Below are 57,671 nucleotides of genomic sequence, written 5' to 3'. Positions count from 1 at the left end.
GCCCAGATGCGCCTGCTGAGCCAGGCGCGCTACCGTGCCGCGCTGTACCTGCCGAGGATGGCCGTGGGCGAACTGGACAGTGAGGCGATTCTCACCGAACTGCGCCGACTCGCCACCAGCGGCCGACAGGCCCAGGTCCGTATCCTTACCCACGATGCGGAGCAGGCCCACCGCGACGGTCACCGGCTGGTTGCCCTCGCCCAGCGCCTGCCCACGGCGGTGTCGATCCGCGTCCCGCTCGACGAGGTGCACCTCGCCTACGCATCGGCGTTCATCTGCGATACGAAAAGTGGCTACCTGTTCCGGCCGGTGGCCGGGCGCTTCGAAGCCCGTGGCGACCTCGACGCACCCGGTGAGACCTCTCGTCTCATGGACTATTTCGACGAGGTCTGGGAGCGGGCCGAGCCCGCCTGGCAGATAAGACCACTCGGGATCTGAAAGGCATCCCCTACGTGAATTCGGGTTGGCGCCGTGTAGCGCCACGGGGCTATACTTAACGGATTCTTATGCCGCGGCGCGCCCCCTTGCGCCCAGCGGCAACCCGTCTTTTTCGTGTGTGCCGGTGGTGACGTGAGCGCAAACCTGATCCGCGAGTTTTCCGAATCCTCCCAGCTCGCCGGCGGCAACGCCGACTACGTAGAGCAGATCTACGAGGCCTGGCTGGCCGATGCCGGTTCCGTGCCGGCCGAGTGGGATGGCTATTTCAAGGCGTTGAAGGGCCGCGAGGCCGGCGATGTCGCCCACTCCGCCGTCATCGCCCGCATCGAGGCCGCGCAGAAACAGCGCCGTGGCGCGGTCGCGGCGCCCGCCGCCGGCTCCGCCGACAACGCGTATGCCCAGAAGCAGGCCGGCGTCCTGCGCCTGCTGACGGCCTACCGCTCGCGCGGCCATATCGCCGCCCAGCTCGATCCGCTCGGCCTCACCGTCCCGGATATCGACACCCCGGACCTCGGCCTGGCCTTCCACGGCCTGTTAGATGCCGACCTGGACACCGAGTTCGACGCGGGCACCTTCGCCGGTGGCGGCCAGCGCATGAAGCTGCGCGACCTGCTGGCGAAGCTCAAGCAGATCTATACCGGCACCGTCGGCGCCGAGTTCATGTACATCTCCGACTACGAGCAGCGCTCGTGGATCTACTCGCGGCTGGAGAAAGCCGCGGGTTCGCCGGGTCTGGAAAAGGCCGAGAAGGTCCGTGTGCTGGAGGCGCTCACCGCCGCCGAGGGCCTGGAACGCTACCTGCACACCAAGTACGTCGGCCAGAAGCGCTTCTCGCTGGAAGGTGGCGACAGCCTGATCCCGATGGTCGACGACGTGGTTCGTGCCGCCGGCGACAACGGGGTCAAGGAAGTCATCATCGGCATGGCCCACCGCGGCCGCCTGAACGTCCTGGTCAACATCCTCGGCAAGGCGCCCTCGCAGCTCTTCAACGAGTTCGAAGGCAAGTTCGAGCACGACGATAGCGCCATCCACACGGGTGACGTGAAGTACCACATGGGCTTCTCCACCGACGTCAAGACGCCCAACGGCGGCGTCCACGTCGCCCTGGCGTTCAACCCGTCGCACCTGGAAATCGTCAACCCCGTGGTTGCCGGCTCCGTGCACGCCCGCCAGTCGCGCCGTCGCGACACCGCGCGCGACAAGTCGCTGGCCGTGCTGATCCACGGCGACGCCGCCTTTGCCGGCCAGGGCGTCAACATGGAGCTCCTGCAGATGTCGCAGGCCCGTGGCTTCGCCATCGGCGGCACGCTGCACATGGTGGTCAACAACCAGGTGGGCTTCACCACGTCCAAGCGCGAAGACGCCCGCTCCACGCTGTACTGCACCGACCTGGCCAAGATGGTCAACGCGCCGGTGTTCCACGTGAACGGCGACGACCCGGAAGCCGTGATCCAGGTCACCCGCCTGGCCTACCAGTTCCGCAAGCAGTTCAAGAAGGACGTGGTGATCGACCTCGTCTGCTACCGCCGTCACGGCCACAACGAGGCCGACGAGCCGGCGGCCACCCAGCCGCTGATGTACCAGGTCATCCGCAAGCGACCGACCACGCGCGATCTCTACGCGCAGTCGCTGGTCGCCGCCTCCACCATCGGCGCGGACGACGGCCAGAAGATGCTCGACGATTACCGCGCGCGCCTGGAAAAGGGCGAGCCGCTGATCGCGATCAATCCGAACCCTACCCGGGACATCCCGGTGGACTGGAGCCGCTTCCAGAACAACAAGCTGTCGATGTCCGTGGACACCGGCGTGCCGCGCGAGCAGCTGGGCAAAGTGCTCGACGTGCTGCTGGACATCCCCTCCGATGTCACGCTGCACCCGCGTGTCGCCAAGATCTACGACGACCGCCGCAAGATGGCCGCCGGCGAGATCCCGGGCGACTGGGGCTTTGCCGAGAACCTGGCCTACGGCACGCTGATCGCCGAAGGCAACGACCTGCGCGTGGTCGGCCAGGACGCCGGTCGCGGCACGTTCTTCCACCGCCACGCGGTGCTGCACGACCAGAAGAGCGACGACGTCTACCTGCCTCTGTCCAAGATCCGCGCCGACGCCCGCGTCGACGTCATCGACTCGCTGCTCTCCGAAGAAGCCGTCATGGCCTTCGAATACGGCGAAGCCACCACCTCGCCCGACCAGCTCACCATCTGGGAAGGCCAGTTCGGCGACTTCGCCAACGGCGCCCAGGTCGTCATCGACCAGTTCATCAGCTCCGGCGAAGCCAAGTGGGATCGCTTCTGCGGCCTGTCGCTGTTCCTGCCGCACGGCTACGAGGGCCAGGGTCCGGAGCATTCCTCCGCGCGCCTGGAGCGTTTCCTCCAGTTGTGCGCCCTGGACAACATGCAGGTCTGCGTGCCGACCACGCCGGCGCAGGCGTTCCACATGATCCGTCGCCAGCAGGTGCGCCCGGTGCGCAAGCCGCTGATCGTGATGACGCCCAAGTCGCTGCTGCGCCACAAGCTGGCCGTGTCCTCGCTGGACGAACTGGCCCGCGGCCAGTTCCAGCTGGTGATCGGCGAGCACCGCGAACTGCCGGCCAAGAAGGTCCAGCGCATGGTGCTGTGCTCGGGCAAGGTCTACTACGACCTGCTCGAGGACGCCCAGAAGCGTGAACTGACCGACGTGGCCATCGTCCGCGTCGAGCAGCTCTATCCGTTCCCGCGCCCGGAAGTCACGGCCGAACTGGAAAAATACCCCTCCGTGAAGGAAGTGGTGTGGTGCCAGGAAGAACCGATGAACCAGGGTGCCTGGTTCCAGATCCGTCACCACCTGCAAGCCTGCATCGGGCCGAAGCAGAGCCTGTCCTACGCCGGACGCTCGCGCTCGCCCTCGCCGGCCGCCGGCCACCTCAATACCCATATTGCCGAACAGACGGCGCTTGTCGAGCAGGCGCTCGTGGCGCCTGTCGGCACCGATCACGCAGCGGAGTAAGGCAAGCATGTCCATCGAAGTCAAAGTCCCGGTCCTGCCGGAATCGGTCTCCGACGCGCTCATCGCCACCTGGCACAAGAAGGCCGGTGATGCGGTCAAGCGCGACGAGAACCTGCTGGATCTCGAAACCGACAAGGTCGTGCTCGAAGTGCCCTCGCCCGTCGACGGCGTGCTGAAGGAGATCAAGTTCGAGGAAGGCTCGACGGTCACCAGCAGCCAGGTCATCGCCGTGATCGAGGAAGGCGCCGCCGCTGCCGCGCCCGCCCCGGCTCCGGCCGCTGCCGCCGCTGAAGCACCCAAGGCCGAGAAGGCGGAGTCCAAGGAAGCCCCGAAGGGCGTCGACGAGCTCTCCCCCGCCGGCCGTCGTGTCGCCGTGGAAGACAACATCGACCCGTCCAAGGTCGCCGGCACCGGCCGCGACGGCCGCGTGACCAAGGAAGACCTGGTCAACGCCGGCAAGGGTGGCGCCACCGCCCCGGCCGCTGCCGCCGCGCCTGCCGCCAGGCCCACCCCGGGTTCGCGTCCGGAAGAGCGCGTGGCCATGACCCGCATCCGCACGCGCATCGCCGAGCGCCTGATGCAGTCGAAGAACTCCATCGCCATGCTCACCTCGTTCAACGAAGTGAACCTGGCCGAGGTGGTCAAGCTGCGCAAGGCCCTGGGCGAGCAGTTCGAGAAGGCCAACGGCGTGAAGCTGGGCTTCATGAGCTTCTTCGTCAAGGCCGCCACCGAAGCCCTCAAGCGCTATCCGGTGATCAACGCCTCGGTGGACGGCTCGGACATCATCTACCACGGCTACCAGGACATCTCGATCGCCGTGTCCACCGAGAAGGGCCTGGTCACGCCGGTGCTGCGCGACGTGCAGGACATGTCCTTCGCGGATGTCGAGAAGGGCATCATCGGTTACGCCAAGAAGGCGCGTGACGGCAAGCTCGGCCTGGACGACCTCCAGGGCGGCACGTTCACGATCACCAACGGCGGCACCTTCGGCTCGCTGCTGTCCACCCCGATCGTCAACCCGCCGCAGAGCGCCATCCTGGGCATGCACACCATCAAGGAGCGCCCGATCGTCGAGAACGGCCAGGTAGTCGCCGCCCCGATGATGTACATCGCCCTGTCGTACGACCACCGGATCATCGACGGCCGCGATGCCGTGCTGTTCCTCGTGGACATCAAGAACCAGCTGGAAAACCCGCAGCGGATGCTGCTCGGCCTCTGATGGTCGGTTGATTCAGTCACGTGAAGGCGGGAGTCGAAAGACTCCCGTTTTCATGTTCCGACCCCATATATGGCGGCAGTCCCTTCCGCCGTTTCATCCGGAGCAAAGCAATGAGCGACAAGTTCGACGTCATCGTCATCGGTGCGGGCCCCGCGGGTTACGTGGCCGCGATCCGCGCCGCGCAGCTGGGCCTGAAGACCGCCGTGGTCGACGCGTTCGTCGGCAAGGACGGCAAGGCGGCCCTGGGCGGCACCTGCCTCAACGTGGGCTGCATCCCGTCCAAGGCGCTGCTGGATTCGTCCAAGCAGTTCCACAACCTGACGCACAACTTCAAGGATCACGGCATCACGGCCGAGAACCCGAAGATCGACATCGGCACGTTCATCGGCCGCAAGGACAAGATCGTCAAGCAGTTCACCGGCGGCGTGACCATGCTGTTCAAGGCGAACAAGGTCACCTCGTTCTTCGGCAAGGGCAAGCTGCTGAAGGGTAACGAAGTGGAAGTCACCGGCAACGACGGCACGGTGTCGACCATCTCGGCCACCAACGTCATCCTCGCCTCGGGCTCGGTGCCCATCGAGCTGCCGTTCGCCAAGTTCGACGGCAAGCACATCATCGACAACGCCGGCGCGCTCGACCTCACCGAGGTGCCCAGGCGCATGGGTGTGATCGGTGCCGGTGTGATCGGCCTGGAGCTGGGCAGCGTGTGGAAGCGCCTCGGCGCCGAGGTCACGGTGCTGGAAGCCCTGCCGAAGTTCCTCGCCGTGGCCGACCAGGACATCGCCAAGATGGCCGCCCGCGAGTTCGCCAAGCAGGGCCTGGACATCAAGGTCAATGCGAAGGTCACCTCCGCCGAGGTCAAGGGTGACGAAGTGCACCTGGGCTACACCGACAAGGACGGCGCCGCACAGACGCTGGTCGTCGACAAGCTGCTGGTCGCCGTCGGCCGTCGCGCCTACACCGCCGGCCTGCTGGCCGACGACACCGGCGTCAAGCTGGACGAGCGTGGCCGCATCGTGGTCGACGAGCACAACCACACCGGCGTCGATGGCGTCTGGGCCATCGGCGATGCCGTGCGCGGCCCGATGCTCGCGCACAAGGGTTCCGAGGAAGGCGTCATGGTGGCCGAGCTGATCGCCGGCAAGCCGGGCCACATCAACCTCGACACCGTGCCCTGGGTCATCTATACCGAGCCGGAAATCGCCTGGGTCGGCAAGACCGAAGAGCAGCTCAAGGAAGAAGGCATCCCCTACAAGACGGGCGCCTTCCCCTTCGCCGCCAACGGTCGCGCCGTAGCAATGAACGAGGGCATCGGCCAGGTCAAAATGATCGCCCACGCCGAAACCGATCGCATCCTCGGCGTGCACATGGTCGGCCCGGTGGTCTCCGAGCTGATCCACGAGTGCGTCGTGGCGATGGAGTTCAAGGGCTCGTCGGAAGACCTGGCCCGCATCGTCCATGCCCACCCCGCCTTGTCGGAAGTGGTGCACGAAGCCGCCCTCTCGGTCGACAAGCGCGCCATCCACAAGGGCAACTGACCTAGCCCGCACCACCGAAGCCCGCCCCTGCCCCAAGCAAGGGCGGGCTTCGTCGTTTCAGGCAGGTGTTTTTGTAGGAGCGCACGCTGTGCGCGACATCTTTTTGCGAGATGTCGCAAGGCTTGTCACTCTCTCGCCAAACTGGTTCGCGCACATCGTGCGCTCCTACACCAGACCGGTTTGTGCACGCCGCCGCCAGACCGGTTCGCGCATGCCGTCGCCAGACCGGTTCGCGCACAGCGTGCGCTCCTACAAATACATCGGAGACTTCGACCATGCGTGAGATCACATACCTCTGCGTCTACTGCGGTTCCAGCAGTGGCTCGCACCCGGAATACACCGAGGCCGCCAAAGCCTTCGGCACACGGATGGCGCAGGAAAACATCGCGCTCGTCTACGGCGGCGGCAAGGTCGGCCTGATGGGCACGGTCGCCGATGCCGTCCTTGCGGCGGGCGGCCGTGTCATCGGCGTGATCCCACGGCAGCTGGTCGAGAAGGAAGTCGCCCACACCGGGCTGTCCGAGCTACAGGTCGTCGAAACCATGCACGAGCGCAAGACGCGCATGTACGAACTGTCCGACGCCTTCGTCGCCCTGCCCGGCGGTTTCGGCACCATGGACGAGATGTTCGAGATGCTGACCTGGGCGCAATTGGGGCTGCACAGCTACCCCTGCGCGTTCCTGGACGTACGCGGCTTCTACAAGGGGCTGGCGGCGAGCATGGACCACATGGTGGCCGAGGGCTTCGTCAAGCTGACCCAGCGCGACCAGGTGTGGTTCGGCAACGACATCGACGCCCTGTTCGACTGGATGCAGCACTACGAATCCAGCTATACGCCCAAATGGATCACCGCCACATCGGTCGATACGCGCGATTGAGGGCGGCACCGGCCGCGTTAAGTCACTGTCGAGGCAGGTTTAATCCGCCCGGCCATTGATACGGGCGCATCGGTCGGTAGAATGGCCCATCGCCAGAGGCGCAACACGTGACGGATTATCGTCACGTGGGCTTATCGAAGACGCCCGCCCGGATGGCGGGGGTCACCAAGGAAACACATCGGGCGTTGCCCGGGGGAAAGTGAATGGCTCGCATCCTGATCGTCGACGATTCGCCGTCGCAGCTGCTGGGAATCAAGCGCATCGTCGAGAAGCTGGGCCACGAGGCCATCACCGCCGAGGACGGCGCCCAGGGCGTCGAGGTCGCCAAGCGCGAGATCCCGGATCTCATCCTGATGGACGTCGTCATGCCCAACCTCAACGGGTTCCAGGCCACGCGCACCATCAGCAAGGAAGAGACGACCAAGCACATCCCGATCATCCTGGTCACCACCAAGGACCAGGACACCGACAAGGTATGGGGCCTGCGCCAGGGCGCCAGGGCCTACGTGGTCAAGCCCATCAAGGAAGACGAACTGATCGCCGCCCTGAAGGAACACCTGCCGGCCTGAACGCCGGATCGGACAACGTCCCGTCGCACGGACGATGTCTGTAGGAGCGCACGATGTGCGCGATGGGGCTTGCCGAACCTTCGTGGCTTGCCTCATCACCGCTTTGTCGGCTTTTCGCGCACATCGTGCGCTCCTACACACACCCCGCGACGAGTTAGCGGCGGGGGTCGAAGCCGCTGAAGGCGTCCTTGAACTCCGCGTAGGCCGCTTGCTCTTCGTGCGTTTCCGGCACGGGGACGCGAATCTCCAGCACCACGATCTGATCGCCGGGCTCCGTGCCCGGCAGGCCGCGGCCCTTGAGACGCAGCTTGCGACCGGACTGCGAGCCGGCGGGGATACGCAGGTCCACGTGGCCGCCCAGGGTCGGCACGGGCACCGTGGCGCCCAGCGCGGCCTCCCACGGGGTGATCGGCAGCGTGTGCGTGACGGTGCGGCCGTCCAGCCGGAAGCGCGCATCGTCACGGATGCCGATCTCCAGCAGCAGATCGCCCGAGGGGCCGCCGCCGGCGCCGGGGTGCCCCTGCCCGCCCAGACGAATGGTCTGGCCGGACGCGATGCCCGCCGGGATCTTTACTTCCAGCGTCCGCTCGCCGCCGTTCGAGTCGTTCAGCACCACACGCGTCTTGCCGCCGGTGAAGGCGGTCTGCAGGTCGGTCTCGATCCTGGCCTGGATATCGCGGCCGCGACGCGCCTGGGCCTGCTGCTGCGGACCCCTGCCCCGCCCGGCACCGCCGAACAGGCTTTCGAAGAAGTCGCTGAAGTCGCCGCCACCGCGGCCGCCCATGTCGCCGAAATCGAATCCCCCGCCCTGGCCCTGGCCGAAGCCCGGTGGCGGACGGAACTGCTCGCCCTGGCGATAACCGCCCGCGCGGATCTGGTCGTACTGACGGCGCTTCTCGGGATCCTTCAGGGCCTCGTTGGCCTCGTTGATCGCCTTGAACTTTTCCTCGGCCCCCGGCTCCTTGTTCTTGTCGGGATGGTATTTACGGGCAAGCTTGCGATACGCCGCCTTGATATCGGCGTCGGTCGCGTCGGGCTTGACCCCTAAGGCTTCGTAATAATCCTTGAACTCCACAGGCTCTCCCGGGCTTGTGTCGACCACCAAAAAACGAAATGCCCGCGGCGGAACGTGTCCACCGCGGGCCAGGCTTCCAAGCTTAGAGCGAATCAGCCCGCGGCGTTAACCATAATGCAACGATACATGACAAAGCTGGCTCATCTCTCTGACTCCCAAGAAGTTTTTCGGCCGACTGGCCGTATGGGATGAAACATATGATCGCCCGGGCGCGATTCAAGAGCTCGCCGGCAACGGTTGCCGTCGCTTCAGCAAAAGCGCCTTCCCGTACACTCGGCACTTCCATCACCCCAAGGACCTTGCCATGACCATTGCCGTCGGCGATCGCATTCCCGAAGCCACGCTAGCCGTCTTCCAGGACGGCATCCAGACCGTCTCCAGCACCGACGTCCTCGGTAACGGCAAGGTCGTGCTGTTCGCGGTGCCGGGTGCCTTTACCCCGACCTGCTCCAACAAGCACCTGCCCGGCTACATCCAGCACCTGGAGGATTTCAAGGCACGCGGAGTCACGGTGGCCTGCCTGTCCGTGAACGATGCCTTCGTGATGCACGCCTGGGGCGAATCGCAGGGCGTACCCGACGGGCTGCTGATGCTGGGCGACGGCAATGCCACGTTCGCGAAGGCGATGGGCCTGGAACTGGACGGCACCAAGAACGGCATGGGTATCCGCGCGAAGCGTTTCGCGCTCTATGCGGAAGATGGCGTGGTCAAGGTGCTGAACGTCGAGGCGCCCGGCGAGTTCCGCGTGTCGACGGCGGAGACGATGTTGCAGGCGATCGACAGCTGAAAAAAAACCCCCGCGTATACCGCGGGGGTTTCTCGTGACGCGTCGATCGGTTTACGCGTCGCTCGGTTCGGTGCCTTCGTCGTCCACCGGACCGCTTTCGACCGGCGGCATGTCCGCCGCGGCGTCGCCATCGATGGCAGCAAGGTCGCCGGCAAGCTCGCCGTCGATTTCCAGTTCCTCTTCCGCTTCCAGGCGCACGATGCCGATCAGCGTCTCGTCCTTGGGCAGCTTGATCAGGGTGACGCCCTGCGTATTGCGGCTGAGCTGCGAGACTTCGGACACACGTGTGCGCACCAGCGTGCCCTGGTCGGAGATCAGCATCAGCTGCTGCGTCTCGGTGACCTGGGTGGCGGCGACGAGCTGGCCGTTACGATCCGAGCACTGGATGGCGATGACGCCCTGCGTGCCGCGACCCTTCTTCGGGAACTCATGCAGCTCGGTGCGCTTGCCATAGCCACGCGCCGTGGCGGTGAGGATGTCACCCTCGCCCTTGGCCACGATCAGCGAGACGACCTCCGAACCGTCGGCGAGGCGCATGCCGCGCACACCGGTGGCCGTGCGGCCCATCGAGCGGACGGTGCCCTCGTCGAAGCGCACCGACTTGCCGTTGGAGGCGAACAGCAGCACATCGCTCTCGCCGCTCGTCATGGCGACATCGACCAGCGCATCGCCCTCGTCGAGGTTGATGGCGGCCTTGCCCTTCTGCAGCTGGAACGCGAACTCCGTCAGCGGCGTTTTCTTCACGGTGCCATGGCGGGTGGCGAAGAAGACGAAGCAGGTCGGGTCGTACTCGCGCACCGGCAGCAAGGCCTGCACCTTCTCGCCCTCACCCAGCGGCAGCAGGTTGACGATGGGCTTGCCACGCGCACCCGGGCCGGCTTCCGGCATCTGGTACACCTTGAGCCAGTACACGCGGCCGGTGCTGGTAAAGGTGAGCAGCGTGTCGTGCGTGTTCACCACCCACAGCTGCTGCACCACGTCTTCGTTCTTCAGCGCCGACGCCGAACGGCCCTTGCCGCCGCGCTTCTGCGCACGATAGAGGCTGGCCGACTGCCGCTTGATGTAGCCGGTGTGCGACAACGTGACCACGACATCCTCGGGTGCGATGAGGTCGAGGACGTTGAGGTCTTCCTGCGAATGCTGGATCTCGGTGCGACGGGCGTCGCCGTAATCCGTGCGGATCTGTTCCAGTTCCTCGCGGATGACCTCTAGCAGGCGCGCCGGGTTTTCCAGGATGTCGATGAGCCCACGGATGGCCTCGAGGATTTCCTTGTATTCGTCGGAGAGTTTTTCCTGCTCCAGGCCGGTAAGGCGATGCAGGCGCATCTGCAGGATTTCGGTGGCCTGGGCTTCGGACAGCTGGTAGCCGTCGTCACGCAGGCCTTCGCGCGGGTCCATGTCTTCCGGGCGCGAGGACGATGCGCCGGTGGCGGCGAGCAGCGCCTTGACCAGGCCCGGCTCCCAGCGACGCGCGACCATGCGCTCGCGGGCTTCCTGCGAGGACGCCGACGTGCGGATCAGTTCGATCATCTCGTCGATGTTGGCCAGGGCCACCGTCAGGCCTTCGAGGATGTGCGCGCGCTGGCGTGCCTTGCGCAGGTCGAAGATGGTGCGACGGGTGACGACTTCGCGGCGATGGCGAATGAACGCCTCGAGGATGTCCTTGAGGTTCATCAGCTTCGGCTGGCCGTCGAGCAGCGCGACCATGTTGATGCCGAAAGTGACCTGCAGCTGCGTCTGCTGGAACAGGTTGTTCAGCACCACGTCGCCCATGGCGTCGCGGCGGATCTCGATGACCACGCGCATGCCGTCCTTGTCGGACTCGTCGCGCAGCTCGCTGATGCCTTCGAGCTTCTTTTCCTTGACCAGCTCGGCGATCTTCTCGATCAGCCGCGCCTTGTTGACCTGGTAGGGAAGCTCGTGGATGAGGATGGTTTCGCGACCGTTGGCCTCGGTTTCGATCTCGGTGCGCGCACGCACCAGGATGCGGCCACGGCCCGTGCGATAGGCCTCGACGATGCCGGAGGAGCCGTTGATGATGCCGGCGGTCGGGAAATCCGGACCGGGGATATGCGTCATCAGCTCGTCGACGCCGAGCGAGGGTTCCTCGATCAGCGCCAGCGTGGCGTTGATCACCTCGGTCATGTTGTGCGGCGGGATGTTGGTCGCCATACCCACGGCGATACCCGCGGAACCGTTGACCAGCAGGTTGGGCACGCGCGCTGGCAGGACCAGCGGCTCGCTTTCGCTTTCGTCGTAGTTCGGCCCGAAGTCGACGGTTTCCTTGTCGATATCGGCGAGCAGTTCGTGCGTGAGGCGCGACATGCGCACCTCGGTGTATCGCATGGCGGCGGCGTTGTCGCCGTCGACCGAACCGAAGTTACCCTGGCCGTCGACCAGCATGTAGCGCAGCGAGAACGGCTGGGCCATGCGGACGATCGCGTCGTACACCGACGAATCGCCATGCGGGTGGTATTTACCGATGACGTCACCGACCACGCGGGCCGATTTCTTGTAGGCACGGTTCCAGCCGTTGCCCAGCTCGTTCATGGCGAACAGAACGCGTCGATGTACCGGCTTGAGGCCGTCGCGCACATCGGGCAGTGCACGCCCGACGATGACGCTCATCGCGTAGTCGAGATAGCTTTGGCGCATCTCGTCTTCGATGTTGACGCGAATGATTTCTTTGGCGAGTTCTGCCATCAAACGGCTTCCTGGATGTCCATCAAAATGCCCCCGTCACCCGCATGTGTCGCGGTATCGCGACGCGGCCGACCCAACCTGTCGATGGTATCACAACGGGTGTGGAAAAGACAGCTAAAAAGGGCGTAAAAACAATTACTTACGCGGCTGTTTTCCGACTGCGGAAAAGCAGGGTCCTGGCGAACAGGAAATTGGCCGTGGCGCCGACCGCGGAGCCCGCCGCCACGGCCACCGCGGGCCAGGGACGCAGCGCGGGAAACGCCTCGAGCACGACAAGGTAGACGCCGTTGTTGACCACCGCGCCGGCGGCCATCAGGCCCATCCAGTGGAGCCATTCCGCGCGCGCGCTTCGCCCGGACTGGCGGTGCGCGAAGGTGTGCCGACGGTTCCACCACCAGGTGGCCGTGGCCGCCGACAGGAACGAGACGATACGCGCGGTGTAGATGTTCCAGCCGGCGAAGCTGACCAGCGACTGGGCGATGCCGGCGTCGACCAGCAGGCCCAGCACGCCACCCACCGCGAACAACAGCAGTTCGCGGCGGACATGGCTCACGGAAACAGTGTCCGCATCTGCGTTTCGTCGGGCTTGAGGATCACGCCGCGCTCGGTGACGATGGCGTCGATCAACGCCGCCGGGGTCACGTCGAACACCGGGTTCCACGCGTCCGCGCCTTCGATCACGGTGCGGGTGCCGGACATCGACAGCAGTTCCGCCGCGTCGCGCAGTTCGATCTCGATGTCGTCGCCGTGGGCGGTGGCCATGTCCACCGTGGTCGACGGGGCCACCACCATGAATTTGACCCCGTGGTGCCGCGCCGCGATGGCGAGCTGGTAGGTGCCGATCTTGTTGGCGGTGTCGCCGTTGGCGGCGATGCGGTCCGCACCCACGATCACCCACTTCACCTTGCCGTCCTTGAGCAGGTGCGATGCGGCCGAGTCGGCGATCAGGCGCGCGGGGATACCGTCGCGCACCAGCTCCCACATGGTCAGGCGGGCGCCCTGCTGCCAGGGCCGTGTTTCGCCGGCGTAGACCTGTTCGATATGACCCGAGGCGACGCCCGCACGGATGACACCGAGCGCGGTGCCGTAACCGGCCGTGGCCAGCGAGCCGGTGTTGCAGTGGGTGAGCACGTGCGAGCCCGGCTCGATCAGGGCGGCACCCAGTTCGCCCATGTGGCGGTTGGCGGCGAGGTCCTCGTCCTGGATGGCCTGGGCCTCGCGCGTCAGTGCGTCGGTGTCGGCACCCTCGGCGATGCGGCGGTTCATGCGATCCAGCGCCCACATCAGGTTGACCGCCGTGGGCCGCGCCGCGCGCAGCGTGGCCATCGCGGCCGGCAGGTCCTGCCCTGCCCGCGCCGCCAGCACCACGCCCCACGCGGCGGCGATGCCGATCGCGGGTGCGCCGCGCACGGCCAGGTCACGGATGGCGGTGGTGACGTGCTCCGCGGTGGTGCTGTCGAACCAGACTTCCTCGGCGGGAAGCCGCCGCTGGTCGAGCAGGCGCAGGCGATCGCCGTGCCATTGCACGGCACGAATGGAATCGTGGGAGGCGTAGGTGTTCATCGGCGCATTATCGCATTGGCGGTGGGGGTGGCGCATCGCGCGCTCCTACCGGGCGGCCAGCCACGCGTGGATGGCAGGGGGCACCTGCTTTTGCGCGCGGCCGGAGACGTAGATACCGATGTGGCCACCCTGGAAGGCAAGGGCCGTGTAATCGTCGCTGCCGATCGCTTCGCCCATGGGTGTCGAGGCGGCGGGCGGCACCAGGTGATCCTGCTCGGCGTAGATGTTGAGCACGGGCTGCGTGATGTGCTTCAGGTCGACCCGGCGGGTGCCGATCATCGCCTCGCCCTTGATCAGCAGGTTTTTCTGGAAGAAATCGCGCGCGAACTCGCGGAACGCCTCGCCCGCCTGGTCCGGCGAATCGAAGATCCACTTTTCCATGCGCAGGAAGTTTTCCACTTCCTTCGGGTTGTCCAGGATGTCGACCAGGCTGACGTACTTCTGTTGGTTGAGCCGCACCGGCTTCAACGTGAGGTAGGTGAAGTTCATCAGGTCGGCGGGGATGTTGCCCATCGTGTCGACGAACAGGTCGATGTCGATGTTGCGCGCCCAGTGCGACAGCATGTTGTCCGGTGTATGGAAGTCCACCGGCGTGACCATGGTGACGAGGTTGCGCACCTTTTCCGGATGCAGCGCGGCGTAGCACAGCGAGAACACCCCGCCCTGGCAGATGCCGAGCAGGTTCAGTGCTTCGTCGCCATGGCGCGCACGTACGACATCGACACAACGATCGAGATAGCCGTCGATGTAATCCTCGAGCGTGAGCCAGCGGTCGGCGCCGTCGGGGTAGCCCCAGTCGATCAGATAGACGTCTTCACCCTGCTCGAGCAGGTTGAGTACCATCGAGCGGTCTTCCTGCAGGTCGACCATCCACGGCGTGTTGACCAGCGCGTAGCAGATCAGCAACGGTGTCTTCGCCGTCGGCGCCTTGCTGCCCTTGAAGTGCCAGAGGGTGAGCTTGTCTTCCGTATAGACGGCTTCACGCGGCGTCGCGCCGAGTTCGATCGGGCCGACGTGTTTCAGCGTTTCCATGCCGGCTTCTAGCTTGCGCCGGAAGGCTTCCACTTCGGCCTGCGCACGGGCCGGGTCGAACGCGAACGGGTGGTCGCTCATCGCTTGTTGCCCGTGGCGGCCGGCTTTTTCAGGGGGACCTCGTTCGACGACGCCTTCTTCGCAGGGGACTTCTTCACAGCAGCCTTCTTCAGCGGGACCGTGGTGGCCGCGGTCTTCGTCGCACCGCCCCTCTTCGCCGACGCCGGCTTCACCGCAGGCCTGGGGCTCGTGCCCGAACCGCGCAGCGCGGCGATGTCCGCCTTCAGCGCGTCGATCTCGGCGGCCACGCCCTGCAACTTGCGCAACTCGCGGCGCACCGATTGCAGTCGCTCGCCGAGGCTGTCGACCTCGGTCCGGGTAGGCATGCCGGCCTGGACGGCGAAACGCTCGACCTGCTTCTGCTGCAGCCGCTTCAGCCGCATCTGCGCGTCGACCAGGGCCGCGTAGACGTCCTTGAATTCTTCCGACAGCGCAGCCTCGCCATAGCTCTCTTCGGCGAGGCTGACCCAACGGTCGTACACCGAGCGCATCGAGTCGGTATCGGTGGGCGGCGCCTGCTGGCGCAACGCCGCCGTCGCGCGATCCTGCACCCCTTGCATAAGCGTCTGGTAGCGCTGGTAATGCCCGGCGTAGTCGATCCAGGCCCGCAGCAGCGCCTGCTGTTCTTCCTGCTGCTCACGGGTCAGACCGAACGCGGGCATCGACAACGCTTCGCGCGCCACGCGGGCCCAGTCGTCGAAGTCCTGCGTACCGGGCGATGCCGAGGCGCCAGGTGGCGCCCCATAGCCGAACGGCCCCGTGCCAGGCGAGCCCGGCATGAACGGCGGCATGCCCGGCCCCCCGGGCCCGAACGGCATCGGGCCGATACCCGCCCCGCCGAACGACGACGTGCCGCCCATGGCAAAAGGCGACGCGAGCGGCTCACCGGCGGTGAACGAGCGCATCCAGTCGCCGTAGCCGCCGAGGCCGGTGAACATGCGCGACATGATATCGGCAGGACCGACCTCGCCCGCCGCCTCGGCCTTGGGGTCGAACTGGCGCGACCAGGCCTCGAGGCCGTCGCGGACCAGGGCCTGGTACTGATCGATGAAATCGTGGGGTTTGTCAGCCATGCCGCTATGGTACGGCACTCACGGCGTCACCTCGAATCCGGCTTCCCGGTCGGCCGTGGAACTGCCGCCGACCCACACCGTGTAGCGCGTCGGCTCGATCACCTGGACGCTTTGGCGGTTCCAGAACGAGAGCTCGGCAAAGCCCAGCGGGAAGGTAACCTGCTTCGACTCGCCGGGCTGCAGGCTCACACGCTGGAAGCCCTGGAGGCTACGCACCGGCTGCTCGAGGCTGGCACCGAGGTTGCGCACGTAAAGCTGGACCACTTCCGTGCCCGCGCGCCGGCCGGTGTTCTTCACGGTGGCGGTGACCGTGACCAGATCCTTCGCACCGCGTCGGTTCGCTTCCGTGAGCGGCACGCTGGAGCGCGATACGGTTACGTCGGCGTAGCCGAACGTGGTGTACGACAGGCCGTGGCCGAACGGGTAAAGGGCTTCGTTGGGCGTGTCGATGTAACGCGATACGAAGGTCGTGTCATGCGACGGAGGCCGCCGCGTATCGGCGTCACCCGCGGGGCGTCCCGTCGGGAACGCGTTGTAGTACAGCGGCTCCTGCCCTTCCGTGTACGGGAAGCTCATGGTCAGCTTGCCGCTGGGCGCCACGTCGCCGAACACCACGTCGGCCACCGCGTTGCCCGCCTCGACACCCGGAAACCACACGGCCACGATCGCCGGCACGTGCCGGTCGGCCCAGTCGAGCACGAGCGGACGGCCGGAGAACACCAGCAGCACGACCGGCTTGCCGCTGGCCACGACCTGTTCGAGCAGCTTCTGCTGGTTGCCGGGCAGCCCCAGGTGCGCGCGTGCGCCCGCTTCGCCGCTCATGTGCGCGGCCTCACCCAGCGCCATGACGACCACGTCCGCGCGTGCCGCCGCCTTCAACGCGTCGGCGAAGCCGGCCTCCGAGTCGCCCTCGATCGCGGTGCCCGGCGCGTAGATCAGTTCACCGCCGTTCGCTTTCAGGCGATCGGCAAGTCCCTTGCGCAACGTGGTGAAGTCGTCGAACGTGCGCGAGCCGCCCCACGGCCCCTGCATCTCCTTCGCTGCATCCGCCAGCGGACCGATCAAGGCAACGTGTCGTACATGGGCATCGAGCGGCAGCAACGGCGTGGATCCGACCGTGCCGTTCTTCAGCAGCACGAACGATTCCTCCGCCGCGCGGCGTGCCAGCGCACGGTTCGCCGCCGTCGGCCCGGCCGGTTCGACGCCACGCGCGTACGGGTGTTCGAAAAGACCGAGCGCGAATTTCACCCGCAGGACGCGGCGCACGGCTTCGTCCACCGTGGCCATCGACAGCTTGCCCTGCGCCAGCAACGCGGGAATCTGCGTGTCGTAGTAATGGCTCATCATGTCCATCTCCACGCCTGCTTGCAGCGCCTTGCGTGTGGCGGTGGCCGCATCCGGCGCGATACCGTGATGGGTCAGTTCCATGATCGCCGTGTAATCGCTGACGACGAAGCCGTTGAAGCCCCACTCCTTCCGCAGCACGTCGGTCATGAGGTAGGGATCGGCCGTGGCCGGCACGCCGTTGAGCGCGTTGAACGCACTCATCATCGTCGCCGCGCCCTCCTCCACCGCCGCGCGATACGGCGGCAGGTAGACCTGGCGTAGACGCACGTCCGACATATCGGTGGTGTTGTATTCCCTGCCCGCTTCGGCGGCGCCGTAGGCAGCGAAATGCTTGACCGACGCCGCCACGTTTTCAGGGTCGGCCAGGTCGTTGCCCTGGTAGCCACGGATGTACGCGCGCGCGATGGCCGAGCCCAGGTACGCATCCTCGCCGGCGCCCTCCGCCGAACGACCCCAGCGCGCGTCACGCGAGACATCGACCATCGGCGAGAACACCCATTTCACGCCGCCGCGTGTCGCTTCGAGCGCGGCCATGCGCGACAGGTCCTGCACGAGCTGCGGATCCCACGTCGCCGAAAGCGCCAGCGGAATCGGATAGATGGTGCGATAGCCGTGAATGATGTCCGCGCCAAACAGCAAGGGGATGCCGAGGCGACTCTTCAGCGCGGCCTCCTGGAAGGGCCGCGTCTTCGCCGCGCCGACCAGGTTGAGCACGGAGCCCAGTTCACCCTTGCGGGCGAGCGCCATCGTGTCGACCTTCGTGCGTGTTTCCGGGTTGGGCGCGAACGCATCGGTGTCCTTCGCCGTCGATCCGCCCTGGGCGGCGTACTGCGAAAGCTGACCGACCTTCTCCTGCAGCGTCATGCGCGCCAGCAGCGCATCGACTTTCCTCTCGATGTCGGGCGATGCGATCTGCGCGTTCGAAGGCGCTGCCGCCGTGTCGGTGGCGTGCGCGGGGCGGACCGCGACGGGCGCCACGGCGAGGCCGAGCGCGATGCAAAAGCCAAGGCGGATGGGGTGCGGCATGGACGGCTCCGAGGGCGCGATAACCCGCCGAGACTGCCAGCGAAACGTTTACATCGCCATGGGTATCGGTCACGGATGGACGCGCTCAGCGCGTGCCGATGCCGTCCAGGAAAACGCCCACCAGATGATCCACGCGCGACGTCGTCGTAACATCCTGTTCGACCGACAGGCAGATGGCCATCACGACGCAGACCAGATCACCCACGGTCACGTCGCCACGGATCACGCCCGCCGCCTGCGCGCGCCCGAGCAGACGCTGCGCTTCTTCGCTGCTGGCCTGACAACCCGCAGCGCCGCTCTTGAGCACGGCGCCCAGCGACGCAGCCAGCCCCCGGTAATGGGTGGTATGACCGACCAGCTCACGGACGAAGCTGCGCACCGACGCTTCCGCGCCAAGGGCATCGCGCGTCCGGCTGCCCTCGGCGAGCTCGAGCAGGCGCGTGTCGCTCAGCGCGGCCAGCAGTTCGTCCCGCGTGGCAAAACGACGGTAAAGCGTGCCGATGCCGACCCCGGCACGCTTGGCGACCTCCTCGAGCGAGGCGTCGGCCCCGCGCTCGACGAACACCGCCTCCGCTGCCTCGAGAATCCGCTCGCGGTTACGCGCGGCATCGGCACGAAGCGGTGTCTCGTCAGTGACGAGCTTTCGGTTCATGAACTCCCTCCATTGATAAGTGGATGATGCCTCCATATAGTAAGTGGAGCAATCCTCCACTTCATAAGGACTCTGGTATGGCACAGCGATTCGAGAACAAGGTGGTCGTCATCACGGGCGGCAGCGAAGGTATCGGGCTGGCGACGGCCAAGGCCTTCGTCGCCGAAGGAGCGACGGTCTACATCACCGGCCGCCGGCAGGATCGGCTCGATGCAGCGGTGAGCGAGATCGGTGCCGGCGCCATCGGCGTTCAGGGCGATGCCTCGCGCCTGGACGATCTGGACCGCCTTTACGACATCGTCAAGCGCGACCACGGCAGGGTGGACGTGGTTTTCGGCAATGCCGGTATCGCCGAATCCGACGTACGCCCCCTCGGTGAGATCGACGAAGCCGCCTTCGAGCACATCTTCGGCCTCAATGTGCGTGGCCTGATCTTCACCGTGCAAAAAGCGCTTCCGCTGATGGTCAAGGGCGGCACCGTGGTGCTCAACGGCTCGGTGGCCGGCAGCAAGGGCTTCCCGGGTCAGTCGCTGTACAACGCGAGCAAGGCGGCCGTGCGCTCGTTCGCCCGCAGCTGGACCTCCGACCTGAAGGACCGCGGCATCCGCGTCAACGTGGTATCGCCCAGCGGCACCGAAACGAAGCTGATGCGCGGCTACCTGGATACCCGGCCGGGCGTGGAAGACATGTTCAACCAGGTGGTGCCACTCGGCCGCATGGGGCAGCCCGATGAAATGGCCCGCGCCGTGCTGTTCCTGGCGTCGGACGAGAGCAGCTACATCGCCGGTACCGAACTCTTCGTGGATGGCGGTCTGCTGGCTGTTTAAGAAGGCTCATCGCGGATTGCCGTGGAGGGGCTCGCCTTGCGGCATTGCGTCGTTCGGCCTCGAGCCTTTGGCGGCTCGGAGGAAGAGCCGGCGGATCAGGCATCGATAGACCAGCCCTACCTCCGGCGTAGGAGCGCACGATGTGCGCGAATCAAAGACACGGCCGCGCTAGCGGCTTTCCACGACGGGTCGCCGCAGGCGTGGCCCCGAGGGGGATACCCGCCGGCTCTTGCTCCAAGGCGCCAACGCTCGAAAGCCAAACGCGATGCCGAAGGCGAGCCCTCCCCCCAAACGCCCTGAACGAAAAAACCCGGCGCCTCGCGGCGCCGGGTTTTTCATTCGTCGATGGCGATGGATCAGCCGGTGACGTTTTCGTCTTCGGTAACGGCCTTCATCGACAGGCGGATGCGGCCCTGCTTGTCGACTTCCAGCACCTTGACCTTGACGATATCGCCTTCCTTGAGCTTGTCGGAGACCTTCTCGACGCGCTCGCTGGAGATCTGCGACACGTGCACCAGACCATCCTTGCCCGGCATGATCGTGACGAAGGCGCCGAAGTCCATCAGCTTGGCGACCTTGCCCTCGTAGATGCGGCCCGGCTCGACGTCCGACACGATCTGCTCGATGCGCTTGCGGGCGGCTTCGGCCGCTTCGCGGTTGACCGAGGCGATCACGACGTTGCCGTCATCGGTGATGTCGATGGTGGTGCCGGTCTCTTCCGTGATCGAACGGATGGTGGCGCCACCCTTGCCGATCACTTCGCGGATCTTGTCCGGGTGGATCTTGATGGTCAGCAGGCGCGGCGCGAACTCGCTCATTTCCGAGCGGGCTTCGGTGATGCACTTGGCCATTTCGCCGAGGATATGCAGGCGACCGCGCTTGGCCTGGGCCAGCGCCGAACGCATGATCTCTTCGGTGATGCCGTCGACCTTGATGTCCATCTGCAGCGCGGAGACGCCATCGGCGGTACCGGCTACCTTGAAGTCCATGTCGCCGAGATGATCTTCGTCACCGAGGATGTCGGAGAGCACGACGAAGTCGTTGCCTTCCTTCACCAGGCCCATGGCGATACCGGCGACGGCCGACTTCAGCGGAACGCCCGCGTCCATCATGGCCAGCGACGAACCGCAGACCGACGCCATCGACGAGGAACCGTTCGACTCGGTGATTTCCGAGACGACGCGGATCACGTACGGGAACTCTTCGATCGTCGGCTTGACAGCCTGCACGCCGCGCTTGGCGAGACGGCCGTGGCCGATTTCGCGACGCTTCGGGCTGCCGACGCGACCGGTTTCACCGACCGAGAACGGAGGGAAGTTGTAATGGAAGAGGAATGTGTCCTTCCACTCGCCTTCCGGGGCGTCGATCAGCTGGGAGTCACGCGTGGTGCCGAGCGTGGCAACGACCAGCGCCTGAGTTTCACCGCGGGTGAAGAGTGCCGAACCGTGCGTGCGCGGCAGGACGCCGACGCGCACCGAGATCGGGCGAACGTCGTCGAGCTGGCGGCCGTCGATGCGGACCTTGGTGCTGAGCACGCCGTCGCGCAGGGTGCGGTACTCGACTTCGCCGAAGGCGTTGCCGATGTCGCCGTCGGTCCAGCCATTGGCTTCGGCGTCGGCCGCGATGGCCGTCTTCACGTCGCTCTTGAGCGCGCTGATGACGTCACGACGGGCCAGCTTGTCGCGGATCTGGAAGGCTTCGGCGAAACGGTTGCCGACGGCGGCCTTGACCGCGTCGTACAGCGCCGTCTTGGCGACCGGAGCGTCCCACTTGAACGTCTTGACGCCGGCTTCGGCGACGAAGGCGTTGATCGTGTCGATCGCGGCCTGCATCTGCTGGTGGCCGAAGACCACCGAGCCGAGCATGACGTCTTCGCTGAGCAGCTTCGCTTCCGACTCGACCATCATCACGGCGCTGGAGGTGCCGGCCACGACGAGGTCGAGGTCGGACGTCTTCAGCTGGGTGGCGGTCGGGTTGAGGATGTACTGGCCGTTGGCGTAACCGACGCGTGCCGCGCCGATCGGGCCCTTGAAGGGCACGCCGGCGAGCGACATGGCTGCCGAGGCGCCGAGCAGCGCCGGGATGTCACCATCCACTTCCGGATTCAGCGAGACGACCTGGGCGATGACCTGGATCTCGTTGCGGAACTCTTCCGGGAACAGCGGACGAAGCGGACGATCGATGAGGCGCGAAGTCAGCGTCTCCTTCTCGGTCGGACGGCCTTCGCGCTTGAAGAAGCCACCCGGAATGCGACCCGCGGAGTAGAACTTCTCCATGTAGTCGACCGTGAGGGGGAAGAAGTCCTGGCCTTCGCGCGCCTTGGGCGCTGCGACGACCGTCACCAGGACGACCGTGCCGCCCATGCTGACCATGACCGCACCGGAGGCCTGCCGGGCGATTTCGCCCGTCTCCAGTGTGACTTCGTGAGAACCGTACTGGAATGACTTGGTTACTTTCGCCACTTCGATCTCTCCTCGTCCTGTTCCGGTGGTTTAGCGGCGCAGGCCGAGGCGTTCGATCAGGGTCTGGTAGCGAGCGAGATCGCTCTTCTTCAGATAGGCAAGCAGCTTCTTGCGCTGATTGACCATCTTGAGCAGACCGCGACGCGAGTGGTGGTCCTGCTTGTGTGCTGCGAAGTGCTCCTGCAGCGCGGTGATATTGGCGGACAGCAGGGCGACCTGGACTTCCGACGAGCCGGTGTCGTTCTCTTTGCGGCCGAAATCCTTGATGATCTGACCGGTCTGTTCAGGAGTAAGCATGTGTATCGATTCCTTAAAAGCGGATGCGAGACTTGCGCAACCTCAACGGCTACCGATGAAGTTGCGCAAGCCTCGCTTTTGAATGAAAGCTGTTAAACGAGCACGTAATTGTAACGTCCTGCACGTAGCGGCAACAAGCCCGTTCATACGGGCGGCAGATTGAAGCCCCGCAGCACCCTCAGCACGCCGTCGCCGCCGGTTTCGCCCAGCGCCATCAGGCGCCCATCGGCGCCCCAGACACCGCAGCGGCCGGGCGCCACGCCCTGCCCCAGCGGCACCGGCTGGCCGAAACCGAGGACACGGGTCTGCTCCGGATCGAGTTCCACCCGGGGAATATGGCTGAGGCCGGCGGCTACCGGCAGGATCAGGGCCTCGAGCGGGTCGGGACCGGTCTCGACGGCGTCGCGCAACTGGTCGAGGGTGACCATGGCAGGCGCCATGAACGGTTCGACCCAGAGCCGGCGCAGGCCGGTCAGGTGCGCCCCGCAGCCCAGGTGGGCGCCGAAATCCACAGCCAGGCTGCGCACGTAGGTGCCCGAGCCGCACTCCACATGGAGGCGAACGGTGTCGCCCTGGCGTTCGATCACCTCGAGCCGGTAGACGTCCACCTCGCGGGCCGGCACGTCCACCGCCTCGCCGCGACGGGCGCGCACGTAGAGCGGCACGCCATCCTGCTTGATCGCCGAATACGCCGGCGGAACCTGCACGATGTGCCCGCGCAGGGGGGCCAGCGCCGCTTCGATCGTCGCGTCGTCCAGCGGCGGCACCGGCCGCGTCTCGACGATGTCGCCTTCCAGGTCCGCCGTGGTCGTGGTGGCACCCAGGCGAACCTCGGCCTCGTAGGCCTTGCGCGACCCCAGCAGCCAGCCGGCGATCTTGGTCGCTTCGCCGAAGCACAGCGGCAACAGCCCCGTAGCGAGCGGATCGAGGCTGCCGGTGTGGCCGCCCTTGGCCGCGCCCACCAGCCGGCGCGCCGCCTGCAACGCCTGGTTGGAACTGAGGCCCAGCGGCTTGTCCAGGAGGAGGATGCCGTGGATGTCGAGGAAAGTTCGGCGTGTCATAAGTACATGTAGGAGCGCACGCTGTGCGCGAAAAGCCAACAAAGCGGCGACGCGGCACCCCTAACCCTTGAGGAAAGCCAACAAAGCGGCAACGCGGCGCCCTTCACCCGCTCGCGCGAAAAGCCAACAAAGCGGCGACGCAGCGCCCTACCTATCCCGAGCCAGACGCAGCGCCCCACCTATCCCCGAGCCATACGCAGCACTCCCACCCCATCGCGAGACCTGGATCGCGCACATCGTGCGCTCCTACGGGCGTGGTGGGTTTGGTTGGAGCGGTGAATCAGGTTTCGTCGGCGGGGTCGGCGGGCGGGACGGGGTTTTCGCGCAGCAGGCGCTCGATGCGCTCGCCGGTGTCGACCGACTCGTCGTACTTGAACTTCAACTGGGGCACCTTGCGCAGGATCATCGATTTGGACAGCGCATGACGAAACTCGGGAGCGAATTCCTTCAGCGCCTTGACCACTTCGGCGGACTGATCCGGCATCAGCGCGGTGACCCACACGGTGGCCCAGTCGAGGTCGCGGGTTACTTCCACGTCGGACACGCTGACCGAGGGCAGCGCGTGGTCGCGCACGGCGGCGTGGACCAGTTCGCCGATTTCGCGGCGGAGCTGGGCGGACACGCGGTCGGTGCGCTTGAAATCACGGGACGGCATATCCGCCTCCAGTTTTAATAGGGTGCATAAAAGCATAAAGCCTCCCCGGCGTGTGCCGGGGAGGCGCATTGCCCGCTGTTACAGCGTGCGCGGCACTTCGATACGCTCGAAGCACTCGATCTGGTCGCCGACCTTCACGTCGTTGTACTGCTTGACCGCGATACCGCATTCCATGCCGTTGCGGACCTCGTCGACGAGCTCCTTGAAGCGGCGCAGCGATTCCAGTTCACCCTGGAACACCACCACGTTGTCGCGCAGCACGCGGATCGGCTTGGAGCGCTTCACGAGGCCCTCGGTGATCATGCAGCCTGCGACCGCGCCGAACTTCGACGAACGGAACACGTCGCGGACCTGCGCGATACCGATGATCTCTTCGCGGATCTCCACGCCCAGGAGGCCGGAGGCCGCCTGCTTCACCTGGTCGATGACGTCGTAGATGATCGAGAAGTAACGGACATCCAGGCCGTTGGTATCGATCACCTTGCGTGCCGACGCGTCGGCACGGACGTTGAAGCCGATGACCAGCGCCTTGGAGGCCGCCGCCAGCGTGGCTTCGGACTCGGTGATGCCGCCCACGCCGGACGAGATCACGTTCACCTTGACCAGTTCGTTACCGATCTGGGTGAGCGAATCGCGCAGCGCTTCGACCGAACCCTGCACATCGGCCTTGACCAGGATGTTGAGGGTTTGCTGGCCCTGGCCCTGGCCCATCTGCGCCATGATGTCTTCCAGGCGGTTGGACTTCGAGACCAGGCGGGTTTCGCGACGCTTGAGCAGACGCTCGGCCGCCACTTCGCGGGCCAGGCGCTCGTCCTTCACGGCGACGAAGTCGTCACCCGATTCGGGCACGCCGGACAGACCCAGCACCTGTACGGGGATCGACGGACCGGCTTCGTTGACCTGCTTGCCGGTTTCGTCCACCAGCGCGCGCATGCGGCCGTATTCGACACCGCAGACGACGAAGTCGCCCTTCTTCAGCGTGCCCTGCTGCACCAGCACCGTGGCCACCGGACCGCGACCGCGGTCGAGGCTGGATTCGATCACGACACCCGAGGCGCGGCCATCGGCCACGGCCTTGAGTTCCATGACTTCGGCCTGGATCGAGATGGCGTCGAGCAGTGCATCGACGCCGTCGCCCGTCTTCGCCGAAAGCGGCACGAACGGCGTGTCGCCGCCCCACTCTTCAGGGATGACTTCAAGAAGGCCGAGGCCCTGCTTGACGTTGTCCGGGTTGGCGCCGGACTTGTCCATCTTGTTGACTGCGACGATCAGCGGCACCTTGGCGGCGCGCGCGTGCTTCACGGCTTCCTGCGTCTGCGGCATGACGCCGTCGTCGGCCGCCACCACCAGCACCACGATATCCGTGGACTGCGCACCGCGGGCACGCATCGACGTGAACGCCGCATGGCCCGGGGTGTCGAGGAAGGTGATGACGCCACGGCTGGTCTCGACGTGGTACGCACCGATGTGCTGCGTGATGCCACCGGCTTCGCCCGAGGCGACCTTGGTGCGGCGGATGTAATCCAGCAGCGAGGTCTTGCCGTGGTCGACATGGCCCATGATCGTGACGACCGGCGGACGCGAGACCTTGTCGCCTTCCAGCTCCGCGTTCTGCGTATGCGTGGCGAGTGCGGCTTCGGCATCGTTGTCGGTGGCGCGGACCGGGTTGTGGCCCAGTTCCTCGACGACCAGCGCGGCGGTGTCATGGTCGATCGTCTGGTTGATCGTGGCCATGACGCCCATCTTGAACAGCGCCTTGACCACCTCGGCGCCCTTGACGGCCATCTTCTGGGCCAGCTCGGTCACGAGGTTGTTGTCGCCGATCATCACGTCACGCACCACCGCGGCGGTGGGACGCGTGAAGCCGTGCGGGCCACCCGAGGAAGCGTTGCCGCGCGATGCCGTCATGCGGCCGCGGTCCTTGCCGCCGCCACGCCGGTTGTTGCTGGACGAACGACGGGCGCGATCGGCATCGGACAGGTGCATTTCGCCACCGGCGAAGCGCTTGCCGCCGGCATCGCGGTCGTTACGACCGCCACCGCCGCCGGGCGAGCCACCGCCGCCGCCGTGCTTGGGACGGGCGTTGCCACGGGTGTCGTTGGCGGCCGCCACGGCGCCGGGCGCCGGACGAGGCGCCGGCGCGGCGGCACGCGCCGCGGCCGGTGCCGGGGCGGCAGCCACCGGTGCCGGTGCGGGAGCGGGCGGCGGCGGCGGAACCGGCTTGGACACCACGCGCTCGCGCTTACGCGGCTCGTGGATGCGCGGCAGGATCATGCCGAGCTTGCGGTTGTCGAGCTTGGCCGTCTGGTGGGTCGGCAAGCCGTCCTCACCCAACGCCGCGGGTGCGGGCTGCGTGACTTCGGACGCGGTGGCATCGGGCGCGGCATCCGCCGGTGCCGGTGCCGGTGCGGCCTCGGTCTGTGCGCGGGCGGCTTCCGCACGCGCACGCTGCTCGGCTTCTTCGGCCTGGCGACGCGACTCGGCGGCAGCGGCTTCCTGGCGGTGCGCTTCGGCCTCGGCTTCGCGACGGGCCGCTTCGGCCTGCTCGCGGCGCTCGGTTTCCTCGCGACGCTGCGATTCTTCCTGCTCACGCTGGGCCTGCGATTCGGCCAGCTTGCGCACGGCATCCTCGCGCTCCGGCTCGTGCGAAGCATCTTCGGCGATGGCGCTGCGCTTGACGTACGTGCGCTTGGCGCGGACCTCGACGTTGACCGTCTTGGCCGGACCGGCGCCGCGACCCGAGCCCGAGTTCACCTTCAGCTCGCCGACGGTGCGGCGCTTCAGGGTGATCTGGCGCGGCGACGTGCCTTCCCCTTCGGGAGCGGCATCGTTCTTGCCATGCGTGCGACGCAGGAAGCCCAGCAGCTTCACCTTTTCGGTGCTGCTGATGACCTGCTCCGCATCGGAGAATTTCATACCGGCTTCGCCGAGCTGCCCGAGCAGCTTGTCGACCGGAAGGCCCAATTGATGGGCGAGTTGTTTGATAGTGACGTCCGACATCGTTCTTTATTCTCCGCCGTTCCCGCGCGTAACCTTACGTGCCGACGATGACCCGTACGGCTGCCTCCATCCATGGCGGGAGACCTCGTGGCCTCCCTCGAGGCGTCCATCCAGGACGCTTCCGGTCTCGCGCTTAACCACCTTTCTCCAGGCGGGCGATCATCGGGGCGCGCGCAGCCATGATCAGCTGCGATGCGCGCTCCTCCGTCATGCCTTCGATATCGATGAGCTCGTCGACGGCGAGGTCGCCCAGGTCGCCGAGCGTCTTCACACCACGATCCGCCAGCGCGATGGCGATCGTTTCGTCCATACCCTCAAGGCCGAGCAGTTCCTCGTCGACCGTGATTTCCTCGACACCTTCCTCGGCGGCGAGCTCCTGCGTGAGCAGGGCGTCGCGTGCGCGGGCGCGGAGTTCCTCGACGATATCCTCGTCGAAGCCTTCCACCGCCAGCAGCTCGGCACTGGGCACGTATGCGATTTCTTCGATGGACGAGAAGCCTTCCTGCACCAGGATGCTGGCGATTTCCTCGTCCACTTCGAGCTTGTCCTGGAACAGCGCCAGGGCGGCGGCCTGCTCGGCCTCGGTCTTGGCCGTGACCTGGTCCTGCGTCATCACGTTGAGCTGCCAGCCGGTGAGCTTGCTGGCCAGGCGCACGTTCTGGCCACCGCGGCCGATGGCCTGGGACAGCTTGTCCTCGGCCACCGCGATATCCATGGAGTGCTTTTCCTCGTCCATGATGATCGACTGGACTTCGGCCGGCGCCATGGCGTTGATGACGTACTGGGCCTGGTTCTCGTGCCACAGGATGATGTCGACGCGCTCGCCGTTGAGCTCGTTGGACACCGCCTGCACGCGCGAACCGCGCATGCCGATGCACGCACCGATGGGATCGGTGCGGCTGTCGTGGGCGACCACGGCGATCTTGGCGCGGTCGCCCGGGTCGCGGGCGCAGCCCTTGATTTCGACCAGGCCCTGGCCCACTTCCGGCACTTCGAGCTTGAACAGTTCGATCATGAATTCCGGCGCGCTGCGCGACACGAACAGCTGCGGACCGCGGACTTCCGACTTCACTTCGTAGAGGTAACCGCGGACGCGGTCGCCGACGCGGGCCGATTCACGGGGAATCGTCTTGTCGCGCGGGATGAACGCCTCGGCATTGCTGCCCAGGTCGAGGTAGACGTTGCCGCGCTCCACGCGCTTGACGATACCGGTGACCAGCTCGCCCACGCGATCGACGAAGGCGTCGACCACCTGCTGGCGCTCGGCCTCGCGCACGCGCTGCACGATGACCTGCTTGGCGGCCTGCGCGGCGATACGGCCGAATTCGGCATTCTCGATCTGATGCTCGATCCAGCCACCGACCTCGGCCACTTCGCCTTCGCCGGCTTCGTCCTGAGCGTCCATCAGGCGGATCTGGAAAGACGGATCTTCCATCTCGCCGTCGTCCTCGATGATCTCCCAGCGACGGAAGGTCTCGTAGTCGCCCGTGTTGCGGTCGATTTCGACCCGGATGTCCGGATCCTCATCGGGGTAGCGCTTCTTGGCGGCCGAGGCCAGCGCCGCTTCCATGGCGTCGAAAATGACTTCGCGCGGTACGCCCTTTTCATTGGCGACCGCGTCGACTACCAGCAAAAGTTCTTTGCTCATTGCCGCTACTCCCGTAAGGATGCCCCGAGGCACCCCATCAATCGTTATTTAGGTTTCTTGCCGCCCGGCGTGGGCTTCGGCTGCGGCGCATAGCCGAGTGCCACCCAGTCGGGAACCACGCGGGCGCTTTCGACGTCCGCATGCTCGAATTCGAATCGGCCCGCTTCGCCCTCGACCACGATGTGCTCGCCGACGACGTCCATGACCTTGCCTTTCAGGCGCCGGCGACCCTCGATCGGGGCCCTCAGCAGCACCTTGACCTCCTGGCCGCTCACGCGGGCGAACTGCTCCGCCGTGAACAGGGGACGGTCGATACCGGGGGAAGAGACCTCCAGTACATAGTTGCCGGGAATCGGGTCTTCAACATCCAGGTACGCGGAGAACTCGCGACTGGCGGCTTCGCAGTCCTCGACGGTGACCTCGACGGACTGCTCGGCCGCTTCGCGACGCTCGCGTTCGGCGGCCAGCACCTCGAGATAGACGCGCAGCGTGATCTGCCCATCCGAGGGCCCGAAATCCATGCCCAGCACTTCGAGGCCCAGTTCGGCCACGATGTCTGAAAAGCGTTGTGAAAGTGCGTTTGTATCCACGTTACCTGCGGTATTTTTCCGGTCGCCAGAAACAAGAAAAGGGCGCGAACGGCCCCTTCCTTTCGTTCGCCGATGTATCCGACACTTTCCTCCCGCGGACGCCGCGATGCCCTGACGGCGCTCACGGAAGTGACGCAGGACGCCTCCGTGCGCCCAACAAAAAAGCCTCACGAGGAGGCTTTCTTGTAAAAAGAAAGTTCCTTGAAGCCACCTGCGGTGAGAGGCCGAAGCCCGTGCCGATGGTGCTTAAGATTCACTGAGTCTATCGTATTTACACGCTCTCGCGCAAGGTCGACAACGCCCCGACGACACGGCTACGGGATACTGGACGGCATGGAGAACGATGTCCCCTACCCCCGCTTCGCCTCCCAGGGCCGGGCGCACGTCTACGTGCTGCCATGCCGCGACCAGGATCTGCTGAAGGTCGGCTTCTCGCGGGACCCGTTCACGCGTTTCCGCACGCTGCACCGCCGCTTCTTCGACTTTTTCGACCTGGACCGGGCGCTGCTGCTGGATACCGAGAAGGTAAAGGATGCCCGGCGGATCGAGCGGCGCCTGATCGAAGCCTTCGCCGCGGAACGGGCCATGGCCCCGCTGGTGGTGCCGATGTCCGCGGCGGGACATACGGAATGGTACCGGGGCATCTACGCCGAGGCCGTCTCGTTACTAAGTGAGATTGCGCAGAGCGAAGGCTTCCCGCTCGAGCTCGGCCTCACCGGTTGGCTGTCCGATTACCTTTCGGCGCGCGCCGATCTGCTGCACGACTGGTCGCTGCGGCTGGTCGACACGCTGGACTGGGCCGCGCACAACGCACCCGGCGATGCCGGGGCCGACCGGTTGCGCACGACCCTCATCGACACACTGGACATGTTCGTGGCCGCCGGCCTGTCGATCGAGCCCCTCGTACCCGATCGCGTCGCGGACTGGTATGCCCACGGCGAGCATCGACGCCTGTTCCGCTGAGCGGGGGAATCCTGGATCGGACAAAAAAAGGCGCCCCTCCTCGCGGAGGGACGCCCGGTCGATCCTCAACTCCGGATCAGTTGGTCCACGAAGCCGTCAGCGATACGCCCGAGAACGCGGCATAGGCGTTCAGCATGACGTAGTAGGTGCCGGCCTGTGGCGACGCCACGGAGCAGCTTTCGGTGTTGCCCGTGACATACGGGCGGCAGTCGTAGCTGGAGGTGGTCGGCGCCGAGCCGGCCTTGAGGTACAGGTCCGCATCACCCGTGCCACCCGAGATCGACACCTTGAGGTTCTTCGCGCCCGCCGGAATGGCCACGGTGTAGTTCAGCTTGGCGCCCTTCGCCGCGGACAGGCCCGTCGCCGCCACGCCGTTCTGCAGCGTATTGCCGTTCGAGGTGCCGCCACCCGTGCCGCCGCCGCCCGTGCCACCACCACCGGTGCTGCCGCTGACCCAGTTGGCCTGGGCATACGTGTTGAGCTTGCCCACGTCGAAGCTGCCGAAACCGGTGGCCTCGTCGAAGCCGGTGCCCGCCACGAAGCCATGGCCCTGGTAGCCGTTGTTGCCGGAGGTGACGTCATGGAGCAGCGAGGTCTGGGTCGGGAACGCCTGGTAGAACTTGGACGCCGGAAAGCCGATGCCGTTGTTCGCCGCCGATTCGATACGCGCGAACGCTCCGACGAACAGCGGGGACGCCAGGCTGGTGCCGCCCACCTGCTCGGTCGAGCCGTTGACGACGATCAGCGCACCGGACGCGGACGCCGCGTCGAAGGACACGTCCGGGCCCACGCGCTTGCTGGAGCTGGACACCGACGACTGCCACGACGGTGCCGTCTCGTAGAGGCTGGTGCCGCCGCCCGTGGCCCACAGGCGCAGGTTGCCGCTGCCGGTGTCCGACAGCCCTTCGTTCCACACCGTTTCACCCGACCACGTCGTGCCGCTGGTGGACAGCTGCGTGCCGCCCACCTGGATGACGTACGGGGAACTGGCCGGCTCGCTGACCGAGTAATGGGTCAGGTCGATCTTCACGGTGCCGGCGGAATTGGCCACGTAACCCGGCGCACCCGAGCTGGGATCGGTCGACCACTGGTACACGCCCGCATCGCCCGCGGCGATCGAGAAGGTCTGTCCCTGCGCCACGGCCTGCTGGAAGATCGCATCGTCCGCGGACTGCGTACCGGACTGCTGGGCGGCGGTTTCGTCTTCGCCGAGCGACACGTTGATCAGCTTGGCGATGTTGTCGGTCACGGCACGGTTGTAGCTGGCGGTGATGCCCGCATCCGTGATGCCGGACGAGCTCGAGTCGCCGTTGGCCGAGGTGTAGAAGATCAGCTGCTTGACGCCACCGGCCATGCCGACGATGTCCTGGCTGTCCAGCGCCCACTCGCCGTTGGAGTCCGCGTCGTTGGCGAAGGTGCCGCTGCCGACCTTGGTGATCGTCGCGTTGACCTTGGACAGGCCCGCGCCCGTAGTGAAGGTATTCAGGTCGGTGACGGTCTGGGTGATCGAACCCCAGGTGATGATGCCGACCGCCGTGTTCGTCGCTGCGGGCATGCTGCCGGCACCGTAGATCGCGGCGAAATCCTGGGGCTTGTGCGCGGCGACCGCGGCGGCGGCCTGGGTGCGCATGTTCGGCCCGGGAACGACCACGTTCTCCGGATGGTAGACATGGTGCAGCGTGTGCTTCACGGACACGTTCTGCAGGCCGAGCACGGCGTTGACGCTGTCGCCGAGCGCGGCGGGTACCAGGGCTGGGGCGTCGTTGGCGAAGAACTCGCGACCGTTCGCGGTAAAGCGCTTGATCGAGGTGCGGAAGCCGTTGGTCGCCGCGCCGGCGTTACCGTCGGCGGATACCAGCAAGCGGTTGGACGACACCTCGATATTGGAGAATCCGGCCTGCCGCAGATGGGCCACCACGGCATCGACCTGGGCCTGCGTGGGTCCGAAGCGCTCGGTGAACTGCGCCGGCGTGAGGAACTGGCCGAACAGGGCATTGCCCGGCGTGGTCACGCCGGCAAGGAACGTCTGCAGCTGATCGGGGTTGCGCAGCTTGAGCGCGACCTCGACATGCAGCGGATGGTCCGCGGCCATCGCGGTGACGGCGGCGCCTTCGATCCGCGGTGAGCCGGTCATGTTCAGCACGTAGCCGCCGGTCGGCGCGGCCGACGTGCTGCTGGTGGCCACGAGGGCCTGCGTGCCGGCGGACTGCGACATGGCCGCCTGCGTATGCGTACTGACCCAGGCGTCATCCGCGTGCGCGGAAAGGGAGGACATCGCCAGGGCGATAGCCACCGTCAAAGCCGTCTTGCGCGTTGCCCCAAAACCAAAAGCGTCGATCTTCATGGATGATCCTTCGTCTGCCCGTAAGTGGCCCACCGGAAACGGTGGCCCGACACATCGGCGTCCTGAGTCGAAGCGAACCTGTCGCCCCCTGGCACGTCGGACTCCCTGCCTTGAAGCCTTGAAAACCGCAGGAAATCGCGAAGCCCCCACCCTTCCGCCAGTTCTTCCCCCTGTCTGTTACAGCCATGGAACCGGAAGCTTTCATCAGGCTTTCAATGGACGTGTTTCTACGACGGCGGCGAGATGTCGCGAGACGAACATCACAAAAATGCGCCTTGGGCAGGCATGGGCGAACGGCAGGGTTTGGCGACGAAGGTGGGCGGGGCGGGCGACGCCCTCGTACGATCTTGCGTTCTTGCCGAAAACGCGCATTTCGCTATATCAGACCGGACGACGAGCACCACGAGCCCGCACCAGCAGGCTCGCCACAAGCGCCCTGCCGTGGGCGATATCCATGAATTGCAGGGGTGCCCGGTGTTCCAGTTCGGTATGCGGCGAGCGCAGCCACTTGCCCAGCCACGCCGCGGCGGCCATTTGCGCATCGGCCGATACCTCGATGGCCGCGTCGTGCCCGCGCAGCGTGTCGCCGAGGAGCAAGGCCAGTGCCATCACCCGATCGGACTCCTGCGGTGTCAGTCGTTCCTCGTCGACAAGCTTCTGGCGGACACCGGCCCGTACCAGGCCCAGGTACACCATCAGGTTGTCTTCGCTGAGGCGCAGGTCGCAGGCCAGCTCCAGGATCAAGGACGGTGGCAAGCCGCGACGGATCATCTCGATACGCTCGAGCGGCGTGGCGCATGCCAGTTCGGCATACACCGGCGATACGCGCTTGCGGCGCCTGGGAGATGCCATGACGTGGTCCGGATGGCCAAGGGTCTGCCAACGTGCCATGACGGCCGGGCGCAGCCTTGAGATCGACGACCGGTTGGCCCTTGCGATGACGAGACCGCCGTGTGTAACGTCGAACGACAGCCCTGCCGGAGCACCGCGTGAAGCCTCTTCCCTTGCTGCTTTCCACCTGCCTGGCCGCCGCCGGCCTGTTGCCCTTCGCCGCTTCGGCCACACCGGCCCATTTCACCGTGCAAGACGGGCAGTTCCTGCTCGACGGCAAGCCCTACGTCATCCGTTCCGGCGAAATGCATTACCCACGCATTCCACACGCCGACTGGCGCGACCGCCTGCGCAAGGCACGGGCCATGGGCCTCAATACGATCACCACATACGCGTTCTGGAACGTGAGCGAACCGGAGCCGGGCCACTTCGATTTCACCGGCGACAACGACATCGCCACCTTCGTGCGCACGGCGCAGGAAGAAGGGCTCAACGTCATCGTCCGTCCCGGTCCGTTCGTTTGCGCCGAGTGGGAGTTCGGCGGTTTTCCCGCGTGGCTGCTGCGCACGCCCGGCCTGCGCGTGCGCTCGTACGACCCGCGCTTCCTCGCGGCCAGCGCCGCCTGGTTCAAGCGCCTCGGCAAGGAACTGGCGCCGCTGCAAGCCACCCACGGCGGTCCCATCCTGATGATGCAGGTCGAAAACGAGTACGGCTACGTCGGCAACGACGTCGACTATATGAAAGCGATCCGCCAGCAGATGCTCGATGCGGGTTTCGACGTACCGTTCTTCATGTCCAACGGCCCCGGCCCCACGTGGATGAGCCGCGGCACCTTGCCCGGCATGCTTTCCGTCATCAACTTCACCGGCGATGCGGGCAAGACGCAACGCGCGTTCGCGCGATCGGCCACGTCGATGCAAGGCATGCCGAAGATGGCCGGCGAATACTGGAGCGGCTGGTACGACCGCTGGGGCGAGAAACACAACACACGCAGCAGTGATGAGGTAACCGGCGCGGTCGGCTGGATGCTCGACCACGACATCTCGTTCAACCTCTACATGGTGGACGGCGGCACCAACTTCGGCTGGATGAACGGGGCGAACAACGACGATGGCCATTACCTGCCCGTCACCACCAGCTACGACTACGACTCGCCCATCGACGAAGCCGGCCGGCTGACACCGAAATACGCGGCCCTGCGCAACGTGATCGCGGCCCACCTGCCCAAGGGCGAGCGACTTCCCGCACCGCCGGCATCGTCGCCGACCACGGCGGTGGCGCGCGTCGAGTTACGCGAGTCGATCGGGTTGCTCGACGCCTTGCCGACCCTGTCTCCGCATCCCCGTACCACCGTCACGCCGCAGGGCATGGAAACCTTCGGCCAGAATTACGGCCTGATCGTCTACCGAAAGAAGCTCGACAGCGCTGCGCAAGGCAAGCTCGACGTGGCCGACGTGCGCGATTACGCCACGCTGCTCGTCGACGGGCGCCCCATCGGCACGCTCGACCGTCGCAAGGACGAACACGCCCTGCCCGTCGACCTGCATGCCGGCGACACGCTCGACGTCGTGGTGGAAAACATGGGCCGGATCAACATCGGCACGGGCATGGAAGACGACACCAAGGGCATCACCCTGTCCGTGCAGGCCGGCGGCGAGGGCCTCGCCCAGTGGACCACCTACCCGCTACCGCTGGACGACCTCTCAGGCCTCGCCTACAAGACGGGAGACACACCCGTTGGCCCCGCGTTCTGGCACGGCACGCTGGATGTGCCGACCATGGCCGGCACCTTCCTCGACATGCGCGGATGGCACAAGGGCAACGTGTGGATCAACGGTCATCACCTTGGCCGGTTCTGGGAGATCGGGCCTCAGCAGTCGCTGTACGTGCCAGCGGCGTGGCTGCGCAAAGGCAAGAACGACGTGGTCGTGCTCGAGATGCAGGGCAGCGGCTCGCATAGCCTCGCCGGGATGGCGAATCCGGTTTTTTCGACCAAACCGGCACCGTGAGCGCGTTTCTTGGCGAAGCCGACTCGACCGCTCATCCGTGCGTTCCTGGCGCATAGCGGTCGCGCCTATTCATGTCATGGCTCGTTTATCACACGGCTTCGGTGGGTACCGGGGGCGGCAATCGCCTGCGCCGCCACAGGAACAACACGGCGCCCAGGGGAAACGAGACTCCGATGACCCAGGGGTTGTAGCCGTCTTTGAGGACAGATGCACCGAATAGCTGGAAAGACAGCGGGTCGAGACGGATATGACCGGTGGCCCAATTCATCCGAAGCGTCACCACGCCGAGCAGGGTGAAGAAGGCCCAGGTCCGCTTCCAGCGAAATTTCGGCGTGCGCACACAGATGACGAAAACGGCCAGGCAGAACACCGGAACCGCAATGGCGAGAAACAGCATCGCGAGTTGCGCGGGACCCTTCCCCGTCAACGTGAAGGTGCCGGCCTGCTCCTGCTCAGCCGATATCATCCACGCATGCAGCCCGATCACCGACGTCTTGCCGTCGCGGGTCATCAGCGTCGCCGTGCCGAGCATGCGCCGATCGGCGAATCGGTACTCGTACGTGATGTCGTAGCGAGTCTGCCCATCCTGCGAGAAGAATTTCGACCCGACCAGCTTGCTCTGATCGGGCTCGCCTTTAGGCAGCTGATCTGTCATCCGCGTCAGGGCACCGTCGCTCGCCTGATCGCGCAAGGCCGGGTCCATCTCGGCGCGCAGTGCGTCGTTGCGTCCTGCGTGCCAGTCGTCCAGCGCCTTCTTGGCGATTTCAGACTGCGGGTGAGGCGCGAACTTTGCGACCAGCGCATCCTGATTGCATCCCACCATGCATAGCGCCAGTAGCGCTGCGCTCATCCAACGCATCATCCGAGCCATGTCGTCCCCATCCTGAGTCCTTGATGGCGGAGAGTATTCATGGAAGAACGCCGGGCGCAAGCCGCCCTTGGATCCAGGCCGGTTACCGGATTCGTGTAGGCGAACACTGACAGACGAGCGCCCGCGTGCCCGCTATCTTGTCCAGCAAGCGCCGTGCTACCCGCACAGCGCGCCCCGTGCCACATCACTGTCCGCTCCCCCTGGGCAGTGATCTTCAAGCGGCGCCTCGTGCGCCGCTTTTTTTATGCCTGGGAACGGTGCTAACCTCACCCAGCCCCCATCAGGGGGCCGTAAGCGTTTACGTCAGCCAACGCGCATCCTGGACAGTCCGCATCCCCTTTGGGACGGCTGTTCGCTGCGCGGAGAGTGCGTCGTGGACATGTTTACTCGTAGCTTTACAGGGAACGCCTCGTTCCTTCCGTTTCTCAGGCAGCCGGCGTCCATCGCCCTGCTCCTCTTCCTGCTGGTGGGTTTCGCCGACGGCGCCATGCTGCCGTTCTTCGCGCTGTGGGCACAGAAGGACGCCGGCATTCCGGTCGGCTGGATCGGTGCCTTGTTCGGCTGTTATGCCGGCGGCGAAATCCTCGCAACGCCGTTGATCGGCGGTATCGCCGATCGCAAAGGCCGGCGCCCCGTCCTGTTGTGTTCGACGCTGGGCGTCGGCATCGGCTTTGCCTTGCTGTACCTGTCGCATGGCGTGCTTCAGGCAGCGTGTGTACTGTTGCTGATCGGCGTCTGCGAAAGCGTGCTGCATCCCACGATCGCGACGGTGATCGCCGATACGATCCCTGGCGAGCGGACGCGGTTGCATTTCGCCCTGGCACGCACCTTGTCGAACCTTGGCCGCGCGGCTGGCCCGGCCGTCGGAGCGATCCTCGTGTTGCATTCGCTCGGTTCCGTTTTCCTCGCTTCCGCAGTCGCGCTGCTTGCGTGCGCCGCGCTGGTCGCCTGCATGATGCCTGAAACACGTCGCCTGAGCAGCACTGCCAACGATGACGACGACGAGGAAGAGGGCCTTTCCTCGTTGCTGCCTGCCCTGCGCGATCGCAGGCTAGCCAGCCTTCTCCTGTGGGTCATCCTGCTGGAGATGTCGGGCAGCTGGATCGAGGCCGTGCTCCCCCTTTACGCGAGTGCCGGGCACACCCTCACGCCCTCGGGCGTCGGTCATCTGTTCACCTACGGCGCCTTGCTGATCGTCGCGCTGCAGGTCCCCCTCACACGCCTCACCCGGAACGTGTCTGAAGCCAAGTTGGTTCTCGGCAGTGGCGCGGTACTGGTCGTGGCATTCGTCGCCTTGCTGGTATCACCCGGGCTGCCCGCCACGGTCGTGGCGATGACCGGCTTTTCGCTGGCCGAGATGTTGTTCGCGCCGCTGATTCCCTCCGCGGTCAATGCGATGGCGACCGATGCGAACCGGGCGACCTACATGGCGGCCGTTTCGGTGACGAACGACATCAAGGACACGCTAGGGCCGACGACCGGCATAGCGCTGTTCGCGTTGTCGGCATCGCTGCCCTGGCTCGGCGGGATGGCGGTAACGGCGTTCGCGGCCGCCGGGCTGGCGGCAGCCATCACGACGAAACGAGCATCGTGATGCCGTGCCCCGCTCGCTGATCAAAACGAAGAGGCTCCCGCACGGGAGCCTCTCGATGAGTCACCGCGTGCGCCGCTTTGTTTATGCCCACGCCACCCGTCACGTGGGGGCCCACGATGTGGGCGATAAACCCGCCGCACACCAACGCCATCGCCATTCGCCCACATCGTGGGCTCCTACGCGCGCGCGCCTGTTACGTCACTTTGCGCACTTTAGTGGCCGCGGGCAGCAGCACGGAGCCATCGTTGGCCTGAGGCAGCGGTGTGTTCATCGGCCTGCTGTTGGCACGGGTGTTCGCCGGTGGCGTCAGTGACCTGGCAGGCTGGCGCGGTGCGTATATCTGCGCTGCCGTACTCATGCTGCTGATCGCGGTACCGTTGTGGCGGCGACTGCTCCGCTTGCCCGCCGTGTCGAATCCGATGCGCTATTCGCGCCTGATCGCCTCCATGCTGACACCGCTACGCCAGGAAAAAGTGCTGCAAGTGCGCGGGGTGCTGGCGCTATTGATGTTCGCGGCGCTCGACATCTTCTGGAGCGCGCTGGTGCTGCCGTTGAGCGCACCTCCCTACAACTTCTCGCATACGAGATGCTGTTTTACGCTAGACGCCGGGTTCCTACCCTCGCGGAAACGTACCGATACGGCGTCTTGCATAGATGGCCAGACCGATCGGAAGGTAGCTCCACAGGTACACGCCATCGGGATACCCGGAATACGCTACTGCGAACGTCGGTATCAAAGGCATCACCAGCGCGAACGGCCAGATCAGGTGCAACAGCCGGTTGAACGAGACCACCACGATCAACACGCCGACGGCGACGGTCGTAAAGTTGGCGGCAACGATGGCATGCAGGGACATGCGGCCATTATGGCGCTGCGGCGGGCGTTGCATAACAAACGCCACAAAAGAAAACGGCGCGATCCCGGTAGAGATCGCGCCGTTTCATTTAAAACTGGTAGCGGGGGTAGGATTCGAACCTACGACCTTCGGGTTATGAGCCCGACGAGCTGCCAGACTGCTCCACCCCGCATCAGAGTCAGCAAGTATATGGATGTGGCCGGTTTCTTGCAAGCCCCTTTTTTACATTCGTGTGAAAAAGATGCGCGGCGGACCATGACACGACGCAAAACGCGACCTCGTGGCGCGCGCAACGCGGGATATTCGGGCCACACCACACAAGGTCGGTAGGAGCGCACGATGTGCGCGAACCCCAAACCCATATGTCGCGAATGAAGCCATGCGCCCCATGGATCCAAGGCGGTTCCGTGCGTCCGGTATGTGTTTTCCCCGGCGTCCGGAAACGCCTGCACGGAAGCCATGCATGGCTTCCGTCGCTGTTGCCATGTCGAGGGATCGCGCACATCGTGCGCTCCTACCCCCAATGCTCCACATCACCCCACGCCCCGGCGTCGTTCCAAAAAAAAGCGCCGGAGACCGGCGCTTTTTTTCACTGCAAACCGCCCTGCCCGATCAGCCGGCGAAGGCCTTCTGGCACCAGGCCAGCAGCGGTGCCCAGGTGAAGCCCAGGACCAGCAGCGCGAGGGCGTTGATCGACAGCACCCAGCGTGCCGGCGCGTCGGCACGGGCACGCACGTCGGTGCCTTCCAGCGGGGCGTCGAAGTACATCACCTTCACCACGCGCAGGTAGTAGTACAGGCCGACGATGGCGAACACGGCACCGACCAGCGCCAGCCAGAGGAAGCCCGCGTCCACGGCCGCCTTCAGCACCAGCAGCTTGCCGAAGAAGCCGAACAGCGGCGGCACGCCGGCCAGCGAAAACATCACCAGCAGCATGAGGAAGGCGAACCACGGCGAGCGCTGGTTGAGGCCGCGCAGGTCGTCGATCTCCTCGCACTCGAAGCCCGACCGCGACAGCACCAGGATCATGCCGAACGCCGCGGCGCTGGTCAGCGCGTAGCTCACCGCATAGAACATGGAGGCCGAGTAGCCTTCCGGGCTGGCATTGACCAGGCCCAGCAGCAGGTAGCCCATGTGCGAGATGGTCGAATAGGCCAGCAGGCGCTTGAGGTTGGTCTGCACGATGGCGACCAGGTTACCGATGGCCAGCGACAGCACGGCCAGCGTGGCCAGCATCATCTGCCACTGCGGCGCCAGGCCGGTGGCCCCGCCGGCGGCATCGCCCATGCCGGTGGACAGCAGGCGATAGGCCATGCCGAACGCCGCCAGCTTCTGCGCCGAACCGATGAAGATGGTCACGGCGGTGGGCGAACCCTGGTAGACGTCCGGAATCCACATGTGGAACGGCGCGGCGCCCAGCTTGAAGCCGATGCCGACGATCATGAAGACCAGGCCGAACAGCAGCAGCGTCTTCCATTCGGTGCCGACGATGGCCGCGTGGATCGTGTGCAGGTCGAGGCTGTGGGTGGCGCCGTAGATCATCGACATGCCGTACAGCAGCATGCCCGAGGCCAGCGCACCCAGCACGAAGTACTTGATGGCCGCTTCCGACGACAGCTGCGAGTCGCGGTTGAGCGCGACCAGGGCATACGACGAGAGCGTCAGCAGTTCGAGGCCGAGGTACACGGTCACCATGCTGCCGGCCGAGACCAGGAACATCGTGCCGACGGTGGCGAACAGGGTCAGCGTGTAGAACTCACCGAACGGGATGGCCCGCTCGCGCAGGTACGGCCGTGCGTAGACGAAGATCACCGCGGTGATCAGCAGCGAGAACAGCTTCAGCACCTCGGCCACGCCGTCGCGGACGAACATGCCACCGAAAGCGGTGACGGTGCCGTCCGGCTGGCCGCTGACGACGAGGTACGCGCCGATCACGAGGACGAGGATGGAAAGCCAGTGCACCGCGCCCTTCTGCGCCGGCACGAGCCAGGCATCCAGGAGCAGGAGCACGCAGGCCGCCAGCACGAGGTAAACCTCGGGGAGCAGGATCAGGATGTCGTTGATACCAGGCATGGATAGTTCCCGCTCAGACTTTGGTGATGGCCAGCTGCTCGACGATCCGAGCAACCGAGGCATCCATCAGGTGGACCAGCGGCTCCGGCCAGATACCGAAGACCAGCACGCCGGCGGCGAATGCGCTCAGCATGAAGATCTCGCGACCGTTGACGTCCGTCAGTTCCGCGACGTGCTTGTTCTTGATGTCGCCCCAGAGGACGCGCTTGACCATCCACAGCGTGTACGCCGCGCCGATGATCAGGGTGAACGCGGCGAACAACGCGATCCACGGGTTGGCACTGAACGAAGCCAGGATGACCATGAACTCGCCGACGAACCCGCTGGTGCCGGGCAGGCCGCTGTTGGCCATGGCGAACAGCACGTAGAACGGGGCGAAGATCGGCATCACGTTGATGACGCCGCCGTAGTCCTTGATCTGTCGGGTATGCATGCGGTCGTACAGCACGCCGATGCAGCTGAACATCGCGCCGGAAATGAAGCCGTGCGAAATCATCTGGACCATGGCGCCCTGCATGCCCAGGCGTGCCGCCTCGACATTGTCCGAGTCACGCACCAGCAGGAAGGCGATGAAGATACCCAGGGTGACGAAACCCATGTGCGCGATGGACGAGTACGCCACCAGCTTCTTCATGTCCTGCTGCACCAGCGCGATGTAGCCGATGTAGCAGACCGCGATCAGGCTGAGCACGATGACCAGCCAGGCGAAGTGGTGCGAAGCGTCCGGCACGATCGGCAGGCTGAAACGGAGGAAACCGTAGCCACCGATCTTCAGCATCACCGCCGCCAGCACCACCGAGCCGCCGGTGGGCGCCTCGACGTGGGCGTCCGGCAGCCACGTATGCACCGGCACCATCGGCACCTTGATCGCGAAGCCCAGCAGGAAGGCGAAGAACAGCCAGCTCTGCTCGGTCAGCGTCAGGTGCACGTTGGCCATGTCCGACAGCGCGAAGCTGCCGCCGGTCTTGTGGTACAGGTAAATCAGGCCGACCAGCATGAAGATCGAGCCGAAGAACGTGTAGATGAAGAACTTCAGCGTGGCGTAGACGCGACGCGGGCCACCCCAGACACCGATGAGGATGAACATCGGGATCAGCATGGCTTCGAAGAACACGTAGAACAGCAACGCGTCCGTCGCGCAGAACACGCCGATCATCAGGCCTTCGAGGATCAGCATGGCCGCCATGTACTGGTGCGGCTTGTTCTGGATGACTTCCCAGGCACCCACGATCACCAGGATCTGGGTGAAGGTGGTCAGCACGATGAGCGCGACGGAGATACCGTCCACGGCCAGCGAGTAGTTGATGCCGAGCGAGGGAATCCAGCTCAGCGTTTCGTTGAGCTGCATCGTACCCGTGGCGGCGTCGTAGGCAGACAGGAGGGCCAGGCTGGCGGCGAACGTGGCAACCGCCACCAGCAGGGAGATCCAGCGGGCGAGGCCTGGGCGACCGGAACCGGCCAACAGCACCGGGATGGCGCCGACGACCGGAAGCCAGATCAGCAGGCTGAGCAAGTGATTCGACATAGAGCTCGTTTCCCTTATTGCCCGATCAGCCAGTACCCGCCGAGAAGCAGGATAAGACCGAGGATCATGGCGAACGCGTAGTGGAAGAGGAATCCGGATTGCAGACGACGGGCGCCGCTCGCGATGCGCTGCACGAGGCCGGCCGAGCCGTTGACGATGGCACCGTCGATGATGGCGGTATCGCCCACCTTCGACAGGCCTTCGCCCAGCTTCACGCCGCCCTTCGCGAACACCGCGAAGTAGAGTTCATCGATCCAGTACTTGTGGTCGAGCAGGTTGAACACCGGCTTCAGCGCGCTCTTCGCCTTGTCGGCGATCGACGGGTTGAACAGGTAGACGTAGGTGGCGACGATGAAGCCCGCCGCCGCGATCCAGAACGGCGGCTGCGTGAAGCCATGCAGGCCGGCGGCCAGCGCGCCGTGGAACTCGTGCGCGAGCTCGCCCAGCACGTTGTTGGCCTCGTTCACGTGAATCGCCTTGCCGAACCAGTCGCCGAACAGCATCGGACCGACGGTGAAGAAGCCGATCAGGATGGACGGGATGGCCAGCAGCACCAGCGGGACGGTGACGACCCACGGCGATTCGTGCGGCGCGTGCTCGAGGACCCCCGGCGTATGGTGACCGTGGTCGTCGTCGTGGTGCGCGTCGTCATGATGCGCATCGTCGTGGTGGACGGCATGGGCATCGTGACCGTGCGCGGCATGACCGTGGGCATGGTGCGCGACGGTGAAGCGCTCCTTGCCGTGGAAGGTCATGTAGAGCAGGCGGAAGCTGTAGAGCGAGGTGACGAACACGCCACCCATCACGCAGAAGTAGGCGTAGCCGGCACCCCAGCGATGCGACTCGCCGACGGCCTCGATGATCGCGTCCTTCGAGTAGAAACCCGAGAAGAACGGCGTGCCGGCCAGGGCCAGCGAGCCGATCCACATCGTGATCCAGGTCACCGGCATGTACTTGCGCAGGCCACCCATGTAACGCATGTCCTGCTCGTGGTGCATGCCCATGATGACCGAGCCCGCACCCAGGAACAGCAGCGCCTTGAAGAAGGCGTGCGTCATCAGGTGAAACACGGCGCCGCTATAGGCGGACACGCCCAGCGCCACGGTCATGTAGCCCAGCTGCGACAGCGTGGAATACGCGATGACGCGCTTGATGTCGTTCTGCACGATGCCGATCAGGCCGGTGAAGAAGGCCGTGGTCGAACCGATCACCAGGATGAACGACAGCGCGCCTTCGGTCAGCTCGAAGATCGGCGACATGCGCGCGACCATGAAGATGCCCGCCGTGACCATCGTCGCCGCATGGATCAGCGCGGAGATGGGCGTGGGACCTTCCATCGAGTCCGGCAGCCACACGTGCAGCGGCACCTGGGCCGACTTGCCCATGGCACCGATGAACAGCAGGATGCCGATCACCGTGGCGGCGTCCCACGCATGGTTCTGCGTGATCTGCAGCGTCTTGCCGACCAGCTCCGGGGCGTGGTCGAAGGCGGTCTGGTAGTCCAGCGTACCCATGAAGTACAGGATGGCCGAGATACCCAGCAGGAAACCGAAGTCGCCCACGCGGTTGACCAGGAACGCCTTGAGGTTGGCGAAGATCGCCGTGGGGCGCTTGTACCAGAAGCCGATCAGCAGGTACGACACCAGGCCCACCGCTTCCCAGCCGAAGAACAGCTGCATGAAGTTGTTGCTCATGACGAGCATCAGCATCGAGAAGGTGAACAGGGAGATGTAGCTGAAGAAGCGCGTATAGCCCGGGTCTTCTTCCATGTAGCCGATGGTGTACAGGTGCACCAGCAGCGACACGAAGGTCACCACCACCATCATCATGGCGGTGAGGCGATCGACCATGAAGCCGACCGAGGCGTGATACTTGCCGATCTCGAACCAGGTGTAGATGTCCTGGTTGAAGTTCTGCGCACCGGCGAACACCAGCTGGTACAGGACGTAGAACGAGAGGGCGCACGAGATGCCGACACCGAGGATGGTCGCGGTGTGCGCCCCTGCCCGGCCGATCATCCGTCCGAACAGGCCGGCCAGGATCGACCCCACCAGCGGTGCCAGTGCGATCGTCAGCAGGATTGAAAGCGAGAGACTCATCGGATCAACCCTTCATGCTGTCGATTTCGGCGACATTGATCGTGCTGCGGTTACGGAACAGCAGGACCAGGATCGCCAGGCCGATGGCGGATTCCGCCGCGGCCACGGTGAGGATGAAGAACACGAAGACCTGGCCGCCGACGTCGCCGAAGAAGCGCGAGAAAGCCACGAAGTTGGTGTTCACCGCCAGGAGCATCAGCTCGATCGCCATGAGCAGCACGATCACGTTCTTGCGGTTGATGAAGAGTCCGGCGACCGCGATACAGAAGAGGATCGCGCCGAGGACGATGTAATGGGAAAGCGTGATCACTTGGCGTTCTCCTGCGTCGGGTCGACCACCGGGGCCGGTGCGGGCGCCGGGCTGACGGAAGCCATCGTTTCGGTGGCCACCTTCACCACGCGGACGCGGTCGGTGGCGTGCACGGCCACCTGCTGCGACGCGGTCTGGTGACGGACACCCAGGCGCTGGCGCAGGGTCAGGGCCACGGCGGCCACCACACCCACGGTGAGGATCAGTGCGGCGATCTCGAACGGGAGCAGGAAGTCGGTATAGAGCGCCTGGCCCAGCCAGGCCACGTTGGACTCGCCGGCCGGGTTGGGACCGAGCGTGTGCGCGTGCATGGCCTTCACGCCGATCATCGCCAGCATCTCCACCAGCATGACCAGCGCCACGATGATGCCCACCGGCAGGTAGCGGATGAAGCCCTCGCGGACCACCTCCTGCTTGATGTCCAGCATCATGACCACGAACAGGAACAGCACCATGACCGCGCCGACGTAGACCACCACCAGGGCGATGGCCAGGAACTCGGCCTCGGCCAGCAGCCACACGCAGGCCATGCTGAAGAAGGTCAGCACCAGCGAGAGCACGGCATGCACCGAGTTCTTCACGCTGATGACCATCAGCGCGCCGATGACGGCGATACCCGCGAACAGGTAGAAACAGATGAGTTGGAGCAGATCGGTATTCATCGCGTGATTTCTCCGGGCGCCTCAGCGGTAAGCCGCGTCTTGCGCGCGGGCGGCAGCGATGTCCTGCTCGAAGCGGTCGCCGATGGCCAGCAGCTGGCCCTTGGTGACCACGTTCTCGCCGCGATGTTCGAAGTGGTACTCGTGCACGTGCGTCTCCACGATGGAATCGACCGGGCAGCTCTCTTCGCAGAAACCGCAGAAGATGCACTTGAACAGGTCGATGTCGTAGCGCGTGGTGCGACGCTGGCCGTCTTCCGGGCGCGGGGCCGAGTCGATGGTGATCGCCAGCGCCGGGCACACCGCCTCGCACAGCTTGCAGGCGATGCAGCGCTCTTCGCCGTTGGCGTAGCGACGCAGCGCATGCAGGCCGCGGAAGCGGTTGGACTTGGGAATGTGCTCGAACGGGTAGCGCATGGTGTACTTCGGGCTGAACATGTAACGCATGGTCAGGCCCATGCCGGCGAACAGCTCGAGCAGCAGCAGGCTCTTGAGGTAATGGATAACGCGGGTCATGGCGATCAGGCTCCCGTGCCGAGGTGGACCCAGCCGAAATATTTCATGCAGCCGGCAACGAGGACCCAGACGATGGTGATGGGGATGAAGACCTTCCAGCCGAGACGCATGATCTGGTCGTAGCGGTAGCGCGGGAAGCTGGCGCGGAACCACAGGAACAGGAAGGCGAAGAAGAAGGCCTTGATGAACAGCCAGTGGAAACCGCCGTGGCCCAGCAGGCCCCAGGATTCCGGGAACGGCGACAGCCAGCCACCCATGAAGAAGATCGAGGTCAGGAAGCTGACCAGGATCATGTTGGCGTACTCGGCCAGGAAGAACAGCGCGAACGGCGAGCCGGAGTATTCGACGTGGAAACCCGCGACGATCTCGGATTCGCCTTCGGCCACGTCGAACGGCGCGCGGTTGGTTTCCGCGACACCCGAAACGAAGTAGATGACGAACACCGGCAGCAGCGGCAGCCAGTACCAGGTGAAGAAGTTGCCCGACTGCGCGTTGACGATGGCGGACAGGTTGAGGCTGCCCGTCAGCACCAGCACGCAGACGATCGACATGCCCATGGCCAGCTCGTAGGAGATGACCTGGGCCGCCGCGCGCATGGCACCGAGCATCGCGTAACGCGAGTTGGACGACCAGCCGGCGAGGATGATGCCGTAGACGCCCATCGAGGTCATCGCAAGCAGGTACAGCACGCCAGCGTTGACGTTGGCCAGCACCACTTCAGGACCGAACGGCACCACGGCCCAGGCGGCCAGTGCCGGCACCAGGGCCAGCAGCGGGGCCAGGTAATACAGCGCCCGGTTGGCGTTGGTCGGAAGGATGACTTCCTTCAGGAGCAGCTTCACCACGTCGGCGAAGGCCTGCAGCAGGCCCGCGGGGCCGACCTTGTTGGGCCCCATGCGGACGTGCATCCAGCCCAGCACCTTGCGCTCCCACCAGACGAAGAGTGCGACGCCGATGACCAGCGGCAGCACGATCGCCAGGATGTAGAGGATCGGCAGCAACAGGTGGTCGAAGAGTTGATCGGCCATGGGTTATGCCTTGCTCACGGTGATGGCCGCGCCGTACGGGGGCAGCATGGCGGTTTCGGAATGCGCGGCTTCGATCCAGACGGCACCGGCCGGCACCGCCTCGTCGAACACCACGGGCAGCACGCTGTCGCCGATGCGCGCGTTGGCGCCATCGGCAAGACCCAGCCTGCCCGCCTCGTCCGCACCGATGCGGAGGGCCGCGGGGCGGTTGAGCGGATGCGCGTTCAGTGCACCGGCGCGACGCAGAACCGCGTCGCCGCGGTAGATCGGCGTGGTGGCCAGGCGCGACAGCGTGACACCCGAGGTACGCGGGGCGAGCACCTGACGGAGGTCGGTCGCGCGCTCGGTCACACCCTCGCGAAGACCGGCGAGGTCTTCGAACTCGAAGCCGGGCACGTTCAGCAGGCCGCCCAGTGCACGCAGCACCTTCCAGCCCGGACGGGCGTCGCCGGGAGCCTTGGCGCCCGCGACCACGGTCTGGGCCGTGCCTTCGACATTGACCAGGGTCGCGTCGATCTCGGGCGTGAGGCCGATCGGCAGGATCACATCGGCCGAGTCCTTCAACGCCTCGCTGGCATAGGCCGCGAAGGCCACCACGGTCTGCGCCGAATGCATCGCCTGCTGCGCGAGCGCACCGTCGGCGAAGTCGTGCGGCGGCTCGACGTTGTAAAGGATGTAACCCTTGCGAGCCTGGGCCAGCATGCCGCGTGCATCGAGACCGCCCGAACCGGGCAGCACGCCCACGGACGAAAGGCCCAGAGCGTTGGCGCCGACCGGGATCTCGTTGAACGCCGCGCCGGCTGCCTGGGCGATGAAGCGCGCGATGGCACGCAACCACGAGGCTTCCGGATGGGTGACCGCGGCTTGCCCGAAGATCACGATGGCCTGGTCACCCAGTGCCTTGAACGCGTCGCGATGGGCGTCGGTGGTCTCGACGCCGTTCAGCGCGGAGGCCAGGGCGTCCGGCACCGTGGCGCTGTGCTCGCCGGCGGCCTTGGCCAGCACCAGCAGCTCGTCGACCAGCGCATGCGGCGCGGCCACCGACTCGCCGGCCAGCGGGTAGTTGAAGTTGAAGTGTGCGGGGTTGACCGCATACACCTTGGCCCCCTTCTTCACCGCCTGGCGCAGGCGATGGTTCAGCAGCGGCACTTCGTGGCGCAGGTCGGAGCCGACCAGCAGCGCCGCCTTCACCTTGTCGATCGAGGCGATCGGCGAGGCGAACGGCCGCGCGAACGCGTTGTCGGCGAAGTCGAGCTGGCGCAGGCGGTGATCCACATGGGCACTGCCCAGGCCGCGCGCGAGGCGGACGATCAGCTCGCCTTCTTCGTTCGACGTGGCGCCGTGCACCAGCACGCCGAGGTCGGCACCGGAGACGCTCTTCAGCGACTCGGCGGCCACGGCCAGGGCGTCGTCCCACGTGGTGGCGGCCCACTGCCCGTTGCGCTTGACCATCGGCGTCTTCACGCGATCGGCGGCGTACAGGCCCTGGTGGCTGTAGCGGTCGCGGTCGGACAGCCAGCACTCGTTGATCGTTTCGTTGTCGCGCGGCACCGTGCGCAGCACTTCGCCGCGGCGCGCATGCAGCCACAGGTTGGAGCCGAGCGCGTCGTGGTAGGCCACCGATGGGCGGGCGATCAGCTCCCAGGCGCGTGCCTGGAACTGGAACGGCTTGTTGGTCAGCGCGCCCACCGGGCAGACGTCGATGATGTTGCCCGACAGCTCGCTCTCGATGGTCTTGCCGATGTAGGTGCCGATCTCGAGGTTTTCACCGCGGCTCATGCCACCCAGTTCGTACGTGCCGGCGATCTCGCTGGTGAAGCGGACGCAGCGCGTGCACTGGATGCAGCGGGTCATCTCGGTGGCGATCAGCGGCCCGATGTTCTCGTCGGCCACCGTGCGCTTGCGCTCGGTATAGCGCGAGACCGAACGGCCGTAGCCCAGCGAGACGTCCTGCAGTTCGCACTCGCCGCCCTGGTCGCAGATCGGGCAGTCCAGCGGATGGTTGATCAGCAGGAATTCCATCACGTTGCGCTGCGACTTCAGCGCCTTGTCCGAGCGCGTGAACACCTTCATGCCCTCGCCCACCGGCGTGGCGCAGGCCGGTGCCGGCTTGGGCATCTTCTCGATTTCCACCAGGCACATACGGCAGTTGGCGGCGATCGGAAGCTTGCGGTGGTAGCAGAAGCGCGGGATGGCGATACCGACGGCATCCGCCGCCTGGATGATCATCGACCCCTTGGCTACCTGCACCGGTACGCCGTCGATCTCGACATTGACGAGATCCGGCGCGGCATTGGCTACGGGCTGCGCACTCATGCAGCGACTCCAGTGGTGACCGTGCCGGCGGGGCCGTCGACGATCGACCGGCCATGCGTCACGTAGTATTCGAATTCGTGCCAGAAGTGGAACAGGAAGCCCTGCACCGGCCACGCCGCGGCTTCGCCGAACGCGCAGATGGTGTGACCTTCGATCTGGCCCGCGATGGCCTTGAGGCGGTGCAGGTCGTCTTCCGTGCCCTTGCCGTCCACGATGCGCGACAGCACGCGGTGCATCCAGCCGGTGCCTTCGCGGCACGGGGTGCACTGGCCGCACGACTCGGCCATGTAGAAGCGCGAGATGCGATGGCAGGCGCGCACCATGCAGGTGGTGTCGTCCATCACGATGACCGCGCCGGAGCCCAGGCCCGAACCCGCCTTCTGCAGCGAGTCGTAGTCCATGGTGCATTCCATGATCTTCTCGGCCGGCAGCACCTTCATCGAGGAGCCGCCCGGGATGCACGCCTTGAGCGTGCGGCCTTCGCGCATGCCGCCGGCCATCTGCAGCAGGTCGGCGAACGGCGTGCCCAGCCGGATCTCGAAGTTGCCCGGCTTGGCGACATGGCCGGACACCGAGAAGATCTTGGGACCGCCGTTGTTCGGCTTGCCGATGTTGAGGAACCACTCCGCGCCGTTGCGCAGGATGGCCGGCACCGAGGCGTAGGTCTCGGTGTTGTTGATCGTGGTGGGCCGACCGTACAGGCCGAAGCCGGCCGGGAACGGCGGCTTGAAGCGCGGCTGGCCCTTCTTGCCTTCCAGCGATTCCATCAGCGCGGTTTCTTCGCCGCAGATGTACGCGCCCGCGCCCAGCGCGTTGTAGATGTCCACGTCGATGCCGGTGCCGTCGATGTCCTTGCCCAGCAGGCCGGCCGCATAGGCTTCGGCCAGGGCTTCCTCGATGTGCTCGAACGGCTCGTGGTGGAACTCGCCGCGCAGGTAGTTGTAGGCCACCGTGGAGCCGGTGCAGTAGCAGGCGATCGCCAGGCCTTCGATGACGGCATGCGGGTTGAAGCGCAGGATGTCACGGTCCTTGCAGGTGCCCGGCTCGGATTCGTCCGAGTTGCACAGGATGTACTTCTGGCCGGGTGCCGTGCGCGGCATGAAGGACCACTTCAGGCCCGTGGGGAAGCCGGCGCCGCCGCGACCGCGCAGCGCGCTTTTCTTGATTTCCTCGATCAGCGCGGCGGGGTCCGGCTTCTCGGCCAGGATCTTGCGCCATGCCTTGTAGCCGTCCATCTTCTCGTAGCTGTCGAGCGCCCAGGGCTTCTCGAAATGCAACGTGGTGTAGACGACCTGGTGTTCCTGCGGTGCGGGTCCGACCGGACCAGTGGTGCTAGCCATTGCCCTTACCTCACTTCAGACCGTCGAGGATCGCGTCGACCGATTCGGTCGTCAGCTTCTCGTGGTAATGACCATTGACCACCATCATCGGCGCACCGGCACACGCGGCCAGGCATTCCTCTTCCTGCTTGAGGTAGACGCGACCGTCGGCGGTGCTTTCGCCCGTCCTGATGCCCAGTTTCTTCTCGCAGTGGCGCACGAGGCCCTCGGCCCCGTTCAGCCAGCACGAGATGTTCGTGCAGATGGCGACGTTGTTGCGGCCGACCGGCGAGGTCTCGAACATCGAGTAGAAGCTGGCGACCTCGTAGGCCCAGATGGGCGGCAGGTCGAGGTACCTGGCGACCGCGGTGATCAGTTCGTCGTTGAGGTAACCGACGTTCTGTTCCTGCGCCGCCATCAGCGACTGGATGAGGGCCGAACGCTTGCGGTCGGGCGGAAACTTGGACACCCAGTGGTCGATGTGCTGACGGGTGTGATCGTTGAGCACGGCAAGGGGATCGACGTCCTTGACCTGCTCGAAATGACCGGTGGCTTTCATGATTCAGTTCACTCCGTCGACTTAGCGGTCGACTTCGCCGAAGACGAGATCGTAGGTGCCAATCATCGCGACGACGTCGGCGAGCATGTGGCCCCTCACGATCGCGTCCATGGAAGACAGGTGCGCGAAGCCGGGCGCGCGCAGGTGCACGCGGAAGGGCTTGTTCGCACCGTCGGACACGAGGTAGCAGCCGAATTCGCCCTTGGGCGCCTCGACCGCGGCGTAGGTTTCGCCGGCGGGTACGCCGTAGCCTTCGGTGAAGAGTTTGAAGTGATGGATGAGCGCTTCCATGTCGTTCTTCATTTCTTCACGGCTGGGCGGTGCGACCTTGTAGTTCTGCACCATCACCGGACCGGGGTTGGCCTTGAGCCAGGCCACGCACTGCTTGATGATCGCGTTGGACTGGCGCATCTCCTCGACGCGGACCAGGTAACGGTCGTAGCAGTCGCCGTTGACGCCCACCGGGATATCGAAATCCATGTCCGCATAGGCGGCGTACGGCTGCTTCTTGCGCAGGTCCCAGGCGATACCCGAACCGCGCAGCATCGCGCCGGTCATGCCCCAGGCCTGGGCCTTCTCGGGCGGAATGACGCCGATGCCCACCGTACGCTGCTTCCAGATACGGTTGTTGGTCAGCAGCGATTCGTATTCGTCCACGCGCGCCGGGAAGTCGTTGGTGAACTCCGTGAGGTAGTCCAGCATCGAGCCTTCGCGCCAGGCGTTCAGGCGCTTCAGGTCGCCACCCTTGTGCCAGGGTGACTCGCGGTACTTCGACATCTGCTCGGGCAGGTCGCGGTAGACGCCGCCGGGGCGGTAGTACGTGGCGTGCATGCGCGCGCCCGACACCGCCTCGTACACGTCCATCAGTTCCTCGCGCTCACGGAACGCGTAGAGGAACACGGCCATGGCGCCCAGGTCGAGCGCGTTCGAACCCACCCACATGAGGTGGTTGAGGATGCGGGTGATCTCGTCGAACATGGTGCGGATGTACTGCGCACGCACCGGCGCCTCGATCCCCATCAGGTTCTCGATGGCGCGCACGTAGGCGTGCTCGTTGCACATCATCGACACGTAGTCGAGGCGATCCATGTAACCGATGGACTGGTTGAACGGCTTGGACTCGGCCAGTTTTTCCGTACCACGGTGCAGCAGGCCGATGTGCGGATCGGCGCGCACGATGGTTTCGCCGTCCATCTCCAGCACCAGGCGCAGCACGCCGTGCGCAGCGGGATGCTGCGGGCCGAAGTTCATCGTGTAATTGCGAATTTCTTCCACGGCTTAGTTCTCCCGCCAGTGATCGGCGGATTCCGCCCTGGCCTGATCGAGGTCGGCATCGTTGCGGATCGTGCGCGGCACCAGCACGCGCGGCTCGATCGAGACCGGTTCGTAGACGACACGCTTCTGCTCGGGGTCGTAGCGGACCTCGACATTGCCGATGAGCGGGAAATCCTTGCGGAACGGGTGACCGACGAAGCCATAGTCCGTGAGGATGCGGCGCAGGTCGGGGTGGCCGTCGAAGATGATGCCGAACAGGTCGAAGGTTTCGCGCTCGAACCAGTCGGCGCCGGGGAAGATCGGCGTGATCGACGGCACCACCGGGAACGCGTCGTCCTCGCAGAACGCGCGCAGGCGGATGCGCTGGTTCAGCTCGATCGACAACAGGTGGATGACGGCGGCGTAGCGACGCGGCTGCTCGACCTGGCGCGGACGTTCCGCCCAGGTGAAGCGGCCCGCGCCCTGGCCTTCGACGCCGCGCGAGAAGCTTTCGCCGTGCGCGGTGTCGGTATCCCACTCGGTCTGGCCGTAGCTGAGGTAATCCACGCCACACACGTCGATGATGATGGTGAAGCGGAAGCCGGTCTCGTCGCGCAGCGCCGTGGCGACGGCGGTCAGGTCGCGCGGGGACACCTCGGCGGTGACCTCGTTGCGCTCGACCTTCACCGTCAGCATGTCGCCGAAACGCGCGGCGAGGCGTTCGACCAGCGAGGTCTCGTTAGTAACGCTCATGTTCGAAAGCCCTGTTCAGCGCGCGATCGTGTGGGTGCGGCGGATCTTTTTCTGCAGCTGCAGGATGCCGTGGATCAGCGCTTCGGCCGTCGGCGGGCAACCCGGCACGTAGATGTCCACCGGCACGACGCGATCGCAGCCGCGCACCACCGAATACGAATAGTGGTAGTACCCGCCGCCGTTGGCGCAGGAACCCATCGAGATGACCCACTTCGGCTCGGGCATCTGGTCGTAGACCTTGCGCAGCGCCGGGGCCATCTTGTTGACCAGCGTACCGGCCACGATCATGACGTCGGACTGGCGCGGGCTGGGACGGAACACGACGCCGAAGCGGTCGAGGTCGAGGCGCGCGGCACCCGCGTGCATCATCTCGACCGCGCAGCAGGCCAGGCCGAAGGTCATCGGCCACATGGAGCCGGTGCGCGCCCAGTTCATCAGTGCGTCGATGCTGGTCACGCCGAAACCGCGGTTGGCCACCGGCGCGTCGCCGTTGGGACGCAGGATGTCGTCGACGAGGTTGAGCGGCGCCGGGTTGTGCATCACCCGGTCGATGGTGGTCATCACTCCCATTCGAGCGCTCCCTTCTTCCAGACGTAAGCGAAGCCGACGACGAGCAGCGCGAGGAACAGCGCCATCTCGACCAGGGCGATCAGGCCGATCTTGTCGAACACCACCGCCCACGGAAACAGGAAGGCGATTTCGAGATCGAAGATGATGAAGAGGATGGCGATGAGGTAATAGCGCACGTCGAACTTCATGCGCGCGTCTTCGAAGGCCTCGAAGCCGCACTCGTAGGGCGAGAGCTTCTCGGCATCGGGACGACGCGGGCCGGCGAGCATGCCGAGCGTCATGAGCACGACGCCCAGGCCGACGGCGACGCCGATGAACAACAGGACGGGCCAATATTGGGCAAGCACGATGCTGCGTACCTCCGCGCCTCACTGGGCGCATCAGTGACCGTCGACGGGGACGAGCGGTCCGGCTAGGGTCGCCGAAGCTTTTTTCGAATCGATCCAAACGGGCCGATCCGTGTCGACGCGATGGGCGCGCCAACGACTCCGGATATCCACAATCTCACGTTGGGGAACCGGACTATTGTACCAGTGCGTGCAGGTATACCTACAAGCCTTAATGCGGGAAAAACATCGCCGCAAGGCGGAAAAGCGGTAGTCGCGACGCATTCGCGGCATTTTGCCGTCACGCCGCCTGCACGGGGCTTCGGACGGCGCGCCCGGTCACATCGTCTGCGTGGGGCGCTCGGAGGCCAGGCTGCCGGCGAGCAGGGCCTCGATCCGCTGGCGGGCGGCCTCGCTCTCCGGCGATTCGCTGAACTGGATGCCGACGCCAGCGGTACGGTTGCCCTGGGCACCCACCGGCGTGATCCAGACCACCTTGCCCGCGACCGAAAGGCGCTCGTTCTCGTCGATCAGGGTGACCAGCAGGGCCACTTCATCGCCCAGGCCGTAGCGCTGGGCGGTGGGCGCGAACAGCCCGCCGGTCTTCAGGAAGGGCATGTACGCGATGTACAGCGCGTTGACGTCCTTGATCTTCAGCGAAAGGATGCCCTGACGCGGCGATGAGGCGGTGGCGTTCATGCAAGCGATTTCCCCGTATTGAGGGCCATCCTAGCTAGCCGACCGGCCGGGCTACAAGCCCGGCGGGCTCCGGCGCCTCGCAGGCCCAGCCGTAATGGTCGTAGATCCACGGCGTGGCCAGGTCGGCGGTGAGCTTGACGAAGGCCGGGCCGGGCGCGTCGCGCAGGCGCAGTTGCCATCCGCCGTCCACGAGTTCAACGGGCGCCTTGCGCCATGGCCATGTCACCACGCCCTGCCCGTCGGCCAGCACGATGCGCAGCCGGCGGCGTGCCAGCACGCCCGGATGCCACGGCAAGGGCAGCAGCCCCGTGCCCGGCGCCGCGGCCGGGCGGTCGAAGCGCTCGGGGCGCGACGCCACGCCGAGCATGCGCTTGCGACTCAGAGCCACCTGCGTCTCGTGCTCCAGCACGGCGGCCAGCTTGGTCGCCTGGCGCTCGGCATCCAGGTCGGGAACGATCAGGTCGTCCGGCGCGCTGCGCTCGATACCGTGCACCATATAAGTGAGGATATCGGCCGTCGAGCCGGCGGCCGCCAGGGCCAGGCGCGCCAACACATGGGCGGAGCCATGGTCCGGATGCGCGTCGCCCAGATCGGGAATGACCACCAGCGTGGGGCGCACGCGCTCGATCACCCGCTTGACGGAGGCCAGGGCCGTCGCGTGCCGCAGGCGCAGCTCGTCGGTGACCTGCATGTCGTGCCAGCCCAACGCGTGCAGCTGGTCGGGCGGGACGCCCAGCCGACCCAGCGCGCCGGCAACCTCGCGGCGGCGGCGTGCGCCCCAGCGGCGGCGGGCCGCCGCATCGATGATCACGCGGCGCTCCAGCCAGCGCTGGGGCCAGGGGTTGTCGTCGCCATCGGTCAGCAGCAGGACGTCGGCGCGGCCACCCTGGGCCAGGGTGCGCTGGATGAGCATGCCGGCAGCCAGCGACTCGTCGTCCGGATGCGGGGCGACGACGAGCAGGCGGGTGCCGCCGTCGATGACGGGGTCGCGATACAAAGCGGATTCCTTGCACATCATTATGACAGGCGCATTAAGACCGACAGGCCGATAAGGCCGCGTCAACGCCAGGCCGCGAGCAGTTCGAGCAGGATCAGGTCGACACGCAGGGGCCCGCGCAGGGCATCCCGCGCCCGGTTGGCCCGGCCGTACCACTGATCGAGGGTTTCGTCGTCCAGCTGGCTTTCCAGCGGCGCCGGGGTGCCCGCGGTGCGGGCGCGCAGTTCGTCGGCCACGGCCTGCGCGGCGAACCATAGGTAGCGTGCGGGCTGGGCGGCCTGCCAGCGCTTGATCACCTCCATGGCGTCTCCGCGGCCGGCCGCCAGGCCCCGCAGATCCTTGCGCACCTCGTCGCGCTGGCGAAGGGCGCCGTCGGCGGCCCACTCGCGCGCCATGCCCGGATTGCCACCGGCGGCATCCAGCGCGGCGGACGCATCGGCCACGCCCTCGCCCGCCAGCCATGCGAGCGAAACGTCCCGCGAGGGCACCAGGAAATCGACGCGCTGGCAGCGGCTGCGGATCGTAGCGGGAAGCCGGGCCGGCTCGTCGGCCACCAGCACCAGCAGCGTGGCCGGCGTGGGTTCCTCCAGCGTTTTCAGCAGGGCGTTGGCGGCGGCCGCGTTCATGGCGTCGGCCGGGTCCACGGTAGCGACCTGCCAGCCGCCGAACTGGCTGGACATGGCCAGCCGCTGGGACAGGTCGCGAATCTGGTCGACGACGATCTCGCTGCGGGTGACGCCGTCCTTGCGCAGGCCGAACGACAGGGTCACCCGGTCCGGATGGGTGCCCGCCGCCAGGAACTGGCAACTGCGGCACTGTCCGCACGGGACGCCGTTGACCGGCTGCAGGCAGAGCAGTCCGCGGACGAACACCGAGAGGAAATCCCGCTTGCCCAGCCCGGCGGGGCCGGCCAGCAGTAACGCATGGGGCAAGGCGTCACGGTCGCGACGGGCCTGCAGGCGATCCCAGGCCTCGGCGTGCCAGGGGCGCAGGCCGGCGTCGTGCGGGGGGGTGGTTACTGGCATCGCTTCAACTGGTAGCAGGCCACGGCCCGGTTGTGTTCGTCGAGGGTGTCGGAGAAAACATGGCTGCCGTCGCCACGGGCGACGAAATACAGCGCCTTGCCGTCGGCGGGATGCAACGTCGCCTCGATCGCCGCGCGACCGGGCAGCGCGATCGGGGTCGGCGGCAGGCCCACCCGCGTATACGTATTGTAAGGGGTATCGGTGGTGAGGTCGCTCTTGTGGATCTTGCCCGCGTACGCCGCGCCCATGCCATAGATCACGGTCGGGTCGGTCTGCAACAGCATGCGCCCCTCCAGCCGTAGCATGAACACGCCGGCGATGCGCGGACGCTCGTCCGCCCTGCCCGTTTCCTTCTCGACGATGGACGCCAGGATCAGCGCCTCGTACGGCGAGGCCAGCGGCAGGTCGGGCGCGCGAGATGCCCACGCCATGTCCAGCGTCTTGCCCATCGCCACGTAAGCCCGCTTGAGGATGCTCGAATCCTTGTCGCCCTTGACGTAGGCATAGGTCTCCGGAAGGAAACGCCCTTCCGGGTTGTCGTCCTCCGGGCCGCCGACCAGCCGCATGATGGCGGCATCGTCGAGCCCGGCGGTGTCGTGCGTGAGCACGGGTGCCGCGGCCAGCGTGCGACGCAGGTCGGCGAAGGTCCAGCCGTCCACGATGGTCAGGTTGCGCTGCATGACCCGGCC

At 65.8% G+C, this 57,671-nt stretch carries 49 protein-coding genes and 1 tRNA gene (2 of these 50 cut by a window edge); 12 read left to right on the top strand and 38 right to left on the bottom strand.

Annotated elements, in window-relative coordinates; genetic code table 11:
- The 7 genes from AB8808_RS07850 to pilH form a co-directional block, all read left to right on the top strand.
- Positions 1-438: the 3' portion of a DUF7931 domain-containing protein gene (locus AB8808_RS07850; RefSeq protein WP_369928229.1), read on the top strand. It extends 57 nt beyond the left edge of the window; the window shows 438 of its 495 coding nt (coding positions 58-495); its start codon lies off the left edge, out of view; its stop codon occupies positions 436-438.
- A gap of 132 nt (positions 439-570) precedes the next feature.
- Positions 571-3,423: a 2-oxoglutarate dehydrogenase E1 component gene (locus tag AB8808_RS07845; protein WP_369928227.1), complete on the top strand. Its 2,853-nt coding sequence runs from the start codon at positions 571-573 to the stop codon at positions 3,421-3,423.
- Between the two features lie 7 nt (positions 3,424-3,430).
- Positions 3,431-4,642 (top strand): 2-oxoglutarate dehydrogenase complex dihydrolipoyllysine-residue succinyltransferase, encoded by a 1,212-nt coding sequence (gene odhB, locus AB8808_RS07840; RefSeq protein ID WP_369928225.1) that lies wholly within the window; start codon positions 3,431-3,433, stop codon positions 4,640-4,642.
- A 110-nt stretch (positions 4,643-4,752) separates the two neighbouring features.
- Positions 4,753-6,180 (top strand): dihydrolipoyl dehydrogenase, encoded by a 1,428-nt coding sequence (lpdA, locus tag AB8808_RS07835; RefSeq protein WP_285402542.1) that lies wholly within the window; start codon positions 4,753-4,755, stop codon positions 6,178-6,180.
- Positions 6,181-6,268: 88 nt separating this feature from the next.
- Positions 6,269-6,463: a hypothetical protein gene (locus AB8808_RS07830; protein WP_369928222.1), complete on the top strand. Its 195-nt coding sequence runs from the start codon at positions 6,269-6,271 to the stop codon at positions 6,461-6,463.
- A complete protein-coding gene (locus tag AB8808_RS07825) occupies positions 6,456-7,058 on the top strand; it encodes an LOG family protein (RefSeq protein WP_369928220.1) in 603 nt (200 codons plus the stop codon). The genes AB8808_RS07830 and AB8808_RS07825 overlap by 8 nt, the downstream gene beginning before the upstream one ends.
- Positions 7,059-7,261: 203 nt before the next feature.
- On the top strand, positions 7,262-7,627 hold the full coding sequence (pilH, locus tag AB8808_RS07820; RefSeq protein WP_354514046.1) for a twitching motility response regulator PilH: 366 nt from the start codon (positions 7,262-7,264) through the stop codon (positions 7,625-7,627).
- 154 nt (positions 7,628-7,781) lie between these two features.
- Here the strand turns inward: pilH and AB8808_RS07815 are convergent, their stop codons facing one another.
- Positions 7,782-8,702: a DnaJ C-terminal domain-containing protein gene (locus AB8808_RS07815; RefSeq protein WP_369928217.1), complete on the bottom strand. Its 921-nt coding sequence runs from the start codon at positions 8,700-8,702 to the stop codon at positions 7,782-7,784.
- A gap of 304 nt (positions 8,703-9,006) precedes the next feature.
- Here AB8808_RS07815 and AB8808_RS07810 point away from each other — a divergent pair, with 304 nt between their 5' ends.
- Positions 9,007-9,489 (top strand): peroxiredoxin, encoded by a 483-nt coding sequence (locus AB8808_RS07810; RefSeq protein WP_369928215.1) that lies wholly within the window; start codon positions 9,007-9,009, stop codon positions 9,487-9,489.
- 51 nt (positions 9,490-9,540) lie between these two features.
- On the opposite strand, the gene gyrA is transcribed toward AB8808_RS07810, so the two are convergent.
- From gyrA to AB8808_RS07775, 7 genes are all read right to left on the bottom strand, one after another.
- Positions 9,541-12,192, bottom strand: a complete 2,652-nt coding sequence (gene gyrA / locus AB8808_RS07805; RefSeq protein ID WP_369928213.1) for a DNA gyrase subunit A — start codon at positions 12,190-12,192, stop codon at positions 9,541-9,543.
- 139 nt (positions 12,193-12,331) lie between these two features.
- Positions 12,332-12,745 (bottom strand): GtrA family protein, encoded by a 414-nt coding sequence (locus tag AB8808_RS07800; RefSeq protein WP_354514038.1) that lies wholly within the window; start codon positions 12,743-12,745, stop codon positions 12,332-12,334.
- Positions 12,742-13,755 carry an S-methyl-5-thioribose-1-phosphate isomerase gene (gene mtnA / locus AB8808_RS07795; RefSeq protein WP_369931346.1) on the bottom strand — a complete coding sequence of 338 codons (1,014 nt, stop codon included), beginning with the start codon at positions 13,753-13,755 and terminating at the stop codon, positions 12,742-12,744. Before mtnA ends, AB8808_RS07800 begins: the two co-directional genes overlap by 4 nt.
- A gap of 45 nt (positions 13,756-13,800) precedes the next feature.
- Positions 13,801-14,868 carry a class III poly(R)-hydroxyalkanoic acid synthase subunit PhaC gene (locus tag AB8808_RS07790; RefSeq protein WP_369928210.1) on the bottom strand — a complete coding sequence of 356 codons (1,068 nt, stop codon included), beginning with the start codon at positions 14,866-14,868 and terminating at the stop codon, positions 13,801-13,803.
- Positions 14,865-15,920 (bottom strand): poly(R)-hydroxyalkanoic acid synthase subunit PhaE, encoded by a 1,056-nt coding sequence (locus tag AB8808_RS07785; RefSeq protein WP_369928207.1) that lies wholly within the window; start codon positions 15,918-15,920, stop codon positions 14,865-14,867. The genes AB8808_RS07790 and AB8808_RS07785 overlap by 4 nt, the downstream gene beginning before the upstream one ends.
- Before the next feature lie 18 nt (positions 15,921-15,938).
- Positions 15,939-18,293, bottom strand: a complete 2,355-nt coding sequence (locus tag AB8808_RS07780; RefSeq protein WP_369928205.1) for a glycoside hydrolase family 3 N-terminal domain-containing protein — start codon at positions 18,291-18,293, stop codon at positions 15,939-15,941.
- A gap of 85 nt (positions 18,294-18,378) precedes the next feature.
- Positions 18,379-18,945, bottom strand: coding sequence for a TetR/AcrR family transcriptional regulator (locus AB8808_RS07775; RefSeq protein ID WP_369928203.1), 567 nt, complete (start codon positions 18,943-18,945; stop codon positions 18,379-18,381).
- A gap of 77 nt (positions 18,946-19,022) precedes the next feature.
- Between AB8808_RS07775 and AB8808_RS07770 the strand changes: the two genes are divergently transcribed.
- Positions 19,023-19,772 (top strand): SDR family NAD(P)-dependent oxidoreductase, encoded by a 750-nt coding sequence (locus AB8808_RS07770; protein ID WP_369928201.1) that lies wholly within the window; start codon positions 19,023-19,025, stop codon positions 19,770-19,772.
- A gap of 356 nt (positions 19,773-20,128) precedes the next feature.
- On the opposite strand, the gene pnp is transcribed toward AB8808_RS07770, so the two are convergent.
- The 7 genes from pnp to rimP all read right to left on the bottom strand — a co-directional run bounded on the left by pnp (position 20,129) and on the right by rimP (position 29,485).
- The gene (gene pnp / locus AB8808_RS07765; protein ID WP_369928198.1) at positions 20,129-22,234 is read right to left on the bottom strand and encodes a polyribonucleotide nucleotidyltransferase; all 2,106 of its coding nucleotides are present in this window, start codon (positions 22,232-22,234) and stop codon (positions 20,129-20,131) included.
- Between the two features lie 30 nt (positions 22,235-22,264).
- The gene (gene rpsO / locus AB8808_RS07760) at positions 22,265-22,531 is read right to left on the bottom strand and encodes a 30S ribosomal protein S15 (RefSeq protein ID WP_036142401.1); all 267 of its coding nucleotides are present in this window, start codon (positions 22,529-22,531) and stop codon (positions 22,265-22,267) included.
- Between the two features lie 143 nt (positions 22,532-22,674).
- Positions 22,675-23,592: a tRNA pseudouridine(55) synthase TruB gene (gene truB / locus AB8808_RS07755; protein ID WP_369928195.1), complete on the bottom strand. Its 918-nt coding sequence runs from the start codon at positions 23,590-23,592 to the stop codon at positions 22,675-22,677.
- A 280-nt stretch (positions 23,593-23,872) separates the two neighbouring features.
- Entirely contained in the window at positions 23,873-24,247 is a 375-nt protein-coding gene (gene rbfA, locus AB8808_RS07750) for a 30S ribosome-binding factor RbfA (RefSeq protein ID WP_369928193.1), read from the bottom strand.
- Between the two features lie 78 nt (positions 24,248-24,325).
- Entirely contained in the window at positions 24,326-27,247 is a 2,922-nt protein-coding gene (gene infB, locus AB8808_RS07745) for a translation initiation factor IF-2 (protein WP_369928191.1), read from the bottom strand.
- Between the two features lie 133 nt (positions 27,248-27,380).
- A complete protein-coding gene (gene nusA / locus AB8808_RS07740) occupies positions 27,381-28,895 on the bottom strand; it encodes a transcription termination factor NusA (protein ID WP_369928189.1) in 1,515 nt (504 codons plus the stop codon).
- A gap of 44 nt (positions 28,896-28,939) precedes the next feature.
- Positions 28,940-29,485, bottom strand: a complete 546-nt coding sequence (gene rimP / locus AB8808_RS07735; protein WP_369928187.1) for a ribosome maturation factor RimP — start codon at positions 29,483-29,485, stop codon at positions 28,940-28,942.
- Positions 29,486-29,818: 333 nt separating this feature from the next.
- Between rimP and AB8808_RS07730 the strand changes: the two genes are divergently transcribed.
- Positions 29,819-30,448: a GIY-YIG nuclease family protein gene (locus AB8808_RS07730; protein WP_369928185.1), complete on the top strand. Its 630-nt coding sequence runs from the start codon at positions 29,819-29,821 to the stop codon at positions 30,446-30,448.
- A 76-nt stretch (positions 30,449-30,524) separates the two neighbouring features.
- Here the strand turns inward: AB8808_RS07730 and AB8808_RS07725 are convergent, their stop codons facing one another.
- Both AB8808_RS07725 and AB8808_RS07720 read right to left on the bottom strand, forming a co-directional pair.
- Positions 30,525-32,792, bottom strand: a complete 2,268-nt coding sequence (locus AB8808_RS07725) for a protease pro-enzyme activation domain-containing protein (RefSeq protein ID WP_369928183.1) — start codon at positions 32,790-32,792, stop codon at positions 30,525-30,527.
- Positions 32,793-33,173: 381 nt separating this feature from the next.
- Entirely contained in the window at positions 33,174-33,644 is a 471-nt protein-coding gene (locus AB8808_RS07720) for an antitoxin Xre/MbcA/ParS toxin-binding domain-containing protein (RefSeq protein WP_369928181.1), read from the bottom strand.
- A gap of 137 nt (positions 33,645-33,781) precedes the next feature.
- On the opposite strand from AB8808_RS07720, the gene AB8808_RS07715 reads away from it, so the two are divergent.
- Positions 33,782-35,632, top strand: a complete 1,851-nt coding sequence (locus AB8808_RS07715; protein WP_369928179.1) for a glycoside hydrolase family 35 protein — start codon at positions 33,782-33,784, stop codon at positions 35,630-35,632.
- An 88-nt stretch (positions 35,633-35,720) separates the two neighbouring features.
- Here AB8808_RS07715 and AB8808_RS07710 read toward each other — a convergent pair whose 3' ends face one another.
- Positions 35,721-36,503 carry a hypothetical protein gene (locus AB8808_RS07710; RefSeq protein WP_051938903.1) on the bottom strand — a complete coding sequence of 261 codons (783 nt, stop codon included), beginning with the start codon at positions 36,501-36,503 and terminating at the stop codon, positions 35,721-35,723.
- A 487-nt stretch (positions 36,504-36,990) separates the two neighbouring features.
- Here AB8808_RS07710 and AB8808_RS07705 point away from each other — a divergent pair, with 487 nt between their 5' ends.
- On the top strand, positions 36,991-38,097 hold the full coding sequence (locus tag AB8808_RS07705; RefSeq protein ID WP_506193247.1) for an MFS transporter: 1,107 nt from the start codon (positions 36,991-36,993) through the stop codon (positions 38,095-38,097).
- A 614-nt stretch (positions 38,098-38,711) separates the two neighbouring features.
- Here the strand turns inward: AB8808_RS07705 and AB8808_RS07700 are convergent.
- From AB8808_RS07700 to mltG, 20 genes are all read right to left on the bottom strand, one after another.
- On the bottom strand, positions 38,712-38,954 hold the full coding sequence (locus AB8808_RS07700) for a hypothetical protein (protein ID WP_369928175.1): 243 nt from the start codon (positions 38,952-38,954) through the stop codon (positions 38,712-38,714).
- Positions 38,955-39,049: 95 nt separating this feature from the next.
- Positions 39,050-39,126 (bottom strand) — tRNA-Met (locus AB8808_RS07695).
- Between the two features lie 440 nt (positions 39,127-39,566).
- The gene (nuoN, locus tag AB8808_RS07690) at positions 39,567-41,027 is read right to left on the bottom strand and encodes an NADH-quinone oxidoreductase subunit NuoN (RefSeq protein WP_369928173.1); all 1,461 of its coding nucleotides are present in this window, start codon (positions 41,025-41,027) and stop codon (positions 39,567-39,569) included.
- 13 nt (positions 41,028-41,040) lie between these two features.
- On the bottom strand, positions 41,041-42,552 hold the full coding sequence (locus tag AB8808_RS07685) for an NADH-quinone oxidoreductase subunit M (RefSeq protein WP_369928171.1): 1,512 nt from the start codon (positions 42,550-42,552) through the stop codon (positions 41,041-41,043).
- A gap of 14 nt (positions 42,553-42,566) precedes the next feature.
- Positions 42,567-44,651 (bottom strand): NADH-quinone oxidoreductase subunit L, encoded by a 2,085-nt coding sequence (gene nuoL, locus AB8808_RS07680; protein WP_369928169.1) that lies wholly within the window; start codon positions 44,649-44,651, stop codon positions 42,567-42,569.
- 4 nt (positions 44,652-44,655) lie between these two features.
- On the bottom strand, positions 44,656-44,961 hold the full coding sequence (nuoK, locus tag AB8808_RS07675) for an NADH-quinone oxidoreductase subunit NuoK (RefSeq protein ID WP_036112219.1): 306 nt from the start codon (positions 44,959-44,961) through the stop codon (positions 44,656-44,658).
- A complete protein-coding gene (locus AB8808_RS07670; RefSeq protein ID WP_369928166.1) occupies positions 44,958-45,623 on the bottom strand; it encodes an NADH-quinone oxidoreductase subunit J in 666 nt (221 codons plus the stop codon). The genes nuoK and AB8808_RS07670 overlap by 4 nt, the downstream gene beginning before the upstream one ends.
- Positions 45,624-45,644: 21 nt before the next feature.
- Positions 45,645-46,136, bottom strand: coding sequence for an NADH-quinone oxidoreductase subunit NuoI (gene nuoI / locus AB8808_RS07665; protein WP_036112213.1), 492 nt, complete (start codon positions 46,134-46,136; stop codon positions 45,645-45,647).
- Between the two features lie 5 nt (positions 46,137-46,141).
- Positions 46,142-47,164 carry an NADH-quinone oxidoreductase subunit NuoH gene (gene nuoH / locus AB8808_RS07660; RefSeq protein ID WP_285400869.1) on the bottom strand — a complete coding sequence of 341 codons (1,023 nt, stop codon included), beginning with the start codon at positions 47,162-47,164 and terminating at the stop codon, positions 46,142-46,144.
- Positions 47,165-47,167: 3 nt separating this feature from the next.
- Positions 47,168-49,480 carry an NADH-quinone oxidoreductase subunit NuoG gene (gene nuoG / locus AB8808_RS07655; protein ID WP_369928163.1) on the bottom strand — a complete coding sequence of 771 codons (2,313 nt, stop codon included), beginning with the start codon at positions 49,478-49,480 and terminating at the stop codon, positions 47,168-47,170.
- On the bottom strand, positions 49,477-50,820 hold the full coding sequence (nuoF, locus tag AB8808_RS07650) for an NADH-quinone oxidoreductase subunit NuoF (RefSeq protein ID WP_369928161.1): 1,344 nt from the start codon (positions 50,818-50,820) through the stop codon (positions 49,477-49,479). The genes nuoG and nuoF overlap by 4 nt, the downstream gene beginning before the upstream one ends.
- Positions 50,821-50,830: 10 nt before the next feature.
- Positions 50,831-51,358, bottom strand: coding sequence for an NADH-quinone oxidoreductase subunit NuoE (gene nuoE, locus AB8808_RS07645; RefSeq protein ID WP_369928159.1), 528 nt, complete (start codon positions 51,356-51,358; stop codon positions 50,831-50,833).
- A gap of 21 nt (positions 51,359-51,379) precedes the next feature.
- On the bottom strand, positions 51,380-52,609 hold the full coding sequence (locus AB8808_RS07640) for an NADH-quinone oxidoreductase subunit D (RefSeq protein WP_285401204.1): 1,230 nt from the start codon (positions 52,607-52,609) through the stop codon (positions 51,380-51,382).
- A gap of 27 nt (positions 52,610-52,636) precedes the next feature.
- Positions 52,637-53,365 carry an NADH-quinone oxidoreductase subunit C gene (locus tag AB8808_RS07635; RefSeq protein ID WP_369928156.1) on the bottom strand — a complete coding sequence of 243 codons (729 nt, stop codon included), beginning with the start codon at positions 53,363-53,365 and terminating at the stop codon, positions 52,637-52,639.
- 15 nt (positions 53,366-53,380) lie between these two features.
- Positions 53,381-53,935, bottom strand: a complete 555-nt coding sequence (locus AB8808_RS07630) for a NuoB/complex I 20 kDa subunit family protein (RefSeq protein WP_369928154.1) — start codon at positions 53,933-53,935, stop codon at positions 53,381-53,383.
- The gene (locus tag AB8808_RS07625) at positions 53,926-54,282 is read right to left on the bottom strand and encodes an NADH-quinone oxidoreductase subunit A (protein WP_036142456.1); all 357 of its coding nucleotides are present in this window, start codon (positions 54,280-54,282) and stop codon (positions 53,926-53,928) included. Before AB8808_RS07625 ends, AB8808_RS07630 begins: the two co-directional genes overlap by 10 nt.
- Before the next feature lie 318 nt (positions 54,283-54,600).
- A complete protein-coding gene (locus AB8808_RS07620) occupies positions 54,601-54,960 on the bottom strand; it encodes a PilZ domain-containing protein (RefSeq protein WP_036142459.1) in 360 nt (119 codons plus the stop codon).
- 34 nt (positions 54,961-54,994) lie between these two features.
- Positions 54,995-55,957, bottom strand: a complete 963-nt coding sequence (locus AB8808_RS07615; RefSeq protein ID WP_369928151.1) for a PIG-L deacetylase family protein — start codon at positions 55,955-55,957, stop codon at positions 54,995-54,997.
- A gap of 62 nt (positions 55,958-56,019) precedes the next feature.
- A complete protein-coding gene (gene holB / locus AB8808_RS07610; protein WP_369928149.1) occupies positions 56,020-56,982 on the bottom strand; it encodes a DNA polymerase III subunit delta' in 963 nt (320 codons plus the stop codon).
- Positions 56,973-57,671, bottom strand: the 3' portion of a protein-coding gene (gene mltG / locus AB8808_RS07605) for an endolytic transglycosylase MltG (protein ID WP_369928147.1). The gene runs 327 nt beyond the window's last position; only the last 699 of its 1,026 coding nucleotides appear in the window; the start codon falls outside the window, past its right edge; its stop codon occupies positions 56,973-56,975. Before mltG ends, holB begins: the two co-directional genes overlap by 10 nt.

It is taken from the genome of Xanthomonas sp. NCPPB 2632, from assembly GCF_041228075.2.
Taxonomy (GTDB): Bacteria; Pseudomonadota; Gammaproteobacteria; order Xanthomonadales; family Rhodanobacteraceae; genus Luteibacter.
This window is presented reverse-complemented; position numbering and strand designations above follow the sequence as displayed.

Excerpts from the sequence above, each read along its gene's own strand:
- lpdA (WP_285402542.1), top strand. The coding sequence starts at position 4,753 with ATGAGCGACAAGTTCGACGTCATCGTCATCGGTGCGGGCCCCGCGGGT.
- holB (WP_369928149.1), bottom strand. The coding sequence starts at position 56,982 with ATGCCAGTAACCACCCCCCCGCACGACGCCGGCCTGCGCCCCTGGCAC.
- odhB (WP_369928225.1), top strand. The coding sequence starts at position 3,431 with ATGTCCATCGAAGTCAAAGTCCCGGTCCTGCCGGAATCGGTCTCCGAC.
- AB8808_RS07810 (WP_369928215.1), top strand. The coding sequence starts at position 9,007 with ATGACCATTGCCGTCGGCGATCGCATTCCCGAAGCCACGCTAGCCGTC.
- nuoL (WP_369928169.1), bottom strand. The coding sequence starts at position 44,651 with ATGAGTCTCTCGCTTTCAATCCTGCTGACGATCGCACTGGCACCGCTG.
- rbfA (WP_369928193.1), bottom strand. The coding sequence starts at position 24,247 with ATGCCGTCCCGTGATTTCAAGCGCACCGACCGCGTGTCCGCCCAGCTC.
- AB8808_RS07710 (WP_051938903.1), bottom strand. The coding sequence starts at position 36,503 with ATGGCTCGGATGATGCGTTGGATGAGCGCAGCGCTACTGGCGCTATGC.
- AB8808_RS07630 (WP_369928154.1), bottom strand. The coding sequence starts at position 53,935 with ATGGGAGTGATGACCACCATCGACCGGGTGATGCACAACCCGGCGCCG.
- AB8808_RS07785 (WP_369928207.1), bottom strand. The coding sequence starts at position 15,920 with ATGGCTGACAAACCCCACGATTTCATCGATCAGTACCAGGCCCTGGTC.
- AB8808_RS07705 (WP_506193247.1), top strand. The coding sequence starts at position 36,991 with ATGCTGCCGTTCTTCGCGCTGTGGGCACAGAAGGACGCCGGCATTCCG.
- nusA (WP_369928189.1), bottom strand. The coding sequence starts at position 28,895 with ATGAGCAAAGAACTTTTGCTGGTAGTCGACGCGGTCGCCAATGAAAAG.
- AB8808_RS07775 (WP_369928203.1), bottom strand. The coding sequence starts at position 18,945 with ATGAACCGAAAGCTCGTCACTGACGAGACACCGCTTCGTGCCGATGCC.
- rpsO (WP_036142401.1), bottom strand. The coding sequence starts at position 22,531 with ATGCTTACTCCTGAACAGACCGGTCAGATCATCAAGGATTTCGGCCGC.
- nuoH (WP_285400869.1), bottom strand. The coding sequence starts at position 47,164 with ATGGCCGATCAACTCTTCGACCACCTGTTGCTGCCGATCCTCTACATC.
- nuoF (WP_369928161.1), bottom strand. The coding sequence starts at position 50,820 with ATGGCTAGCACCACTGGTCCGGTCGGACCCGCACCGCAGGAACACCAG.
- AB8808_RS07730 (WP_369928185.1), top strand. The coding sequence starts at position 29,819 with ATGGAGAACGATGTCCCCTACCCCCGCTTCGCCTCCCAGGGCCGGGCG.
- gyrA (WP_369928213.1), bottom strand. The coding sequence starts at position 12,192 with ATGGCAGAACTCGCCAAAGAAATCATTCGCGTCAACATCGAAGACGAG.
- nuoN (WP_369928173.1), bottom strand. The coding sequence starts at position 41,027 with ATGCCTGGTATCAACGACATCCTGATCCTGCTCCCCGAGGTTTACCTC.
- AB8808_RS07670 (WP_369928166.1), bottom strand. The coding sequence starts at position 45,623 with ATGAATACCGATCTGCTCCAACTCATCTGTTTCTACCTGTTCGCGGGT.
- nuoG (WP_369928163.1), bottom strand. The coding sequence starts at position 49,480 with ATGAGTGCGCAGCCCGTAGCCAATGCCGCGCCGGATCTCGTCAATGTC.
- nuoE (WP_369928159.1), bottom strand. The coding sequence starts at position 51,358 with ATGAAAGCCACCGGTCATTTCGAGCAGGTCAAGGACGTCGATCCCCTT.
- pilH (WP_354514046.1), top strand. The coding sequence starts at position 7,262 with ATGGCTCGCATCCTGATCGTCGACGATTCGCCGTCGCAGCTGCTGGGA.
- AB8808_RS07825 (WP_369928220.1), top strand. The coding sequence starts at position 6,456 with ATGCGTGAGATCACATACCTCTGCGTCTACTGCGGTTCCAGCAGTGGC.
- infB (WP_369928191.1), bottom strand. The coding sequence starts at position 27,247 with ATGTCGGACGTCACTATCAAACAACTCGCCCATCAATTGGGCCTTCCG.
- AB8808_RS07685 (WP_369928171.1), bottom strand. The coding sequence starts at position 42,552 with ATGTCGAATCACTTGCTCAGCCTGCTGATCTGGCTTCCGGTCGTCGGC.
- AB8808_RS07725 (WP_369928183.1), bottom strand. The coding sequence starts at position 32,792 with ATGAAGATCGACGCTTTTGGTTTTGGGGCAACGCGCAAGACGGCTTTG.
- AB8808_RS07780 (WP_369928205.1), bottom strand. The coding sequence starts at position 18,293 with ATGCCGCACCCCATCCGCCTTGGCTTTTGCATCGCGCTCGGCCTCGCC.
- mtnA (WP_369931346.1), bottom strand. The coding sequence starts at position 13,755 with ATGAACACCTACGCCTCCCACGATTCCATTCGTGCCGTGCAATGGCAC.
- truB (WP_369928195.1), bottom strand. The coding sequence starts at position 23,592 with ATGACACGCCGAACTTTCCTCGACATCCACGGCATCCTCCTCCTGGAC.
- AB8808_RS07790 (WP_369928210.1), bottom strand. The coding sequence starts at position 14,868 with ATGAGCGACCACCCGTTCGCGTTCGACCCGGCCCGTGCGCAGGCCGAA.
- AB8808_RS07635 (WP_369928156.1), bottom strand. The coding sequence starts at position 53,365 with ATGAGCGTTACTAACGAGACCTCGCTGGTCGAACGCCTCGCCGCGCGT.
- AB8808_RS07700 (WP_369928175.1), bottom strand. The coding sequence starts at position 38,954 with ATGTCCCTGCATGCCATCGTTGCCGCCAACTTTACGACCGTCGCCGTC.
- AB8808_RS07620 (WP_036142459.1), bottom strand. The coding sequence starts at position 54,960 with ATGAACGCCACCGCCTCATCGCCGCGTCAGGGCATCCTTTCGCTGAAG.
- AB8808_RS07770 (WP_369928201.1), top strand. The coding sequence starts at position 19,023 with ATGGCACAGCGATTCGAGAACAAGGTGGTCGTCATCACGGGCGGCAGC.
- nuoI (WP_036112213.1), bottom strand. The coding sequence starts at position 46,136 with ATGACCCGCGTTATCCATTACCTCAAGAGCCTGCTGCTGCTCGAGCTG.
- AB8808_RS07720 (WP_369928181.1), bottom strand. The coding sequence starts at position 33,644 with ATGGCATCTCCCAGGCGCCGCAAGCGCGTATCGCCGGTGTATGCCGAA.
- AB8808_RS07640 (WP_285401204.1), bottom strand. The coding sequence starts at position 52,609 with ATGAACTTCGGCCCGCAGCATCCCGCTGCGCACGGCGTGCTGCGCCTG.